This window comes from Actinomycetospora sp. 2LY8.5 (assembly GCF_057180585.1).
This window is the reverse complement of the sequence record NZ_JBXUHE010000046.1, coordinates 1-48,960: the sequence shown is the minus strand read 5'-3', so window position 1 is coordinate 48,960 and position 48,960 is coordinate 1. Positions and strand designations below refer to the sequence as shown.

Sequence of the window (48,960 nt, the reverse complement as noted above, 5' to 3'; positions counted from 1 at the left end):
GCGGTCGTTGGCGCCCTCCGACCACGGTGACAACACCCCCCAGATCATCAACGACAGGGGCACTCAGTCATGCCGTGGCCGGCGGCCTGCAAGCCCTCACCGGGCCTGATCAAGAAGGTAACGGGGTACGCCCGTCACCGGACGATCACGGGCCACGTGGGAAGGTGGCCGCCGTGCGCGCCACCCTCCTCCGACGCCGGAACAGCACCCTGGTCGCCACGGCTCTCGGAGCTGTGGCCGTCGTGCTCGGGGCGTGCGCCCAGGTCGTCCCCGGGGTCGCGGAGCCCGACCCGTCCGCGAGCGCCCCGCCCGGTCTCGAGCGGTTCTACGGCCAGCAGCTCGCGTGGGGTCCGTGCGCGCCGTTCGCGTCCACCGAGGAGGACCGCCAGATCTACGCGGACCCCGCGCTGCAGTGCGCGCGGATGGAGGTCCCGCTGGACTACGCGCAGCCCGACGGGCGCACGGGCACGATCGCCGTCCTGCGCCACGCGGCGCCGTCCTCCCCGCAGCGCATCGGGTCGCTCGTGATCAACCCGGGCGGGCCGGGGGCGTCGGGCATCCAGACCGCCGCCTACCTGGCGACGTCGCTGGCCCAGACCGAGGTCGGGCGCCGGTTCGACGTCGTCGGCTTCGACCCCCGTGGGGTCGGCGCGAGCGAGCCCGCCATCCGCTGCCTCGAGGGCCCCGAGCGCGACGCCGACCGCCGCGACGACGACACCGACCCCTCGCCGGCCGGGGTCGCGCAGACCGAGGCGGAGGAGCAGCAGACCGTCGACCGCTGCGCCCAGCGCACCGGGGTCGACGTGCTCGCGAACGTCGGCACGCGCGACGTCGCCCGTGACATGGACGTGCTCCGCGCGACGCTCGGCGATGCGCAGCTGTCCTACCTCGGCTTCTCCTACGGCACCCGGATCGGCTCGACGTACGCCGAGCAGTTCCCGGGCAACGTCCGGGCGATGGTCCTCGACGGCGCGCTGGACCCCGACCAGGACCCGACCACCGAGCTGGTCGAGCAGGGCCGCGGCTTCCAGGGGGCGTTCGACGCCTTCGCCCGCGACTGCACCACCCGCCCGAACTGCCCGCTCGGCCAGGACCCCGCGCAGACGACCGCGGCGTACCAGCACCTGACCCGCCCGCTGATCGACGCGCCGCTGCCGCTGGCGGGCGGGCGGGTGCTCTCGTACGGCGACGCCCAGCAGGGCACGATCAACGCGCTCTACGTCGAGGCGTACTGGCCGCGCCTGAACCGGGCGCTGTCCGAGCTGCGCGCCGGCCAGGGCGGCCAGCTGATGACGCTGGCCGACGAGTACTACGAGCGGAACCCGGACGGCACCTACGCCGCGTCGCAGGACGCCTTCGAGGCCATCCGCTGTGTCGACGACCCGCGGGTCACCGACCCCGCCCAGTCGCTGGCCCGGGCGCAGGCCTACACGGAGGCGGCGCCGTTCCTCGACAGCGGGCGCGGGGTGTCCTCGGCGCGCGACAGCTGCGCGTTCTGGCCGGTGCCGCCGACCAGCCAGCCCCACATCCCTCAGGTCCCGGGCCTGGCCCCGCCGCTGGTCGTGTCGACCACCGGCGACCCGGCCACGCCCTACCAGGCGGGCGTCGAGCTGGCCCGCGCGCTGAACGGCTCGCTGCTGACCAAGGTCGGCGACGAGCACACCGCGGTGTTCCAGAACTCGCCGTGCGTCGACGACATCGTGACCCGCTACCTGATCGACGGGACGCCGGCGCCGCCGGACGCCACCTGTCCGGCGACGTAGCCGGCATCGAGTGTCCGTGGTCGTGTGACAGGGCCCCGCTTTCGGCGACCAGAACGCGCACCTAGGGTCGGTCCCATGGATCGCCAGCAGGAGTTCGTCCTGCGCACGCTGGAGGAACGCGACATCCGCTTCGTGCGGCTGTGGTTCACCGACGTGCTCGGTTACCTGAAGTCGGTCGCGGTCGCCCCGGCCGAGCTCGAGGGCGCGTTCGCCGAGGGCATCGGGTTCGACGGGTCGGCGATCGAGGGGTTCGCCCGCGTCTACGAGTCGGACATGGTCGCGAAGCCCGACCCGGCGACGTTCCAGGTGCTGCCCTGGGAGACCGCGGGCGGCGGGCACTACTCGGCGCGGATGTTCTGCGACATCACGATGCCCGACGGCTCGCCGTCGTGGGCCGACCCGCGCCACGTGCTGCGCCGCGGGCTCTCCCGGGCCGCCGAGGCGGGGTTCACCTGCTACGTGCACCCGGAGATCGAGTTCTACCTGCTGCGCGACCTGCCCGGTGACGGCACGCCGCCGGTCCCCGCCGACACCGGCGGCTACTTCGACCAGGCGAGCCACGACGCCGCCCCGCACTTCCGGCGCCGCGCGATCGAGTCGCTCGAGGCGATGGGCATCTCGGTGGAGTTCAGCCACCACGAGGGCGGCCCCGGCCAGCAGGAGATCGACCTGCGCTACGCCGACGCCCTGACGATGGCGGACAACATCATGACCTTCCGCTACATCGTCAAGGAGGTCGCGATCACCCAGGGGGTGCGCGCGTCCTTCATGCCCAAGCCGTTCACCGAGCACGCGGGCTCGGCGATGCACACCCACATCAGCCTGTTCGAGGGCGACCAGAACGCCTTCCACGACGCCGCCGAGCCCTACGAGCTGTCGAAGACGGGCAAGGCGTTCGTGGCGGGCATCCTGCGCCACGCCCGCGAGATCTCCGCGGTGACGAACCAGTTCGTCAACTCCTACAAGCGCCTCATCGTCGGCGGCGAGGCCCCGACCACCGTGTGTTGGGGCCACGCCAACCGTTCGGCGCTGGTCCGCGTGCCGATGTACTCGCCGGGCAAGGCGTCGTCGCGCCGCGTCGAGGTGCGCACCATCGACACCGCGGCCAACCCGTACCTCGCGTACGCGGTGATCCTCGGCGCCGGGCTGCAGGGCGTCGCCGAGGGCTACGAACTGCCGCCGGCGGCCGAGGACAACGTCTGGATGCTCTCCGAGGGCGAGCGCCGCGCGATGGGCTACGAGACGCTGCCCCAGAACCTCGACGGCGCGCTCGCGGCGATGGAGCGCTCGGAGCTCATGGCCGAGATCCTCGGCGAGCACGTCTTCGACTTCTTCCTGCGCAACAAGCGCGCGGAGTGGGACGCGTACCGCCGCAACGTCACCCCGTACGAGCTGGCGACCTACCTGCCGACCCTGTAGATCAGACGGGGCGCTCGAACGTCACCAGGAGACCGTCCACGCCGCCCGGACCGAAGCGCCCCTTGACGTCGGCGCTCGTGATGGTCTTGAGCTGCCACCCCTGGGAGGCCTCGCCGTTGAGGATCTTCTCGAGCTTGTCGTCGGAGAGCTTGCCGCCCATGAGGCTCTCGCGGAGCTGGACGACCTTGTACTCGAAGCGCTGCATGCCCTCGATCCTGCCAGCGGACGGGCCGGTATCCCGGCGAGCTGGAATCCTCGGGGCATGACCGAGTCCGTGACGGGGAGCCCACGCCGGAACCGGACGGGCCGTGCGCCGGCGCGGCTCGGGCTGACCGATCCCGACGCCGGCCCGCGCCTCGCCGCGCTCGGTTTCTGGGACGGCGACGCACCGGTCCGGGACGCCGAGCTCACCGTCTGGGCCCTGGCCCGCAGCCCTGACCCGGACCTCGGGCTGCTGGCGCTCGAGCGGCTGCGCGAGGCGCTCGGCGAGGACGAGTGGCCGTCCCTGGTCCAGGCGCTGCAGACGGACCAGGGCCTGCGCGGGCGCCTGTTCGGCGTCCTCGGGGGCTCGACCGCGCTCGGCGACCACCTCGTCGCCCACCCCGAGCGCTGGCGCACCCTGCGCAGCCAGGGCACCCCCGGGCGCACGTACGACGCCTCGCAGCTCCCGGACCTCGAGGACCGCACGCGGACCCTGCTGGAGTCCGTGGGCGCGTCCGTCGACGAGCCGCGCGCGACGGTGCTCGAGCCCGACGGCGTCGGGGTGCTGCGCCTGGCCTACCGCGACGAGGTGCTCGCGATCGCCGCTGCCGACCTCCAGGCGGTGTGCGAGCCCGACCTGCCGGTCGTCCCGGTCGAGGTCGTCGCGGCCCAGCTCGCCGACCTCGCCGCCGCGGGACTCCGGGCGTCCCTGGCCGTCGCGGACGCGACGATCGCGGACGCGCTGGGGAGCAAGGACGGTGGGCGGGAGAAGGCGCTGCCGTGCCGTCTCGCGGTGATCGGCATGGGCAAGTGCGGCGGTCGCGAGCTCAACTACGTCAGCGACATCGACGTGATCTTCGTGGCCGAGGGCGCCACCGACGTCGCCACCCGGCTCGCCTCGACGATGATGCGCATCGCCACCGAGGCGTTCCTCGAGGTGGACGCCAACCTGCGGCCCGAGGGTCGGCAGGGCGCGCTCGTCCGCACGCTCGAAGGGCACGTGTCCTACTACGAGCGCTGGGCGAAGACCTGGGAGTTCCAGGCGCTGCTCAAGGCGCGCCCCGTCGCCGGCGACGAGGAGCTGGCGCGGCAGTACTGCGAGGCGCTCGCGCCGATGGTGTGGAGCGCCGCCGACCGCGACGACTTCGTCTCCGACGTCCGGGCCATGCGCCGCCGGGTCGTCGACCACATCCGCGCCGAGCACGCCGACCGCGAGCTCAAGCTCGGCCGTGGGGGACTGCGTGACGTCGAGTTCGCGGTGCAGCTGCTGCAGATGGTCCACGGTCGGGGCGACGAGACGATCCGCAGCCAGAACACCCTCGCCGCACTCGCCGCGCTGGCCGACGGCGGGTACGTCGGTCGCGACGACGCCGCCAACCTCGCCGCGTCGTACCGCTTCCTGCGCCTGCTCGAGCACCGCGTGCAGCTGCAGAAGATGCGCCGCACCCATCTCTTCCCGCCCGACGACGACACCGCGGGCCTGCGCCGGCTCGCCCGCGCAGCCAAGCTGCGTGCCGACGGCTCGCGCGACGCCGTGGGCGTGCTGCAGCACGAGCGCTCGCGGCACACGGTGCGCGTGCGGCGCCTGCACGAGAAGCTCTTCTACCGCCCGCTGCTCGAGTCGGTGGCGCGCGTGCCGGGCGAGGACCTCGTGCTGACCTCGGAGTCGGCGATGCGCCGCCTCAAGGCGCTGGGCTGGACCTCGCCGCAGGGCGCGCTCGGGCACCTCCAGGCGCTGACCAGCGGCGTCAGCCGCGCGAGCCGCATCCAGCGGGCGCTGCTGCCGGTGCTGCTCGACGAGCTCGGGCACACCGCCGACCCGGACCACGGGCTGCTCGGCTACCGCAAGGTGTCCGAGGCGCTCGCGGACACGCCGTGGTTCCTGGGCTACCTGCGCGACGAGGGCGTGGCCGCCGAACGGCTCATGCGGGTGCTGGGCACCTCGCGCTGGGTGGCCGAGATGATGCCGCGGACCCCCGAGGTGCTGCGGCTGCTCGCAGGGGACGGCCCGAACGCCGAGCTGGTCGCCCGCCGGCCCGAGGAAGTCGCCGCCTCCCTGCGCCGTGCCGTCGCCCGCCACACCGACCCCGAGTCGGCGGGCCAGGTCGGGCGGTCCATGCGCCGCATCGAGCTGGTGCGCGTGGCGTGCGCCGACCTGCTCGGGCTGCTCGACGTGTCCGCCGTGTGTGCGGCGCTGTCGAGCATCTGGGTGGCCGTGCTGCAGGCCGCCCTCGACGCCGCCGCGCGCGGGCAGGTCGGGGACGGCCCGGCGCCCGCGAGCCTCGCGGTGATCGGCATGGGACGGCTCGGGGGCGCGGAGCTGGGCTACTCGTCGGACGCCGACGTACTGTTCGTGTGCGAGCCCGCCGACGGTGTCGACGACGCCGAGGCCGTCCGCTACGCCAAGGCCGTCGCCGAGGCCACGACGTCCGCCCTCGGCGCGCCGAGCCCGGACCCGCCGCTGGAGGTCGACGCGAAGCTGCGGCCCGAGGGCCGGGGCGGCCCGCTCGTGCGGACCCTCGACTCCTACCGGCAGTACTACGCGAAGCTCGCCGACACGTGGGAGTACCAGGCGCTGCTGCGCGCCCGGCCGGTCGCGGGCGACGAGGCGCTCGGCGCCGCGTTCGTCGAGGTGATCGACCCGTACCGGTACCCCGCCGACGGCCTGCCCGACGAGAAGGCCCGCGAGATCCGGCGGATCAAGGCCCGCGTCGACAACGAGCGCCTGCCCCGCCGCGCCGACAAGGCCCTGCACACCAAGCTGGGCACCGGCGGGCTCTCCGACGTCGAGTGGACCGTTCAGCTGCTGCAGCTCCAGCACGCCGGTGCGGTGCCGTCCCTGCGCACGCCCTCGACGCTCGAGGCGCTCGCCGCGGCGGCCAAGGCGGGGTTGGTGGAGCCCGGCGACGCCGACGAGCTCGCGGCCGGCTGGACGATGGCCACCCACGCCCGCGCGGCGGCGACCCTCGTGCGCGGGCGCCCGACCGACGAGGTCCCACGCTCCGGCCGCGACCTCGTCGCCGTCGCCTCGGCGCTGGGCCACGACCCGGACGACGACCCGGGTGTGTTCCTCGACGAGTACCGCCGGCTCACCCGCCGCGCGCGTTCGGTCGTCGACCGGATCTTCTACCTGGTGGACTGACTGCTGATCGGGCGCGGCCACGGCTCCTCCTCCCCGGTGCCGGCCCACACGAGATCAGGAGTGCGACGAGCACCTCCAGCCCCTGGCGGGAGGTGCTCTCGCACTCCTGATCTCCGTCAGCGGACTGTGTCGGCTCGGGAGGGTGGCACCTCGGGCGGCGGGGCCGCGGGCCCGAAGGGCGAGACGACCGGCGGCTGCGGAGCCTGGGGGTAGGTGCCCTGCGGGGGCGGGCCGTAGGGCCACGTGGCCGGCGGGGTCGGGCCGGACGGCGGGCCGGTGACCGGGCCCATGGGGCCCATCGGGTACTGCGGAGCCATCGGGGGCATCGGACCCGTCGGACCCGTCGGACCCATCGGACCGGCGCCCGGGCCGCCTGCCCGGCGGCGGCGCCGGACGACGATCACCGTCACGACCGTCCCGACGACGAGGAGCAGCAGGAGCGCCCCGCCGGAGATGCCCCACACCATCGCGCGCTGCTCGCTGACGTCGCCGTCGGTGGCGTAGGCCGCCTCGGCGAGGCGCAGCTGCTCCTGGGCGCTGCCGTGGTCGGGACGCAGGCGCAGGGTCTCGCGGAAGGCGGCGACGGCGTCGGCGTTCTCGCCGGTCACACGGTGGTCGAGGCCGGCGCGGTAGGCGAGGTCCACCGGGCCGGGCTCGGTGCGCACGCCGTGGCGCTCGAGCATCGTGCGCAGTGTCGAGGTGGGCGCGACGAAGTTGAAGGAGCCGGACTCGCCCAGCCCCATGCTGTTCAGCCCGATCACGCGGCCCCGTCCGTCGACGGCGGGCCCGCCGCTCATCCCCGGCGCCATCGCGGCGCTGACCTCGACGAACGGGACCCCGCTGCGCGTCTGGACGGAGCTGACCGTGCCGTCCTTCCAGCTCGGTGCCGTGCTGGGGTCGAGCGCGCGATCGCGGTCGGCGGGGTAGCCGATGCTCGTGACCGGCGTGCCCGGCGTGAGCTCGCCGGCCGGCGCGAGCGTGGCGGCGGGCAGGTCGGTGCCGTCGACGTCGAGCAGCGCGACGTCGCCGCGGCGGTTCGGCTCGGCGTCGACGATGCGGGCGGGCATCCGGGTCTCGGTGCCCCCGCTGTCGGCGCGGACCGCGGTGACCGTGCGGTCGATCGGCGTGCCCGGGGTGCGCCCCTGGAACTCGTAGCGGATGAGGATGAAGGCGTAGAGCCGGTCGCGGGGGCCGACGCCGCGGGCCTCGAGCCGGGCGGCGAGGTCGCGGGCCATGGTGTTGCGGATGTCGTCGGGGTGCACGCAGTGGCCGGCGGTCGCGATGTGCCCGTCGTTCGACACCACCACCCCCGAGCAGCTGCCGGTGACCGACACCGAACCGATCTCGCGGCCGGTTCCACGCTCCCGCACGACGGCGTTGCTGCGGGTCTCGATGTAGGTGACAGCCGGCAGCACCTCGGCGACGACGCGTTCGCGGGGGTACGGCGGTTCCGCGGGGGTCGTGGCGAGAGCCGGGCCGGCGGTGAGGAGGAGGGCGGTGCCGGCGACGGCGCCGGCGAGCACGGAGGTCAATGGTCGAGTCATGGGAGGGGCTCGCTTCTCTCGTGTGTCGTCCGCGGGTCCGAGGGCTCTGACCTGCGGTGACACCGAAACTACGAAGCGCAGCCGCGTCCGGTATGCGTAGAGATACCTGGCCGGGGCGGGGGTTTCCCCGGGCGCGGACTCAGCGCGCGAGCGCGACGAGGTCGAGCGTCGCGGGGAACGGCTCGGCGAGCTCGACCCGCGTGCTCTCCGGGAGGGCCAGGCGCTCGACGGGCAGCCAGTGCTCGTCGCCGTCCTGCATCGGGCGCCCCGGGCTCGTCCATGCCGAACGCGAGGAGGAACCCGTCGCCCGCGTGCTGGAGCGCATGCGCCCAGGCGTTCGACCACCACGGCCACGACAGCGGTGGCGTCCCGTCGGTGGACCGCACCACGGAGCTCCCGGACGATGTCCTACTCGGTCATGGTGCCGGGAGGATGGCCTCGAGACGCCGTGAGGTGCACGGCGATCGGGACACGCACGGCCGTGTGAGTGGCGTGGCGGACGCCTATCCCCGACCATCGAACATGTGTTCGATGAGCGCGGTGCGGCGCAACGCCGTAACGACCGGTCCGGCGCGTTGCAGCGCGACGAGGTCAAGCGCGTGTGGGTCGACCTCGCGATCGCCTACCCGCGTCCGCAGGAGCGCCCGGTCCGCCCGATACCCGAGGGGGTCGATCTCCAGAGTCGCGTCCCGGGCGAGCTGCTGGCGTGGCGTCGGACGACGACGGGGGAGTGGGTGGGCTGGGTGTGCCTGCCGGTCCGGCGCGGCGAGGAGATCCGTTACGTCTACCAGTACGTCGTCGCCGCCGCCCTGTCCCCGCGCGACGACGTGCCCGACAAGAGATCACACGACGGCGGGGGGAGACGCTGAGCGAGGTCGTGCCAGCATGGCGGGCATGTTCTCGGCTCTCGGTCTCACCACGATGCGCGCCTGTGTGATCGGCTGGGTGATCAGTGCCGTGCTCCTGGTGGCCGGCCTCTTCTTCATCTTCTCCCCGAACTCGGTGCTCGGGATCATCCTGTTCACCGTCGGCGCGGTCGGGGTGGTGACCGTCGCGCTCGCGGTGCTGCGCGTGCGCAAGGACCACCAGGTCCGCTGACGCGCAGCCCGGGACGCACGACGGCCCGGTCACCCCGCGGGGTGACCGGGCCGTCGCGAGCCACTCGGTGACTCAGCAGTTGTAGTACAGCTCGAACTCGTACGGGTGCGGACGCAGCCGCAGGCCCGTGACGTCGTCGCGCTTGAGCTCGATCCACTTCTCGATGAGGTCCGAGGTGAACACGCCGCCCTCGAGCAGGTAGTCGTGGTCGGCCTCGAGGTTGTTGACCGCCGCGTCGAGGCTGGCCGGGACCTGCGCGATGTTGGCGGCCTCCTCCGGCGGCAGCTCGTAGAGGTCCTTGTCGATCGGCGTCGGGGGCTCGATCTTGTTCCGGATGCCGTCGAGGCCGGCCATCATCATGGCGGCGAAGGACAGGTACGGGTTGCCCGACGAGTCGGGGCAGCGGAACTCGAGGCGCTTGGCCTTCGGGTTGTCGCCGGTGATCGGGATGCGGACGCACGCCGAGCGGTTGCGGTTGGAGTAGACCAGGTTGATCGGGGCCTCGAAGCCGGGCACCAGGCGGTGGTAGGAGTTCGCCGTGGCGTTGGTGAACGCGACCAGGCTGGGGGCGTGGTGCAGGATGCCGCCGATGTAGTGGCGGCCCAGGTCCGACAGCCCGGCGTAGCCGTTGGCGTCGTAGAACAGCGGCTCGCCGCCCTTGAACAGCGACTGGTGGCAGTGCATGCCCGAGCCGTTGTCGCCGGCGAGCGGCTTCGGCATGAAGGTGACGGTCTTGCCGGCCTGCCACGCCGTGTTCTTGACGATGTACTTGAACAGCTGCAGGTCGTCCGCGGCGTGCAGCAGCGTGTTGAACTTGTAGTTGATCTCGGCCTGGCCGCCGGTGCCGACCTCGTGGTGCAGCTTCTCGAGCTCGAAGCCGGAGTTGATCAGGTTGGTACCGATGGCGGCGCGCAGGTCGGAGCTCTGGTCGGTCGGCTCGACGGGGAAGTAGCCGCCCTTGAAGGCGATCTTGTTGCCCTTGTTGCCGCCCGGCTCGTCGCGACCGGCGTTCCACGCGCCCTCGACCGAGTCGACCTCGTAGAAGGTGCCGTTCGACTTCGAGTCGTAGCGGATCGAGTCGAAGATGTAGAACTCGGCCTCGGGGCCGAAGAAGCACGTGTCGGCCACGTCGACGGTCGAGAGGAACGTCTCGGCCTTGCGGGCGACGTTGCGCGGGTCGCGGCTGTAGGCCTCGAGCGTGAGGGGGTCGTGCACGAAGAAGTTGACGTTCAGCGTCTTCTGCGCCCGGAACGGGTCGATGCGCGACGTGGCCACGTCGGGCAGCAGCGTCATGTCCGACTCGTTGATGCTCTGGAAACCCGTGATCGACGAGCCGTCGAAGGCCAGCCCGGCGGTGAAGACGTCCTCGCCGAACTCCGACGCCGGCACGGTGAAGTGCTGCATCTGCCCCGGCAGGTCGCAGAAGCGGACGTCGACGTACTTCACCCCCTCGTCGGAGATGTACTTGAAGACCTCGTCCTGATTGTTGAACACCCTCGGGGCTCCTTCACACGCTTGCCGGGGACGACGGGGGTCGAGTGGTCAGCGGGCCGCACAGTACCCACTGATCGGGGGCGCCGACCGTGACCGATCCTGGTGATCCCGAACGCTAGGTCGGTGCTGTTGCTCGGTCGTCACCAGCATGTTTCACAGCAGTTAACGCGCGCAGGGTGGTCGGTCGGCGACACAGCGCCCCCCGCTCCCGGCCGCCGTAGCCTGTCACGGTGGCGTGGTTTCGGGAATGGCTGGAGGGCTCGGGCGGCGAAGGGCACACGACGGCGCGGTCCACGCAGCGTGAGGCCGAGCGTGAGGCCGAGCGTGAGGCCGGGCGTGAGGTCCGGTCCGTACCCTCGCCCGAGGTCACCGACGAGGGCTACCCCGGCGAGCGCCTCGGACTGCCCGAGGTGGGGCCCGGCTCGGTGGCGACGCTGGGCCGGCGCGGCGCCCAGTTCCTGCTCGACGCGGTGCTGGCGGGCGTCCTCGCAGGGCTGTTCACCTACCCGGCGCTCCCGCAGAACTGGAGCCTGCTGACCTGGGCGATCCTCATGGTCGTGCCGGTGGCGGTGGTGGGTGCGACGCCCGCGATGGTGCTGCTGGGCATGCGCGTGGTGCGGCTCGACCGTCCCGAGCGCCCGGGCGTCGGCCTGCTGTGGACGCTGGTGCGCACCGCGTCGCTGTTCTTCGTCATCCCCGCCCTGATCGTCGACCACGACTCGCGCGGCGTCCACGACCGCGCGAGCCGCACGGTCGTGGTCCGGAGCCGGTGAGCCCGCCCCACCTACGGGGTCTCAGTGGGCTGGACGGGCCCGCGCGAGGTCACCGTCACCTACGTCGGCGGCGGGCGCGGTACCGCCGCGACCCGGACCGGTCGCCACCTGCTGAGGCGCCGTGGCGCCGGGCGGAGCCCAGCGACAGCTCAGCGACGGCGGGCGGTGCGCTGCATGCCCTTGAGCTGCTGGGCGTTGCGCGGCACCGGGCCCTTGGGCACGGCGGGGCCGCTGCGGTTGGCCAGCGCCGCCAGGCGCTTCTCGACGGTCTCCATCTGGGACTTGTCGATGTTGCGGGGCAGCTTCGTCATGTGGCGTTGGAGCTTGGAGAGGGGCACCTGGCCCTCCTCCTCGCCGACCACGACCTCGTAGATCGGCACCTGGCCGATGATGCGCGCGACCCGCTTCTTCTCCTGGGCGACCAGGCTCTTGGTGCGGTGCGGAGCACCCTCGGCGACGAGGACGACGCCCGGCCGGCCGATGACGCGGTGCACGGCGTCGAGCTGGGTGGTGCCCGCGACGGCTTGGGTGACCCGCCACCTGCCGCGCATGTTGTCGAGCGCCCACCCGGCGGCGCCGGGCTGGCCGGTGGCCTTCGAGTAGACGTTCTTCTGCACGCGGCGGCCGAAGATGATCACGGCGAGGAGGACGCCGAGCAGCACACCCGTGGGCAGCAGGAACCACTCCTGGCCGATGAGCAGGCCGACGCCGAACAGCACCAGCGCGGTGACGACGACCGCGCCGATCATGAGCGGGAGCAGCGCCTTGTCCTCGCGGCGCTGCATCTGGAACGCCTGCCAGATCTGGCGGAAACGCTCGCGGCGGGCCGCCTTCGCGGCCTGCTTCGCGGCCTTCTTCTCTTCCTTGCTCGCCGCGCCGGAGCCCTGCTTCGCCATGGGCCCCATTCTGCCCTACGGGGACCTGGCGTCAGCCGCGCGTACGCGCGAGGACCTCGCCGACCTCCTGGCGGGCGGGCCCCTCCTCGGCGAGCTCGGCCATGCCCGCGGGGAGCTCCTCGCCCCGGGCGAGCTTGGCCTGCGCGTAGAGGCGCCCCGCCCGGTAGGACGAGCGCACCAGCGGGCCGGCCATGACGCCGGGGAAGCCCATCGCGAGCGCGGCGTCGCGGTGGGTGACGAACTCCTCGGGCTTGACCCAGCGCTCCACGGGGTGGTGGCGCACGGACGGGCGCAGATACTGGGTGAGCGTGAGCAGCTCGCACCCGGCGTCGTAGAGGTCCTGCATCGCCCCGGTGACCTCCTCGGGGGTCTCGCCCATGCCGAGGATGAGGTTCGACTTCGTCACCAGACCGGCGGCCCGCGCCTGGCGGATGACGTCGAGGGAGCGCTCGTACCGGAACCCCGGCCGGATGCGGCGGAAGATGCGCGGGACGGTCTCCAGGTTGTGCGCGAGCACCTCCGGTGCGGCGTCGAAGACCGGGCCGAGCTGGTCGGCGCGCCCGTCGAAGTCCGGGATCAGCAGCTCGACGCCGGTGCCCGGGTTCAGCTCGTGCACCTGGCGGACCGTCTCGGCGTAGAGCCACGAGCCGCCGTCGTCGAGGTCGTCACGCGCGACGCCGGTGATCGTGGAGTAGCGCAGCCCCATCTGCCGGACCGACTCGGCGACCTTCCGCGGCTCCATGACGTCCAACGGTGAGGGCTTGCCGGTGTCGATCTGGCAGAAGTCGCACCGGCGCGTGCACTGCTCGCCGCCGATGAGGAAGGTGGCCTCGCGGTCCTCCCAGCACTCGAAGATGTTCGGACAGCCGGCCTCCTCACACACGGTGGCCAGACCGGAGCCCTTCACCAGGCCTTTGAGCTCGGTGAAGTTCGGTCCGGTGGCCACGCGCGTGCGGATCCACTCCGGCTTGCGCTCGATGGGCGTCTGGGAGTTGCGGACCTCGAGCCGCAACATCTTCCGTCCGCTGGACGGATCTTGGCTGGGAGCGACCGTCACGTCCCCGACCCTACGCCGCACGGGCGACACGGTCGGTCGGATGCGACCCCCGGGGGACGGTTCGGACGTGAGCGCCCGGACTACCCTGATCGTGTGGACCTCCGGATCTTCACCGAGCCGCAGCAGGGCGCCGCCTACGATGATCTGCTCCGCGTGGCACGGGCGGCCGAGGACGCCGGGTTCGACGCCTTCTTCCGGTCCGACCACTACCTCGCGATGGGCGACGCGAACGGCCTGCCCGGGCCCACCGACGCGTGGGTGACGCTCGCCGCACTCGCCCGCGAGACGCGCACGATCCGTCTCGGAACACTGATGACGGCCGCCACGTTCCGGCTGCCCGGGCCGCTCGGCGTCGCGGTCGGCCAGGTCGACCAGATGTCCGGCGGGCGCGTCGAGCTCGGCATCGGCACGGGCTGGTACGAGGCCGAGCACCGCGCGTACGGCATCCCGTTCCCGTCGGTGGGGGAGCGGTTCGCGATGCTCACCGAGCAGCTGGAGATCCTCACGGGGTCGTGGCGCACGCCGGTCGGCGTGAAGTTCACCCACCACGGCGAGCACTACACGTTCGACGACAGCCCCGGCCTGCCCAAGCCGGCACAGACCCCGCACCCGCCGATCATCATCGGCGGCAACGGCCCCCGGCGCACGCCCCGGCTCGCCGCGACGTTCGCCGACGAGTTCAACATGCCCTTCGCGGGCCTCGAGGACGTCGTGGCGGGCCAGGAGCGCGTCGACGCCGCGTGCCGCGACCTCGATCGCGACCCGGGGACCCTGACCCGCTCGACCGCCCAGGTCCTGTGCGTCGGCCGCGACGACGCCGAGGTCGCCCGGCGCGCCGCCGCCATCGGCCGCGACCCGGGGGAGCTGCGCGCCAGCGGCCTCGCGGGCACGCCGTCGGAACTGGTCGACAAGCTCGGCGCCTTCGGCGAGCGCGCGGGCCTGCACCGCGTCTACCTGCAGGTGCTCGACCTCCCCGACCTCGACCACCTCGACCTCCTCGCCTCCGAGGTGGCCCCCCAGCTGTAGCTCCGTGTCAGCGACGTGGCGTCGCAGACACTGAACGTCCGTATTCTTCCGTCGATCACCGCGAGGTGGCGGCGTCGTGGAAACGTTCGAGCTCGCGACGGGTGTCGGGCCCGCAGGGCTGGAAGACGATCTCGGTGACGCCGTTCTCGGCGAGCTGGTCGAGGCGGTCGCGGACCTCGCTGCGGGTCCCGGCGAGCGTCGCGTCGCGCAGCATCGTGTGCCCACCGGCGTCCCACGCCGCCCGGTCGGCGTCGTTGAGCTCCACGCAGTGCCCGACGTGGACGGCGAGGTGCCGCCGGCCCTCGGGCGCCTTCTCGACCGTGTCCATCCACGCGTCGCCGCCCGTCAGGTCGCGCACGGCGTCGGGCCCGCCGAACTCGTAGGCCCCGTGGTACGCGAGCGCCCAGCCCGGGCCGGCCGTGGCTTTCGCGTGGTCGGAGTCCGGCGCCTCGTCATCGTCGAGCACCGTGCCCCACGCCAGGTAGGGCACCCAGGCGTACGCCGACATGAAGTCCGGCTGCGCGAGGGTGACGTACAGCCCGTCGCCGAGCTCGCGCGCGACCGCATCGCCCTTCGGCCCGAGCGCCCCGACGAGGACCGGGACGTCGACCGGCCGCGCCGGCGCATGGCCGTCGGGGTGCAGCATCTGCATCTGCGCGCCCTCCCACTCGACGACCTCGCCGCGCAGCAGCGCGCGGTAGGTGCGGATGTAGGCGTCCATGAACGACCACGGGATCGCGCGGTAGCCCATCGCGCGGCGTCCGGTGAACCCGGTGCCGAACGCGACGGCGACGCGGCCCGGGGCGAGCGCCGCGAGAGTCGCCGTGGCGGCCGCGTTGGTCATCGGATGGCGCAGGGTCGGCACGAGCACCCCGGGACCGAGCCCGATCCGTTCCGTGCGCTCGGCCGCGAGCGCGAGGGTCATCCAGACGTCCGGGCTCTGCTGCGGCGTGTCGTAGACCCAGGCCCGTGCGTAGCCCAGCTGCTCGGCGAGCGCGATGTCGTCCGGCGAGCTCAACGCGGTCGGGAAGGCGACGGACACGTCCACGGCGATCTCCTCACGACGGTGTGATCGCGCGCACAGTCGCGTCGTCGCCGGGGCCCTGTCAAGACGGTCCGGGCTCGGCCTTTCAGCGCGCGGCGCCCACGCGCACGGTGAGACCCCCGACGGTGACGTCCTGCGCCCCGTCGGTCGCGGGCGTCGGGAGGGTGCGGTCGGTGATCTCCAGGGTGCCGTCCAGCGCCGCCAGCACCGCCTCGCGCACCTCGTCGCGGATCTCGTCGACGGTCACGTGCCGCCCGAGCTCGGCGGTGAGGCTGGTGACGCCGGCGTCGCGGATGCCGCACGGCACGATCGCCCCGAACGCGGCGAGGTCCGGGTCGGTGTTGATCGCGAATCCGTGCAGCGTCACCCCGCGGGCCACGCGGACGCCGATCGCGGCGATCTTGCGGGCGGGGCCGCGGTCGTCGGCGGGCAGCCAGACCCCGCTGCGGCCGTCGATCCGCCCGACGGTGAGGCCGTAGCGGTCGCACACGTCGATCAGCGCCTGCTCGAGACGCCGGACGTGCTCGACGACGTCGACCGGCTCGGCGAGACCGATGATCGGGTAGCCGACGAGCTGGCCCGGCCCGTGCCAGGTGATCTTCCCGCCGCGGTCGACGTCGATGACCGGGGTGCCGTCGAGCGGCTTCTCCTCGGGCAGCGTGCGGCGACCGGCCGTGTAGACCGACGGGTGCTCGAGCAGCAGCAGGACGTCCGGCCCCGTGCCCGCGACGCGGGCGTCGGCGTGCGCCCGCTGGCGCTCCCAGGCCTCGAGGTAGTCGACGGTGCCGAGCTCGTGGACCTCGACGGGCTCGCTCGCGGCGCGGCTGGATCGGCTCACGAGCCCGACGCTACCCCGGCGCCGGCGGGTCCGGCTGCGCCGCGCTACGCGCCCCGGGCGAGGTACCGGAGCGCCTCCTGTGCCGTGCGCCGCCCGCTGACCAGCGCGCCCTGGACCGATGGGGTGTCCCGGTGGTCTCCGGCGACGAAGAGGCCGTCGTCGACGTCGACGGAGCGGCGCAGCCCCGCCGGGGTCGGCGGCACCGCGGCGGGCAGGGCGTGGGGCACGCGCACCGTCGCCAGTTCGTCCCATGCCCCGACCGGTGTGCCCCAGATCCGCGTGAGCTCGGCGCGGAGCTCGGGCCCCGGCAACGGCTCGGCGCCGAGGACGGTGCTGGCGACGAGGTGGCGGTGGTCGGGGGAGTAGGACGGCGCCGCCGCAGTGAGCACGACGGTGTTGACGACCGGACCGCCCGCCCCGTCGAGGTGCAGCAACGGCCGGCGCGTGGGCGGGTCGGCGGTGACGTGGAAGTGGGTGGTCAGTGCGAACGTGCGCGGCGGCGGCACCCGCCCGGCGAGCAGCGCGGACGCCGACGTGCCCTCGGTCGCGACGATCACCGCGCCGGCCCGCACGGTGCCCCGCGCGGTCGCCACCGCCCCGGGCGCGACCCGCTCGACGGGCGTGTCGAGGAGCACGGTCCCCGCCGGCAGCCGCGCCGCGAGCTGGGCGGGCACGGCGCCGATCCCCCGCGAGGGTAGTGCCAGGTCGCCGCGGGCGAAGCCGCGCCAGAACAGGGAGAACACCCGCGACGACGTCGCCAGGTCGCGGTCGCCCAGCACGCCCGCGAGGAACGGGCGCAGGAACGTCTCGGTCGGCGCACCCCCGAGGCCCCAGCGCGCCAGCTCGTCGGCGGTCGAGCGCTCCGGGGCCCGGGCCTGGCGGGCCGGCGGGACGACCAGCGAGCGCAGGGTCAGCGCGCCGATGCGGGCCTTGTCGCCGGGCCCGAGCAGCCGGTCGAGCGCCGTGCGCGGGGCCCAGGTGGGGACGCGGCGGGGGTCGGCGAGCCGGTGCAGGCGCCCGTCGCCGTCGCGCACCGCGGCGCCGGGGGTGAAGCGGCGCAGGTCGAGGGCGTCGAGGGCGACGGCCGCGCGCAGCGCCGGGTACGACGTGTTGAGGATCTGGAACCCGCGGTCGACGAGGAAACCGTCGACGACGTCGGTGCGCACCCGGCCGCCGACGCCGTCGCCGGCCTCGCAGACGACCACCGAGCGGCCGGCCCGCGCGACCGTCTGCGCCGCGCGCAGGCCCGCGAGCCCGGCGCCGACCACGACGACGTCGACGGCCTCGGGGGTGCTCATCCGTCGAGCACCGCGACGAGCGCCTCCGAGAGCGTGCGGTGCCGGAACGCGAAGCCCTCGCGCTCCAGCACGCCGGGCATGATCCGCTGGCTGACCAGCACACCCTCGTCGGCGAACTCCCCGAGCACGGTGCGCATGGCGAATCCGGGCACGACCCACGGCGCGGGCCGGTGCAACTGCTCGGCGAGGACGCGGGTGAACTCGTCGTTGCTGACGGGGTCGGGGCCGGTGGCGTTCATCGGGCCGGCGACCGTGTCGTGCTCGAGCGCGTACACGATCGCGCCGACCTCGTCGTCGAGGGAGATCCACGGCCAGAACTGCGAGCCGGAGCCCAGGCGCCCGCCCAGCCCGAACTGGAAGAGCGGCTTGATCCGCCCCATCAGCCCGCCCGACGGCGAGAGCACGAGCCCGGTGCGCACGAGCACGACGCGCGCGCCGGCCTCGGACGCGGGCGCGGTGGCCGCCTCCCAGTCGCGACAGAGGTCGGCGAGGAAGCCCTGCCCGCGGCGGGCGGTCTCGTCGACGGCCATCGCCCCGGTGTCGCCGTACCAGCCGACCGCCGACCCGCTGACCATCGTCGGGATGCCGTGCTCGGCGACGGCGCGCGCGAGGACGTCGGTGGGGATCATGCGGCTGTCGCGGAGCTCCTGCTTGCGCGCCCCGGTCCAGCGCTTGTCGCCGATCCCCGCCCCGCACAGGTTGACCAGCGCGTCCGCACCCTCCAACGCACCCGGCGCGAGGTGGCCCGCGGCGGGGTCCCAGCCCCGCTCGTCGGGGGCCTGCGGGGTCCGCCGCACCAGGCGGACGACCTCGTGACCGGCCTCCCGCAGGCGCGGGACCAGGGCGGAGCCGATGAGCCCGGAGGACCCGGCGATGACGACGCGCATGGGGTGATCGTCGCGGAGTGTCCGCCCCCTCGCGACCCGGGGTCACCGGCTCGGTCGTGACCGAAGGGCACCTTCGTTCGCAGAGACGAGCGAAGGGAGCCCTTCGTCGGAATCCTTCCGGCGAGCCCGAACCCAGCGAAGGGCCCCTCCGCGCGACGAGATCGTGCGACGGGGCCCTTCGGTCAGGAACAGACGCGGCTAGATCCCCAGCTCGCCCTCGAAGGCGCCGCCCTCGAGACGGTCCTTGACCGTGGTGAGGAACCGCGCCGCGTCGGCGCCGTCGACGATCCGGTGGTCGTACGACAGGCACAGGTACGCCATCGAGCGCACTGCGATGACGTCGCCGCCGGAGTCGTCCTGCAGCACGACCGGCTTCTTCACGACCGCACCCGTGCCCAGGATGCCGACCTGGGGCTGGTTGATGATCGGCGTGTCGATCAGTGCGCCGCGTGAGCCGGTGTTGGTGATCGTGAAGGTGCCGCCGGCCAGCTCGTCCGGGGTGATCTTGTTCGTGCGGGTGCGGTCCGCCACGTCCGCGATCTTGCGGGCGAGCCCGGCCAGGTTGAGGTCCCCGGCGTCGTGGATCACCGGCACGATCAGCCCGGCCGGGGAGTCCACGGCGATGCCCAGGTGCTCGGCGCCGTGGTAGGTGACCTCGCTCTTCTCGGTGTCGATCGAGGCGTTCACCGCGGGGTGCGCCTTGAGCGCCTCCACCGTGGCCAGCGCCATGAACGGCAGGAACGAGAGCTTCACGCCCTCGCGCTGCTGGAAGTCGCCCTTCACGCGGTCGCGCAGGCGGGCGACCCGGGTGACGTCGGCCTCGACGACCGTCGTGAGCTGGGCGGAGACCTGCAGCGACTCCACCATGCGCTTGGCGATCGTCTGCCGGCGCCGCGACATCTTCTGCGTGGTGCCGCGCAGTCCGGAGGTGTCCGCGGCGGGCGGGCCCGACGAGCCGCGCGCGCCGGCCGCCGCCGGCTTCTGCACCTCGCCGCCGTGCACCGTGCCGGAACCGGAGCCGCCCGCCGGCGCGGCGGCCGCGGCCGGAGCCGCCTGCTGATCCTGCTCGTCGGCCGCCTTGACGACGTCCTGCTTGCGGATGCGCCCGCCGACGCCCGTACCGGTGAGCGACGAGAGGTCGACGCCTCGCTCCGCGGCGAGCTTGCGCACCAGCGGCGTGACGTACGGCGAGCCGGACTCCTGTTCGGGCGCCGACGAGCCGTTGCTGCCCACCGCGCCCTCGCGCGGCCGGAGCCCGCCGGCGTTCGCCGGCCCGCTCGCGGTGGTCGACTGCTCGGTCTCGTGGGAGACGTGGTCGTCGGCCCCGGACGCGGCGACCGGCTGGTCGGGCTGCGGCTCGGGCGCCTGCTGCGGCTCGGCCGCCTGCTGCGGCTCGGCCGCCTGCTGCGGTTCGGGCTGCGGCGCGGACTGCTGCTCCGGTGCCGCGGACGCGCCGCCGGAGCCGGCGTCGCCGATGACGGCGAGCGCGCCGCCGACCTCGACGGTGTCGTCCTCGCCTGCCTTGAGCTCGAGGACCGTGCCGGCGACCGGCGACGGGATCTCGGTGTCGACCTTGTCGGTGGACACCTCGAGCAGCGGCTCGTCGACGTCGACGGAGTCGCCGACCTGCTTGAGCCAGCGCGTCACCGTGCCCTCGGTGACCGACTCGCCGAGCGCGGGCATCTCGACGGTGGTCCCGCCGGACGACCCGCCGGACGACCCGCCGGACGACCCGCCGGACGACCCGCCGGACGACCCGCCGGACGACGCTGCCGCGGCCGGCGGCTGCTGGGGCTCGGGCTGGGATTGCTGCGCCGGCTCGGGGGCGGGCTCGGGCTCCGGCTCGGGGGCGGGCTCGGGCTGCGGCGCGGACTGGGGCTCCGGCGCGGACTGCTGCGTGGGCGCACCGCCGCCACCGCCCGCGGAGTCACCCTCGTCACCGATCACGGCGAGCTCGCCGCCGACCTCGACGGTCTCGTCCTCCTGCGCCACGATCCGCTGCACCACGCCCGCCTGCGGCGACGGGATCTCGGTGTCGACCTTGTCGGTGGACACCTCGAGCAGGGGCTCGTCGACGTCGACGTGGTCGCCCTCCTGCTTGAGCCACCGGGTGATGGTGCCCTCGGTGACGCTCTCCCCGAGGGCAGGCATCTGGACGGAGTAGGCCATCGTGCTCGAACTCCTCGCTGGGTTCTCTCGGGGGTCAGGTGTTGCCAAGATCAGGAGTGACTGTGCAGGGGCTTGCCGGCCAGCGCGAGATGCGCCTCCCCGAGAGCCTCGTTCTGCGTGGGGTGGGCGTGGATGAGGTTGGCGACGTCGTCGGGGAGCGCCTCCCAGTTGTAGATCAACTGGGCCTCGCCGACCTGCTCACCCATCCGGCTGCCGATCATGTGGACGCCCACCACCGGGGCGTCGTCGGCGGTGCCACCCTTGACGAGCTTGATCGCCCCGGCGGTCTTGAGGATCTGCGACTTGCCGTTGCCGGCGAGGTCGTAGGTCATCGTCTTCACGTCGCCGTAGAGCTCCTTGGCCTGCGCCTCGGTGAGCCCGACCGAGGCGACCTCCGGCTCGCAGTACGTGACGCGCGGGATGCCCTTCTCGTCGATCACCGGCGGGTGCAGTCCGGCGATCTCCTCGGCGACGAAGATGCCCTGCTGGAAGCCGCGGTGGGCCAGCTGCAGGCCGGGGACGATGTCGCCGACGGCGTAGATGTTGCCGACGCCGGTGTGGAGCCGGTCGTTGGTGGGGACGAAGCCGCGGTCGAGCGTGACGCCGTTCTCCTCGTAGCCGAGGTCGGCGGTGTTGGGGCCGCGGCCGACGGCGACGAGCAGGAGGTCGGCCTCGATCTGCTCGCCGGTCTCCAGCGAGATCGTCACGGAGTCGGAGGTCTGCGTGACGCCGGTGAACTTCGTGCCGGTCTTGAACGCGATCTTCCGCTTACGGAACTGGCGTTCGAGCTGCTTGGAGAGGAACTCGTCCTCGTTGGGCACGAGGTTCGGCAGCGCCTCGACGATCGTGACCTCGGCGCCGAAGCTCTTCCACACGCTCGCGAACTCGACGCCGATGACGCCGCCGCCGAGGACGACGACCCGCTCGGGCACGTAGTCGAGGTTGATGGCCTCGGTGGAGGTCAGGACGCGCCCGCCGAGCTCGAGGCCGGGCAGCGTCTTCGAGTACGAGCCGGACGCCAGGACGATGTTGCGGCCCTGGTAGCGCTGCCCGGCATCACCCTCTCCCGTCGCTCCGCTCGCCCTGACCTCGACGGTGTCCTGCCCGACGAGCTTGCCCGCGCCCTCGATCAGCGTGACCTTGTTGGCCTTCACCAGGCCCTGCAGGCCCTTGTAGAGGCGGGCGACGACGTTGTCCTTGTAGGAGTTGACGCCGCTCATGTCGATGCCCGACAGCGAGCTCTTCACCCCGAACTGTTCGCCCTCGCGCGCCGAGTCGGCCACCTCGGCGGCGTGCAGGAGGGCCTTGGTGGGGATGCAGCCGCGGTGCAGACAGGTGCCGCCGACCTTGTCCTTCTCCACCAGCGCGACCGACAGGCCGAGCTCCGCGGCCCGGAAGGCGCAGGCGTAACCGCCCGACCCGGCTCCGAGGATGATGACGTCGTACGTGTCGCTCACTGCTGCTACTCCCGCGTCGGCGTGTGGCGTGCGGTGACCCTGCGGCGGAGCGGTGACTCCGGCGGGGTGATGTCCGGGTTCATCCTTCCACCTCGCCCGAGGTGCCCGCCCGGCGATCAGCCCTGGCGGGCGATGTCGTCGAGCACGGCCGCGATCGTGCGGACGGGGACGCCGGTCCCGCCCTTGGGGGTGTACCCGTGCGGGCCGCCGGTGTTGAACGCCGGGCCCGCGATGTCGAGGTGCACCCATGGCACGCCGTCGGCCACGAACTCGCGCAGGAAGATGCCGCCGACGAGCATCCCGCCGAAGCGGTGGTTGGTGACGTTGGCGAGGTCGGCGACGCGCGAGTCGAGGTCGCTGCGCAGCTCCTCGGGCAGCGGCATCGCCCAGCCGCCGTCGCCGGCCGCCACGGCGTTCGCGGCGACGCGGTCGCGGAAGGCCTCGGTGCCCATGACGCCCGGGGTGCGCGCGCCGAGCGCGACCAGCTGGGCACCGGTGAGCGTGGACGTCTCGAGCAGGTAGTCCGGCGCGTCCTCGCAGGCACGGGCGATCGCGTCGCCGAGGATCAGCCGGCCCTCGGCATCGGTGTTGAGGACCTCGACGGTGGTGCCGCCGTACATCGTCAGCACGTCGCCGGGGCGGTACGCGGTGCCCGACGGCATGTTCTCGGCCATCGGGACGGTGGCGACGACCTCGACGTCGAGCCCGAGCTCGGCCGCCAGGCAGGTCGCGGCGACGACGCCCGCGGCCCCGGACATGTCCGAGGTCATGTGGTCCATGTTCGCCGCCGGCTTGATCGAGATACCGCCGGTGTCGAACGTGATGCCCTTCCCGACGAGCGCGACCTTCTTGACCGGGTTCGCCGGGCGGTAGGTCAGACGGACCAGCCGCGGCGGCCGTGAGGACCCGCCGCCGACGCCGAGCACGCCGCCGAACCCGGCCTCGGCCAGCTGGAACTCGTCGAGGATCTCCACCGACACGCCGGCGGTCTCGGCGAGCGTGCGGGCGCGCTCGGCGAAGGCGTCGGGGTAGAGGTCGTTGGGCGGGGTGTTGACGAGGTCGCGGGCGGCGGCGACCCAGCGGGCGACGGCACCCGCGCGCGTCAGCACGGCCTCGTCCCCGTCACCGACGAGCCCGACCCGGGCCAGCTCGGTCGGCGCGGTCTCGGGGGCCTTCTTGTAGTCGGTGAAGGTGTAGTCGCCGAGCAGCGTGCCCTCGACCGCGGCGGCGAGGTCGAGCGTCGAGAGCGTGGTCACGACGTGCGCGGCGTGCCCGTGCAGGGTGCGCGCGGCGGCGCCGGCGGCGCGGCGGACCTGCTCGGCGAGATCGGGCGCCTCGCCCGCGGCGTCGGCGTCGGGCTCCCCGCCGAGACCGACCGCGAGCACCTGGGCGGCCCCGATCGCCCCGCGCGTCGGCACCCGGGTGACCTCCCCGACCTTGCCGGTGCCGCCCAGGAGGGCGACGAGTGCGGGGAGGTCGCCCGCCAGGTCGCCGAGCACGGCCGTGTCGCCCGCCACGACGGGATCCGCACCACCCTCGCCGGGGCGGACGCCGACGACGAGGGCGTCGGTGTCGGTGAGGGCGTCGGCGCCCGGCGTGGCGCCGAGGAGCTCGAGGGCGGGGGTGCTGCTCACGTGCGGTCTCTCCCCAGATCGGCGGTGTCGATCACATGCTAGGACCGGGCGGGCTCGGTTACCGTCCCGCGGGTGTCCGACACCGTGACCGACGCGCGCCGTAGCCCGCTGCACGACCGACACGTCGCCCTCGGGGCCACGTTCGCGCCCTTCGGCGGCTGGGAGATGCCCGTCCAGTACTCGGGCACCGTGGCCGAGCACACGGCGACGCGCGAGTCCGTCGGCCTCTTCGACGTCAGCCACCTCGGCAAGGTCCGCATCAGCGGCCCGGGCGCGGCCGCGTTCGTCGACCGCTGCCTGACCAACGACCTCACCCGCATCGGGCCGGGCCGGGCGCAGTACACGCTGTGCTGCGCCGAGGACGGCGGGGTGATCGACGACCTCATCCTCTACCTGGTCGCGCCGGACGAGGTGTTCGCCGTGCCCAACGCCGCCAACTCGGCGGGTGTCGGCCGGCAGCTCGCGGAGGCCGCGCCGGAAGGGATCACGGTCGCCGACGAGCACGACGCGCACGTCGTGCTGGCGGTGCAGGGTCCGCGGTCGCCGGAGGTGCAGGCGGCGCTGGGGCTGCCCGCGGACCAGGACTACATGGCGTTCGTCGACGCGGAATGGTCCGGGCGTCCGGTGCGCGTGTGCCGCACGGGCTACACCGGCGAGCGCGGCTACGAGCTCATCGCGCCGGCCGACGGCGCCGGGGAGCTGTGGGACGCGCTGGCCGCCGCGGTCACCGAGCAGGGCGGCCTGCCCGCCGGTCTCGGCGCCCGCGACACGCTGCGCACCGAGGCCGGGCTGCCGCTGCACGGCCAGGACCTGGGGCCGGACATCACACCGCTGCAGGCCCGCTGCGGGTTCGCGGTGGGGTGGAAGAAGGACGCGTTCTGGGGCCGCGCCGCCCTGGCCGCCGAGCGCGAGGCCGGGCCGCGACGCCGGTCGTGGGGCCTGCGCGCGACCGGGCGCGGGGTGCCGCGCGGGCACATGGCCGTTCGTCGGGGCGAGGAGGTCGTCGGCGAGACCACCTCGGGCACCTTCTCCCCGACGTTGCGGACCGGCATCGCGCTCGCGCTCCTCGACACCGCCGCGGGCCTCGACGAGGGCGACGTCGTGGCGATCGACGTGCGCGGCCGGGCGCTCGAGTGCGAGATCGTCAAGCCGCCTTTCGTGCCGTCGCACGTGCGGTGAGGATGCGCGGGTGAGCTTCCCCACGGAGGACCCCGCGATCCCGGCGTCCGACCCCGGCGTCTATCGCTTCCGCTCGCAGTCCGAGCAGGCAGGCCCGGCGATCTTCCTCGCGCCCGGCGACGTCACCGGCGGCGGTTACGGGCTGTTCGAGAGCGCCGCCGAACCGGGGCGCGTGGGCGCCGTGCCGCACTATCACACGGGGTTCACCGAGGCGTTCTGGGTGATCTCGGGGCGGCTCGCGGTGATGAGCGGGCGGGAATGGCAGGTGCTCGGGAGCGGCGACTTCGCCCACGTGCCCGTCAACGGTGTGCACGCCTTCCGCGCGGTGGGCGACGAGCAGGCCCGTTTCCTCATCCTGTTCGTGCCCGGCTCGCCGGCGTCGCGCTACCCGCGCGAGCACTACTTCCGCGGACTCGCCGAGCGCTTCGCCCGTGGTGCCTCGCCGGAGGAGATCGACGAGTTCGCCCTCGAGTGCGACCAGGTCAACCTGCGCGGCTGGGAGAGCGACCCCATCCCCTCGTGAGTACTTTCCGGCCCTATAGCGCCGGAAAGCACTCACGTACGGGAGCGGCGGCCGGGCCGCTCGGCGGCGTCGTCGAGGTCGACGCCGACGTGGTCGTCGAGCCACTGACCCAGCGGCGCGAGGCGGCGCCAGGTCGTCGCGACGCGGTCGGCGAGCTCCGGGCTGTGCAGCTCGTCCGACGGCGGCCAGGCGTACCAGGCGTAGAGGCTCTTGTGTCGCAGCAGCTCGAGGCGCGGGTGCTCCGGGTCGACGCCGCGCGGCCGGGACCTGAGCTGCTCGCCGCCGATCGTGAACCCGTCGGCGCGCAGGCCGTCGACGATCTTCTCCAGCGCCGGGCCGTGGCGATCGTCGTCCACGGCCGCCCGGAAGCGCGCGAGCTGCGCCGAGGTCATCCGGTAGTAGCCGCCGGCCATCATCAGCCCGTCGGCGGAGACCTGGACGTAGTGCGGGCCTGCCGTGGCCCCGCACTGCGTCTTGTAGGGCGTCTTGTCGGCCGCGAACCGCACGTCACGGTAGGGGCGGAACACCTTGCCGGTGCCGAACTCCGCGGAGAGGTCGGCGAGCAGCGCGAGCATCGGCGCACGCACCTGCTCCTCGTAGATCGCCTTGTTGTCGGTCCAGTACGCCTTGGTGTTGTCGGCCTCGAGACCCTCGTAGAAGTCGACGACCGCGTCGCCGAAGCCGGGGAACGTCACGGAGCCATCCTGACGTGTCGACCCGCGGAGGGCGGGGTGGGTGGTGCGCGACGGACGGGTGACCGTACCGGTGACGCGGCCCGCCCTCGGCCTTCCCTCGACGTCTAGGCTGACGTCATGAGCACGACCTTCGCCCACACTCCGCACCCCGCCCCGGCGTCCGCGGAGCGTGTGGCGGAGGTACTCACCGCGCCCGGGTTCGGGAAGTTCTTCACCGACCACATGGTCACGATCTCCTGGGACGCCGCGCGCGGCTGGCACGACGCCACCGTGGGCCCGTACCAGCCGCTGTCGATGGACCCCGCCGCGGTCGTCCTGCACTACAGCCAGACGATCTTCGAGGGGCTCAAGGCCTACCGCTGGGCCGACGACTCGGTGCACGCGTTCCGCCCGGCGGCCAACGGGGCCCGGATGGCCCGGTCGGCCGAGCGGCTGGCCATGCCCCCGCTGCCCGAGGACCTGTTCCTGGACTCGCTGCGCGAACTCATCGCGGTCGACCACCGCTGGGTGCCGGCGGCGGGCGGCGAGGACTCGCTGTACCTGCGGCCGTTCATGTTCGGGTCGTCGTCGGGCCTGGGGGTGCGGCCGAGCGAGGAGTACCTCTACCTCCTCATCGCCTCCCCGGCGGGCGCGTACTTCCCGCGCGGTCTCGCCCCGGTCACCGTGTGGCTGTCCACCGACTACGTGCGTGCGGTGCCCGGCGGCACCGGCGAGGCGAAGTGCGGCGGCAACTACGCGGCGTCGCTCGCCGCGCAGGCCCAGGCGTCGGCGCAGGGCTGCGACCAGGTGGTGTGGCTCGACGGCTTCGAGCACCGGTGGATCGAGGAGATGGGGGGGATGAACCTCTTCTTCGTGTTCACCGACTCGTCCGGCGCGGTCGAGGTGGTCACCCCCGAGCTGTCCGGCTCGCTGCTGCCCGGCGTGACGCGCCGGTCGCTGCTCGAGCTCGCGCAGGAGGAGGGCGCCACGGTCACCGAACGTCGGATCTCCACCGACGAGATGGAGAAGGAGGTCGCCGCGGGCCACCTCACCGAGGTGTTCGCGTGCGGCACCGCGGCGGTGATCACGCCGGTCGGCACGGTGAAGCACGAGGGCGGCGGCTACGACATCGGCGACGGCACGCCCGGCCCGATCACCCACCGCCTGCGCGACCGCCTCACCGCCATCCAGCGCGGCGCGGCCCCGGACCCGCGCGGGTGGATGACGAAGCTGGCCTGAGTTCGCGCTCTTGGGGCAGCGAACGCGCTGTTCGCTGCTTCTAGGCGCGCGATGTCCCCGTTGATCACGACGGCGCGCTCGCGGTTCCTGCTGCGAGCGCGCCGAACGTGCGCATAGACGCAGCGAACGCCACGTTCGCTGCTCAGACGGTGGCGAGGACGAACAGGGCGGCGGTCGCGGCGAGCTCCGCGCAGGCGCCGAAGACGTCGCCGGAGACGCCGCCGAGGCGCCGGCGGGCGTGGGCGGCCACGAGCACGACGACGATCCCGGCGAGCACGGCCGCCGCCGGCGCGCGCGAGCCCAGCACCGGGAACGCGCCTGCCGCGAGCACCAGGGCCCACGCGGGCGCCACCCACGCCGGCTGGGTCCCCGCGACGAGGGCGCCGAAGCCGTCGGGTGACGCCGCCGGCACCCCGCGGCGGGCGATCCACCCGAAGGCCGCGCGCCCGAGGCCCAGGGCCAGCGCGCCGCCGACCACCGCCGTGACGAACCCCCGCTCCGCGAGCGCCCCGAACGCCGTGGCCTGCGCGCCGAGCACGACGACCAGCCAGATCACCGCGAACGCGCCGGTGCCGGGATCGCGCATCACCGCGAGCGTGCGGGCGGCGCTGCCGTGGCTGCCGTGGCTGCCGAGGCCGTCGGCGAGATCGGCGAGCCCGTCGAGGTGCAGGCCCCGGGTGGCCAGGGCACCGAGCCCGACGGCGACGAGGCCCCCGAGCAGACCGGGCGCCCCGAGGGCGACGAGACCCGTCGCGGCCGCCCCGAGGAGCGCGCCCAGCACCACGCCGACCAGCGGCACCACGGCCACCGCCACAGCCGCCGCCCGCCGGTCGATCCGCGAGGCCCGGACCGGCGCGACGGTGAACATGGCGATCGCGAGGGCGACGCCGGCGCGCAGCATCAGGGCGTGGCGGCGACGGCCGCGCGCACCAGCCCGACCGCCGTGAGCGCACCCGTGCCCTGCCCGGCGCGCATCTGCAGGTCGAGCAGCGGCTCGAGGCCGAGCACGTCGAGCGCGAGGGCCTGGGCCGGCTCGGTGCACCGCGACCCGGCGACCCACCACGCCCGCGCGCCGGGCGCCCCGGTGTCGGCGAGCAGCGCGGCCACCGCCGTCGCGGCGCCGTCGAGCAGCACGGGAGTGCGCCGGCGGGCGGCTTGGGCGAGGAAGCCCACGAGCGCGGCGAGGTCGGCCCCGCCGGCGAGGCGCAGGAGCCCCTGCGGGTCGCGCTGGACCGACCGGGCGCGCCACAGCCCGTCGCGGACCGCGGCGGCCTTCACCATCCACACGCGGTCGTCGATCCCGCTGCCGCGCCCCACCACGGCCACCGGCTCGCGCCCCGTCATCGCCGCCGCGAGCACGGCCGTCGGGGTGCTGACGCCGACCGCCAGCTCGCCCGCGACCAGCAGGTCGGCGCCCTCGTCGACCTCCTCGTCGGCCACTTCCCGGCCCGCGCGGACCGCGGCGGCGGCCTGCTCCTCGGTCAGCACGTCCTCGCGGTCGAGCCGACCGCCGCCCCGCACGACCGCACGGTCGTCGCGGGCGTCTCCGGTCGCGGGCGCGGCGAGGCCCACGTCGACGACCCGCAGCCCGGCCCCCGCCGTCTCGGCGAAGCGGCAGACCGGCGCGGAGCCGTCGCGGGCAGCCGCGACCCGCGCCGCGGTGTCGGTGGGCGCGTGGGCGGACACGCCGGCGGCGGCGATCCCGTGGTCGGCGGCGAACAGCACCGCGCGCACCCGCCGCGGCGCGCGGGCGGGCGCCCGGCCCTGACAGGCGCCGAGCCACGCGGCGAGCTCCTCGAGACGCCCGTAGCTGCCGCCGGACAGCGCCGACAGCGCCTCCCGGCGGGCGGTCTCGTCGGGGGGCGCCACGGCGTTCGACGGGGCGGTCGAGGTCGCGGGCTGCACGCCGACGACGGTATCCAGAGACCTCACCGCAGTCGCAGCGGCACCCCGGCCACCAGGAGCCACACCTCGTCACACACCGCGGCGAGCTCCTGGTTGAGGGCGCCGAGCTCGTCGCGGAAGCGGCGCCCCGCGCTCGTCGAGGGCACGACGCCGAGCCCGACCTCGGCGGACACGAGCACGAGCGTCCCGGTGAAGCCCGCGACGGCCGCGACGAGCTCCTTGCGGGCGGCCGAGACCGACGGCGCGTCGCGCGCCCAGCCGGCGTCGTCGAGCAGGCCGGTCACCCAGGTGGCGAGGTCGTCGACGAGCACCGGGTCGGTCGGCGCCGTCCCGAGGACCGCGGGGACGTCGGCGTCCTCGGCAGTGCGCCACGCGGCGGGGCGGCGGGCGCGGTGGACCGCGATGCGATCGGCCCACTCGGGGTCGGCGGCGGGGTCGACGCCGCGCGCGGTGGCCACGTAGAGGGCGGGTGCGTCGGTGTCGAGCAGGGCCTCGGCGTAGGTGGACTTGCCGGAGCGCGTGCCGCCGAGGACGAGGACGCGGGAGATCGGTCCACCCTCTAGTCGACCGGGGTGCCGCGCGCGACCCGGGGCGCCGGCATCCGCAGCTTGCGGATCTGGGTGGCGCGGGTGAAGGCGTACCAGCCGTACGACAGGCCGCCGACCTGCTCGTCCGGGAACTTCGCGCGCACCTTCGAGACGACGTGACGGCCGAGCAGCACGCCCTCGAGGGCCATCATCACGAGCATGATCAGGCAGATCAGGCTGCCCGCGGTCTGCACGGCGGGGACCGGGACGATCACGGTGACGAAGATGACCACCGCGAGGGGCATGAACAGGCCCATGAGGTTGCGCCGGGCGTCGACGAGGTCGCGCGCGTAGGCCCGGGCGGGTCCGCGGTCGCGGGGCATGAGCACCTTGTCGTCGCCGGCCATCATGCGCTTGCGGCGGTCGGCGGAGGCGGCGCGGCGTTCCTCCTTGCTGCCGCGCATGGAGCGCGCGCGCTTGATCGCCTCGCGCTGCGTCTTCGGCGCCGGCGCCACGGGACCGCGCTTCTTGCCCTCCGCGTCCCGGCGCGACGGCGTCGGGCGGCCCTTGCCCGCGGTCTGCGAGCGCACCCGCTCGCCGACCACGACGCTCTCGCGGTCCTCGGTCTCGTCCGTCGCGGGGGCGTCGGAGGACTCGGAGGAGGCGGTGCCGCGGCGCAAGAACTTCACGCCGCCCAGGATAGGACACCTCGTCGACGGTCGAGCTCCGCTGCGCTTCGTCTCCCGCGGCTACCCCCTACCGTGATCGGCATGCGCGTACTGCTCGCCCCCGACTCCTTCGGCGGCAGCCTCACCGCCGCCGAGGCCGCCACGGCGATGGCGGAGGGCTGGGCGCGCACGCACCCGGCCGACACGACCGTGCTGCTGCCCCTCGCCGACGGCGGCACCGGCTTCGTGGAGGTCCTGCACACGGCGCGCGGCGGCACCCGTCACGACGTCGAGGTGACGGGCCCACTCGGAGAACCGACGACCGCGACGTGGCTGGAGCTCGACGAGCCGGGAGACGCAGGTCAGCACGGCACACCGAGAGGGGAGCGGAGCTCGGCCATCAGAACCGCGTACGTCGAGTCGGCGTCGGCGTGCGGGCTGCACCTGGTGCCCGAACGCACCCCGGAGTCCGCGGCCTCCGCGACGAGCCGGGGCGTCGGCGAGCTGGTGGCCGCGGCGGTGGTGGGGAAGCCGACCCGCGTGGTCGTCGGTCTCGGCGGCTCGGCCAGCACCGACGGCGGTGCCGGGATGCTCTCCGCGCTCGGCGCCGACCCCCTCGACGACCACGGCGCCCCGCTGCCCGACGGCGGCGGTGCGCTGGCGGCGGTGGCCCGGCTGGTGGGGCTGCCCGGGGTCCGGGAACGCCTGGCGGGCGTCGAGCTGGTCGTCGCCGCCGACGTCGACCACGTCCTGACCGGACCCGAGGGCGCCGCGGCGGTGTTCGGGCCCCAGAAGGGCGCCGACGACGACACCGTCGCCGCGCTCGATGCAGCCCTGGCCACCTGGGGCGGCGTGCTGGGGGAGGAGTGCGGGCTCCCCGGTCTCGCGGCGCAGCCCGGGGCGGGCGCGGCGGGCGGGCTGGGCGCGGCGCTCGCTGCCCTGGGCGCGACCCGCGTGCCCGGCGGAGAGCTCGTCCGCGACGTCGCCGGGCTGGACGCGGCGATGGACCGGGCGGACCTCGTCGTCACCGGCGAGGGACGTCTCGACGGGCAGTCGCTGCACGGCAAGCTCGTCTCGGTCGTCGCCGCGCGGGCCCGCGAGCACGGCGTGCCGTGTATCGCACTGGCCGGGCAGGTCGACATGTCCACCGGCGAGGCGATCGAGGCCGGGCTGGACGGCGCCTACTCGGTGGCGGCCGACGTCGGCTCCGTCGAGGCCGCGCTCGCCGAGCCCGCCGCCCGCCTGGCGGACCTGGCCGAGGGTGTCGCCCGACGGTGGGGAAACAGGCCTCCGGGGTGAGGCGGGGTGAGGCGGGGTGAGCGCGCTCGCATGAAGCACCGCGCGTGGTGTGCGAGCATGGGGGACGGGCCGCGGGTCGGGTACACCGGTCTCGCGGGAATACACGGCACCGCGACGAGTTGTGCCGGGTGAGTGCACTGCGTCCCGGGAGCTCAAGGGAGAACCATGACCGTCGAGAACCCCGCCGCGCCGACCGAGGCCGAGACCAAGCCCCACGGTGTCGAGCTGACCGACCAGGCGGCCGGGAAGGCGAAGGCCCTGCTCGACCAGGAGGGCCGCAACGACATGTCGCTGCGCATCGCCGTGCAGCCGGGCGGCTGCGCCGGCCTGCGCTACCAGCTGTTTTTCGACGACCGCAGCCTGGACGGCGACCTCGAGCGCGACTTCAACGGCCTGACCGTCGCGGTCGACCGCATGAGCGCCCCGTACCTGCAGGGCGCGGTCATCGACTTCGTCGACACCATCGAGAAGCAGGGCTTCACGATCGACAACCCCAACGCGGGCGGATCGTGCGCCTGCGGCGACAGCTTCAACTGATCGCCCGCTGACGACACACGGCCCCGGACCTCCTGAGGTCCGGGGCCGTGGTCTGTCCGGAGTACTTACAGACCCGAGACCTCCTGCGCGACCTTCGCACGCAGGTTCTCCGGCGGCTGGGCGCCCAGCTGGGCGACGACATGGGACGCGGCGACCGCGCCGATCCGCCCGGAGGTCGCGTGGTCGAGCCCGCGGGTCCAGCCGTAGAGGAAGCCGCCGGCGTAGGCGTCGCCCGCGCCGGTGGTGTCGACGACCTCGTCGGCGTCGCGGATCCCGACCTTCTCGACGGTGCCGTTCGCGTCGTACACCGTCGAGCCCTTGGGCCCGTGGGTGACGACGACGACCTCGGCGTTGCCGCCGTGGCCGCGCAGCAGCGAGGTGACCTCCTCGGTGCCGAGCAGCGCCGCGACCTCGTCCTCGTCGGCGATGAGGATCTCGACGTTCTCGCGCAGCAGCTCGCGGAAGTACTCGCGGTGGCGCTCGACGCAGCCGGCGTCCGACAGTGTCAGGCCCACTCGGGCCTCGCTCTTCGAGGCGGCGTCGACGATCTTGCCGATCGTGGCGCGCGCCTGCTCGGTGTCGGCGAGGTAGCCCTCGATGAGGCTGACCCGGCTGCCCGCGACGTCGTCCTGCTCGATGTCGTCGGGGGCGAGCGCGGTGCAGGCACCGAGGAACGTGCTCATGGTCCGCTCGCCGTCGGGCGTGACCATGACCAGGCAGCGGGCGGTCGCCGGGCTGCCCGACAGCGCCGGCGTGGTGAAGTGCACGCCGTGCGAGCGGATGGACTCGGTGAACGAGGTGCCGAGCCGGTCGTTCGAGACCTTGCCGACGTAGCCGGCGTCGGCGCCGAGCGCCGCGGCGATGGCGATGGCGTTGGCGACGCTGCCGCCCGAGCGCTCCGTCGTGTCGCCGGCCTCGGTGTAGAGCTTCTCGGCCTGGGCCTCGTCGATGAGCGTCATGCCGCCCTTGGGCAGCTCGTGCGCACGGATGGTGTCGTCGTCCGTGCGGAACAGCACGTCGACGATGGCGTTGCCGATCCCCAGTACGTCCATGCCTACCTCTCGCATCGCTACGTCCTTCGGACCCGGGACGCGCAGCGAAGCGGAGCCGGACCCATGACCGGCGATCGACCCTAGGCGAAACTCAGCGCGACCGGGACCGCACCGTTGCGTGGCGCACGTTCACGCATACACCGGGTAGTTGGGCTCCGGGATCTCCGGGCGGATGCGCTGCTCGACGAAGATGCCGTGCCAGAGCATGAACACGAGCAGTGTCCAGATGCGGCGCGAGTGGTCGACGGGGCTGCTTCCCGCGGTCCAGCTCCCGCCCAGAGAACGATGCGGGGCTGCGTGGGCCGCCCGGTGCTCGTCGATGAGCCGCAGGACGGCCGCCTTGTCGAGGATCGCGTCGGTCTGCGAGTCGCGGACGATCTGCCGCGCCCAGTCGAGCATGTCGTGCGCGAGCCAGTAGCGGATCGGCACGGGGAACCCGAGCTTGCGGCGGTTCAGCACGTGCGGGGGCACGATGCCGTCGATCGCCCGCCGCAGCGCGTACTTCGTGGTGCCGTGCGCGAGCTTCTGCTCGGTCGGCAGGTGCGACGCGACCTCGAACACCTCGCGGTCGAGGAACGGCACGCGCAGCTCGAGCGAGTTGGCCATCGTCATCTTGTCGGCCTTGACGAGGATGTCGCCGCGCAGCCACGTGAACAGGTCGACGTGCTGCATCCGCGCCACCGGGTCCCACGTGCCCGAGTCCGCGTACAGCGGGGCGGTGACGTCCACGTGCGACAGGCCCGGGTCGTGGCCGCGCAGGACCGCCGCGAGCTGGTCGTTGCGGAAGATGCGGGCGTTGCCGTAGTACCGCTCCTCGAGGGGGAGCGCGCCGCGGCGCAGCAGGTCCTTGCCGCGCATGCCGTCGGGCAGTCGGTTCGAGAGCGCGCCGGCGAGCTTGCGCACGGCGCCGGGGAGCTTCTCGAACGGCGCGAGGGACAGTGGCTCCCTGTAGATCGTGTAGCCGCCGAAGAGCTCGTCGGCGCCCTCGCCGGAGAGGACGACCTTGACGTGCTTGCGGGCCTCGCGCGCCACGAACCACAGGGGGACGAGCGCGGGATCGGCCACCGGGTCGTCGAGATACCAGACGATGAGCGGCAGCGCGTCCATCATCTCCTGGGCTGTGACCTCGCGGACGACGTGCCGCACCCCGATCGCCTCGGCCGACTCGCGGGCGACGTCGACCTCGGAGTAGCCCTCGCGCTCGAAGCCGGTGGTGAAGGTGACGAGGTCCGGGTTGTGCTCGCGGGCGAGCGTGGCGATGGCCGTCGAGTCGACGCCGCCGGAGAGGAACGCGCCGACGGTGACGTCGGCGCGCATGTGCTTGGCGACCGAGTCGCGCAGCACCTCGGTGATCTCGGCGTGCAGGCGGACCTCGTCGTCGACCGGCTTCACGTCGAACTGCGGGACGAAGTAGCGGTCGGCGGTCATCGGCTCGCCGGGGACCACCGTGAAGCTCGTCCCGGACTCTACGCGGCGGACGGACCGGTGCAGCGTCAGCGGCTCGGGGACGTACTGCAGCTGCAGGTAGTGCTGCAGCGCGGTCGGGTCGGGCGCGGTGGTGGGTTCGCCGAACGCCGTGGCCAGCTCGAGGAGGCTCTTCTTCTCGCTCGCGAACGCCACGCCGTGGGGGCCGGCGGCGACGAAGAGGGGCTTGATGCCGAACGGGTCGCGGGCGCCGAACAGGACGCGCTCGTGGGAGTCCCAGACGAGGAACGCGAACATGCCCCGCAGCCGGCGCACGGCGTCCTGGCCCCACACGTCGTAGGCGGCGACGATGGCCTCGGTGTCGCCCTCGGTGGCGAACCGGACGCCGTGGTCGCGGGCGAGCTCCTCGCGCAGTTCGAGGTAGTTGTAGATCTCGCCGTTGAAGACGATCCGGTACCGGTCGCTCGCGTAGGTCAGGGGCTGGTGCGAGCCCTCGACGTCGATGATGGACAGCCGGTTGAAGCCGAGCACCACATCGTCGTCGTGCCACTCGCCGGACTCGTCCGGACCACGGTGGCGCATGCACGTGAGGCTCTCGCGCACCGCCTCGGCGCGGGCCGGGGCCCCGCCGTCGGACGTGATCAATCCCATCAGGCCGCACACGCGTCCGCTGACACCTCCGGTTCCGGGGTCGCCTTGATACCGACTGGCTCCCGGGCGCAGCCGGGTCGGCCCAGTATGACGACCGCACGGGATCGATCCGGGCGCGCCCTCCGCCACGGTCGTCCGCCTCCGGCGCGGCAGCCCCCGCTGCGCGGCGTGCCGTGGTGATCCGCCTCCGGCGCGGCAGCTCCGCTGCGCGGCGTGCCGTGGGAATGGGCGACCCGCCGCGCCCCTCCGACAGCGCGTAGTGGCTGGCTCGGCTAGTCTCCGCACCGACGTCGGGGCCCGGGTTCGCCGGGCCGCTCACCACGCCGGCGCCGGGCTGTATGACCAGCGCGGACGTGGGGGCACCGCCCGAGAAGGAAGGCAGCCAGCAGTGCGCCGAGATGGGACGCCGGTCCGGAGCCGCTCCGGTCGCGCGCGCCGGGCCGTGGGCCTGGCCGTCGCGGCCGTCGCCGTGGCCGTGACCACCTCCGGCTGCTCGCTCGACGAGGTGCTGCGCTTCGGCTGGCCCGTCGGAGTGACGCCCGAGGCCGCGCAGATGCGCACCCTGTGGACCTGGGCCGCGGTCGCCGCGCTCATCGTCGGCGTCCTCGTCTGGGGGGCGACGGCCTGGACCGTCGCGTTCCACCGGAAGAAGGCCGGCGAGTCGGACCTGCCCCGGCAGTTCCAGTACAACCTGCCGCTCGAGCTGGTGCTCACGGTCCTGCCGCTGATCATTGTCGCGGTGCTCTTCTACTTCACCGTCGTCGTGCAGAACGTGGTCGACCGGAACGCCTCGGGCGACGAGCTGCAGATCGACGTCGTCGGGTTCCAGTGGAACTGGGAGTTCAGCTATCCCGAGACACCAGGACCGAACGGTGAACCGATCGGTGTCGTCGGCACCACCACCCAGGTGCCGATCCTCGTGCTGCCCACCGACCGGCCGATCGCGTTCACCCAGGAGTCGCAGGACGTCATCCACTCGTTCTGGGTGCCGGAGTTCCTGTTCAAGCGCGACGTCATCCCGAACCCGGCGGAGAACGACCAGAAGAACACCTGGGTCATCGAGATGATCGAACGCCCCGGAGCCTTCGTCGGCCGGTGCGCGGAGTTCTGCGGCGCGTACCACTCGATGATGAACTTCGAGGTCCGTGCCCTGCCGCCGGCACAGTTCGACCAGTTCCTGCGCCTGCGCGGGCAGGTCAACCCGCAGACGGGGCAGGGATACACCACCCCGGACGCCCTGGCTGCCCTCAACTGCGGCGAGCTGTGCAACCCGCAGGCGATCACGACGCAGCCGTTCGACCAGAGCCCGACCTCGCAGATCGCCGTCAAGTGAGGACCCGATGAGAGTCGAATCCCGCATCTTCGAGATCCTCACCGTCTTCTGCTTCGTCTGCGCGATCGTCTACGGGGTCCTCTCGGGGGAAGAGGTGGGGATCGTCGCCCTGACGCTGACCGGCGGCCTCACCCTGATCATCGGGACGTACTTCCGCTTCGTGGCGCGCCGCCTCGAGGAACGCCCCGAGGACAACCCGGAGGCCGAGGTCTCCGACGGCGCCGGCGACCTGGGCTTCTTCAGCCCGGGCAGCTACTGGCCGATCGCCGTCGCCGGCGGCACCGCCATGACCGGCCTCGGGATCGCCCTGTGGCAGTGGTGGCTGATCGTCCTCGCCGGCATCGGCCTGATCATCGCCATCTGCGGCCTCGTCTTCGAGTACCACGCGGGCCCCGAGGCGCACTGACGCCTCGCCGCTGAGCCACCCGCGGCCCCGGGCGCCGGGCCCCGGCTCCGCGCGTCGGAGCGGCGCCGGGCGTCGGAGCGGCGCCGGGCGCAGCCGTCGGTCGGAGCGAAGGCGCCGTTCGCTCGCCTAGAAGCAGCGAACGGCGCGTTCGTGTCATCGCCGGGGGTGAAGGGCGGGCGCGGTCCTGCGCGAGTGGCACTCTGCGCGTGATCGAGGAGTTCGCCGAACGTGCCTCTCGTGCACGAGGCGTGGGCGCGGTCGTGATCAGCAGGCGGAAGGACCCCGCGGCGACCGTCTCCGAGGTGACCCTCGACCTCCTGGTCGCCGGCACCCCTCGACGGGCAGGAGACCGAGGGTGACGCCATGCACCTCGAAGGTCGCCGACGGGTACAGACGCGCTCCTGATCATGCGCGAGCGGCGGCCTGGCGTCACCGCCGGCACCGGGCCACGCTCTGACGATCTCCAGCGCCCCGAGGTTCGCTCAGGCGCCCGTCGCACTCCGGGGCCCCGGCGAAGCTGGGCGAGACCCGGCGCCGCGAGCCACCGTTCCGAGCCCGGCGGAGTCCCTGACGTTCAGGCCGGCGTGGCCGCCACGCTGGCATCACCCCGGGCGTCAGCCGGCGCCTCCGGCGGCGTGTCGCGCGAGCGAGGGTGTGGCGATCCTGGCGTCACATGCCAGCGATGCCGCATCGCTCGCACTTCGGGGGCAGCAGGGGCCAGCAGGGGCAGCGGGGTAGCGGGGGCGGGGAGGACCCGGGAAACGACGACGGGCCGGGAGCGTCGCGGTGACGCTCCCGGCCCGCCGTGGGTCGTGCCGAGCGCCTACTCCTGGATGTCGCGCGGGCGCCCGGCGTCCGGACGGCCCGCGAGCTCGCGGCTCTCGCTCGGCTCCACCTGGAGCGGGTCCGAGCCGCCGTGGCCGAGAGCGTCCTGCTCCTCGGGCGGGTCGGGACGGAACCAGCCGCCCTTGAGGGGCCGGCCGGCCGAACCGAGGTCGTTCATCCGCTTGGGCACCTTGGCGCCCTGGTACTCGAGCGGGATGGCGTGGCCGTGCTCGTCGACGCCGCCGAGGGGCTGGTGCACCTCGATGAACTCGCCGTGCGGCAGGCGCTTGATGTGCCCGGTCTCGATGCCGTGCTCGAGCACCTCGCGGTCGCTGCGCTGGAGGCCCAGGCAGATCCGGTAGGTCGCGAAGTACACGATCGGCGGCAGGACGAGCAGGCCGATGCGCCCGATCCAGGTCATCACGTTCAGGGAGATGTCGAACGTGTACGCGAAGATGTCGTTGCCGCAGGCCAGGAGCAGCCAGAAGTAGAACGTCATGGCCATCATGCCGGTGGCCGTGCGGACGGGCACGTCGCGCGGACGCTGCAGCAGGTTGTGGTGGGCGTCGTCGCCGGTCAGCTTGCGCTCGATCAGCGGGTAGAGCGCCAGCAGGGTGGTGAGGATGCCCATCCCGATCACGGCCGGGAAGAAGATCGCCGGGATCGTGTACCGACCGAACAGGTACATCTCCCACGACGGCCACAACCGGACCGCGCCGTCGAACACCGCCATGTACCAGTCGGGCTGGGACCCGGCGGAGACCTGCGTCGGGTCGTACGGGCCGAGCTTCCAGATCGGGTTGATCTGGAACATGCCCGACATCATCGCCATCGCGCCGACCGAGACGACCATGAAGCCGCCCGCCTTCGTGGCGAACGTCGGGAGGATGCGGACGCCGACCACGTTGCGCTCGGTGCGGCCGGGCCCGGGGAACTGCGTGTGCTTCTGGAACCACACGAGCGCGACGTGGACCGCGATGACCGCCGTGATGATCCCGGGCAGCAGGAACACGTGGACGATGTAGAGGCGCGGGATGATGATGTGCCCCGGGAACTCGCCGCCGAGGATCGCCCAGTGCAGCCAGGTACCGATCACCGGGATCGACATGACGATCGCCGAGAGGCCGGTGCGCAGGCCCGTGCCGGAGAGCAGGTCGTCGGGCAGCGAGTAGCCGAGGAAGCCCTCGATCATGCCGGTGAGCAGCAGGACGACGCCCAGCACCCAGTTGGTCTCGCGCGGGCGGCGGAACGCTCCGGTGAAGAACGTCCGCATCATGTGCGCGATCATCGCGGCGACGAACAGCAGCGCCGCCCAGTGGTGGACCTGGCGGATGAACAGGCCACCGCGCACGTCCATCGAGATGTTGACGGTGGACTCGTAGGCCATCGACACCGTGACGCCGCGGAGGCCGGGGTAGACACCCTCGTAGGTGGTCTCGGCCATGGACGGGTCGTAGAAGATGGCCAGCCAGGTGCCCGAGATCAGCAGCACGATGAAGCTGTACATCGCGACTTCGCCGAGCATGAAAGACCAGTGCGTCGGGAAGACCTTGTTGATCTGCCGACGGATCCCGCCGGCGGGGTGGACGCGGCTGTCGACCTCGTCGGCGACGGTGCCGGCGAGCTTCATCGCCAGGCCGCCACCCTTGCGCGTGGGCGTGGTGATCGAGCTCATGAGTTGCGCTCCCAGAACGCCGGACCCACCGGTTCGATGAAGTCGCTGCGTGCGTACAGGTACCCCTGATCGTCCACCGCGATGGGCAGTTGCGCCAGTGGACGGGTCGCCGGACCGAACACGGGCTTGGCGTACTCGTTGGCCTGGAACTGCGACTGGTGGCAGGGGCACAGGATGCGGTTCGTCTGGTCCTCGTACAGCGACGTGGGGCACCCCATGTGGCTGCAGATCTTCGAGTAGGCGAACAGCGTGCCGTAGTTGAAGTCCTCCTGGCCTGCGCGCTTGATCACCGCGACGTTGGGCCGGAGGCGGATGAGCATGACCGGAGAGTCGGCGGAGCGGACGGCCTCGGCGACGTGCTCGGGGTCGACGAGCTCCTCCTCGCGCAGGACGACCTCGTTGCCGGTCGTACCCGCCCGCAGGAACTCCTCCAGGACGGCCGGGTCGCGGACCTCGTCGGCATGGAACGGGAAGACCGTCTCCATCGCGCCGGGCTCGAGGTCTCCTGCGCGCACCAGCACGACGTCCCGCGCGTTGCCGTTGAACTTGCGGACGTAGACGCGCTCGCCGTTCTTCGACTTCCAGTCCGTGACGAGGAGCGGCGAGTTCGGCCCCTCCTTCCACGGGTTCTTGACCAGACCGCCGAACGCGGCGACGAGGACGCCGAGGCCCAGCACGCCGCCGGCCGCACCCATCGAGCGGTAGATGAGCTTGCGGCGCGAGAGCCCGCTCTGCTGCCCGGTCTGGACGAAGCGCGCCGCGGCGGTGCGGCGGTCGATCTCCGGCGAACGCCCGTCGTGGCGCTGCTGGATCGTCAGGTCCTCGGGCAGCAGCTTCTTCGAGTAGGCGATGACGCCCATGCCCACGGCGAACACGGACAGGCCGAACGTGATGCCGATGATCGGTGTGTAGAGCGCGTAGACCCAGGCGCCCTCCTCGGTGGGAGAGCGGTACTCCCACGGCCACGCGATGAACGCGACGAGGAACGCGATCCCGGAGATCAGCGCGAGGATGAACCATCCGGCGACCTGGCGCTCGGCGCGCTTCTCGGCGCGCGTGCCGGGGACCGGGAAGCGCTCGCGGGACGAGACGACCTCGATGTCGTCGATCTGGTTGCCCAGACGGACGAGGTCGTCGGTGCTCATCTGCGCGAGCTCGTCGTCCGACGGGATGCGCGGCGAGGCGTCCGAGTGCTGGGACGCCGACTGGGAGTCGGCGGGGCGCGTGCTCACTGGCGGCTTCCGATCCAGAGGGAGATACCGACGAGGGCGGCGAGGCCGACGAAGAACGCCACGATGCCCTCGGGCACCGGGCCGAATCCGCCGAGACCGTTGCCGCCCGGGTTCGCGCCGGTGTTGTTGCTCGACACCGACTTGATGTAGCCGATGATGTCGCGCTTCTCCTCGGGGGAGAGCTGCGAGTCGGCGAACGTGGGCATGTTCGCCGGCCCCGACAGCATCGCCGCGTAGATCTGCTCCTCGTTCGCCGGGTCGAGGTTCGGCGCGAACTTGCCCTGCGACAGGGCGCCGCCGCGGCCGGTGAAGTTGTGGCAGGAGGCGCAGTTGAGACGGAACAGCTCGCCGCCGCGGCCGAGCTCCTCGCCGCGCAGGGCCTCGCCGCGCTCCTCGGGCAGCACCGGGCCGCCGCCGTTGGCCTGGATGAACGCGCCGAGCGCGTCGGTCTGGGCCTCGTCGTACCGCGGGGGCTTGCGCTCCGCGGCCGCGCCCTGGGCGGCGAGCGGCATCCGGCCGGTGGAGACCTGGTAGAAGACCGAGGCCTCGCCGACGCCGACGAGGCTGGGGCCGCGGCCCTGGACGCCCTGCAGGTTGCTGCCGTGGCAGGTGATGCAGGAGTTGTCGTAGATCTGCTGGCCCTCGCGCACGATGGCCGGGTCCGCCGCGAGCGCCTGGTCGGGCTCCGGGGTGAACACCGTGTAGAGGCCGCCGACGGCGACCAGGGCCACGCCCAGGGCGAGCAGCCCGGACAGGCGCCGGCGCATCCTCGACCCGCGCCGGGAGACAGAGCGTTCAGGGGAGCGCGCCGCGAGGGGAGCTCGACCCGTCTCCTCCGCCCGCGTGCGGGCGGGGCGCGGCTTCTCGTCACTCATCGGGTGCCCAACCTCGAGCTCTCCTCGCCGTGGGTGGTGGTCCTGGCGGTCGCGTGGTGGTTCGTGCGGGGGCGCGGCCATCGATCAGCGGATGAAGTAGATGACGGCGAACAGGCCGATCCAGACGACGTCCACGAAGTGCCAGTAGTACGAGACGACGATCGCGGCGGTGGCCTGCGCCGGCGTGAACCGACTGAGGAAGGTCCGGGCTATGAGCAGGACGAACGCGATCAGGCCGCCCGTGACGTGCAGGGCGTGGAACCCGGTCGTGATGTAGAAGACCGAGCCGTACGAGCTGCTGGAGATCGTCGTCTCGTGCGCGGTGACCAGCGTGTAGTACTCGAACACCTGGCCCAGCACGAAGATCGTGCCCATCGCGAACGTGATGGCGTACCAGCGCCGCAGTCCGAACACGTCGCCGCGCTCGGCCGCGAACACGCCGTACTGACAGGTGAACGACGAGGCCACCAGGATGATCGTGTTGACGAGCGCGTACGGCACGTCGAGCTCGGTCGGGTGTGGAGGCCAGCCCTCGGTCGCGTTCGCCCGCGCGACGAAGTACATGGCGAACAGCCCGGCGAAGAACATCAGCTCGCTGGAGAGCCAGATGATGGTCCCCACGCTCACGACGTTGGGCCGGTTGAGGGAGTGAATCCTCGCGCTGAAGGAAGGCGCGGGCGCACCCTGGGCGGTCGTCACGGGCGACATGATGACACCTCGGGCCGACACCAGCCCGTCGGGGCGAGGCCCGGACGTGTCGCCCCGCGGCCGGTCCCGTGACGGGCCCGGGACCCGCGCCGACCTGCACCGCCTCTCACCTGCGGGTTCTCCTACCCGTCGTCGTACGTCGGACCGTCGTACGGTCTTCGCGCTCGTCGCCAGGTGGTCGTGACGGTGCGTGCCGCCCGCTAGCATCCGGCGCATGCAGGACACGGAGCGCAGCGCGCGATGACGGCACCGGGGTCGACGCTCACGGTCGTCGTGATGAGCCACCGACCGGAGATCCGCGAGGCGATCGCGGGGGCCGTCGGGCGCCGTCCGGCGCCCGATCTCCCGCGTCTGCGCTTCGTCGAGGCCGCCCACGTCGCCGACGTGCTGGGCGCCGCCGACGCGGGCGAGATCGACCTCGCCGTGCTGGACGGCGAGGCGCAGCCGACCGGCGGGATGGGCGTCTGCCGCCAGCTCAAGAACGAGAGCGACGACCCGCCGCCGGTGATCGTCGTCGTGCGCCGCCGCGACGACCACTGGCTCGCGACGTGGTCACAGGCCGACGCCGTCCTGGTGCAGCCGCTCGACCCGGTGACGGCGGCGGAGACCGTCGCCACCGTCCTGCGCGAGCGCACGAGCCCGGCCGTCCGCGGGTGACCGGCCCGGCCGGGGCTCCGAGCTGGCCCGGACTCATCGGCCGGCTGCTCGCGGGCCAGGATCTCGCCGCGGACGACACCGAGTGGGCGATGGACCAGGTGATGTCCGGGGAGGCGTCGCCCGCGCAGGTGGCCGGGTTCGTCGTGGCGCTGCGCGCGAAGGGGGAGACGGCCCCCGAGGTCGCCGGGCTCGCGACGGCGATGCTCGCCCACGCGCGCCGGGTCGACGTGCCGGGGCCCGTCGTGGACATCGTCGGCACCGGCGGCGACGGCGCGCACACGGTCAACATCTCGACGATGTCCGCCGTGGTGATGGCCGCGGCGGGCGCGCGGGTGGTCAAGCACGGCGGGCGGGCGGCGTCGTCCCAGAGCGGGTCGGTGGACGTCCTCGAGGCGCTCGGCGTGCCGGTCGACCTCGGTCCCGACGCCGTCGCGCGCTGCGTGGACGAGGTCGGCATCGGGTTCTGCTTCGCCCAGGTGTTCCACCCGGCGATGCGCCACGCGGGCCCCGTGCGCGGGCAGCTCGGCGTGCCCACCGCGTTCAACCTGCTCGGGCCGCTGACCAACCCGGCGCGCCCGGGCGCGGCGCTCATCGGGTGCGCCGACGTGCGGTTCGCGCCGATCCTCGCCGAGGTCCTCGCCGCGCGGGGGGACCGTGCGGTGGTGGTGCGCGGCGACGACGGGCTCGACGAGGTCACCACCGCCACGACCACCACCGTCTGGCACGCGGGCCCGGGCGGGGTGCGCGTCGAGACCCTCGATCCCGCGGCGCTGGGTGTCCCCGTGTCCGGGCCGGGCGACCTGCGCGGCGGCGACGCCGCGCACAACGCGGCCGTGGCCCGGGCGGTGTTCGCGGGCGAGCGCGGGCCCGTCCGCGACGCGGTGCTGCTCAACGCCGGCGCGGCGCTCGCGGCCTACGAGGAGGCCGTCACCGGGGCGGCGACGACCGACCTCCACGCGGGCGTGGCGGCCGGGCGGCGCCGGGCGGCCGAGGCCGTCGACTCGGGCGCGGCGACCGCGCTGCTGGAGCGCTGGTCGGCGGTGGCCCGCTCCGTGCAGGGCTGAGAGTCGCGCCGTCGTCCGGCCCGTCGTCGGGCTCGCGGTCGCCGTTCCTCGTCCAGGTTCTCGTCCAGGTTCTCGTCCACTTTCTAGTCCAGGCCGACCGAGAACGCCGAGGCGTCGTCCCGCGAGGAGTACGAGCGGAAGGCGATGTGGGTGGTCGTGCTCCTGACGCCGGCCACCTTCGAGAGACCGCCGGCGATGGCGTCGGCGAGCTGCTCGTGCTCGCGGACGCGGACCACCGCGACGAGGTCGACGTCGCCCGCGCAGGAGTAGACCTCGGCGACGCCGTCCAGGTCGGCGATGGCCTGGGCGGTCTCGGGGATGCGGTCGGCGTCGGCGTGGACCAGCACGAAGGCCGTGATCACGGGCGCTCCTCGTTGCTCGGGGGTGCGGGGCAGTCTAGGGCGGTTCGCCGGGCGCCCCCACGGGATCACGGCGCGCCTCGCGGGCGCGTGCCACCCACCCGGCCCACGCCCCGGCGCCGGCGGCGGGCATGGCCCACGGCGTGGTGGTGCGCACCATGCGCGTTCCCGCGCGCTCGAGCCAGCGCGTGACCACGGCGACCTCCTCGGGCGGCGCGCCCCGCAGCGGCCCGTCGCCGGGGATCACCGTCTCGGCCGACGCGACGAGGGCCTCGACGACCGGCATCGGCGGCACCCCGCGCCTGGCGCGCCCGGCCGCGGCGAGGCGCCCGTGGCGCACGACGGCGAGATCCCACCCGCGGGCGCCGTCGGGGCGTGCGGCGATCATCTCGGGCGCCCCCGCCACCGACGACAGCCGCTGCACCCGCCCGAGCGCGGCGGCGAGGTCGGCGAGACGGTCGCGATGGGCGGCGGCGTCCTCGAACCGCTCGGCCTCCGCGAGCGCACCGACCGCCGCCGAGAGCTTCCGCAGACCGGCGTCGTCGGCGCCCCGGACGAGCGCGCGGGCGTCGGCGACCACGGGCCGGTAGGCCTCGACGTCCACGTGCCCGGCGCACGGTGCGCCGCAGCGGCCCATCTCGTGCAGGGCGCACGGCGTGCCGGAGGCGCCGCGGGTCGGGATGCGCTGGGTGCACGGGCGCAGCGGCAGCGCGTCCTGGAGCGCCTCGACGGCGCGCACCGCGTCCGGGCGCCGCCCGAACGGCCCGACCGCGTCGGTGCGCGGCGTGCGGACCACCGACAGGCGCGGGAACGGCTCGTCGGTGAGCGCGACCCACCAGCCGCGGTGGGGGAAGCGGGAGCGCCGGTTGTAGCGGGGTGCGTGCCCCGAGAGCAGACGCAGCTCGCGGACCTCGGCCTCGAGGGCGTTCGAGCAGACCACCCAGTCGACCCGTTCGACCAGGCCGATCATCTCCTTCGTGCGCGCCCGCTTATCGCCGCCGGTGAAGTAGGAGCGCACGCGTCGGCGCAGGTCGCGACTGGTGCCGACGTAGAGCACCTCGTCGCCGGGTCCGCGGAAGAGGTACACCCCGGGCTCCTCGGGGACCGCGTCGGCGAGATGCCGCTTGGCGCGTTGGGCGGGGCTGACCTCGACCTGCAGCGCGAGGAGATCCTCGAGCGTGGAGACCCCGTGCCCGCCGACGCGCTCGAGCAGGCCGTGCAGGACGTCGACGGTGGCCTTCGCGTCGTCGAGGGCGCGGTGGATCGGGCGGGTCCGCGCGTGGACGAGGGTCGCCAGCGCCGAGAGCCGGCACGACGGCGCCTCCTCGCGGGTGAGCACGCGCCGGCCCAGTCGCGCGGTGCACACGACCGCGGGGCGCGCCCACGGCGGCCCGTGGCGCCGGCAGGCCGCGCGGAGGTGGCCGACGTCGAACGGGGCGTTGTGGGCGACGAGCACCGCGCCCGCGCAGAACTCCAGGAACGCGCCGAGCACCTCGGGCAGGCGCGGGGCGTCGCGCACCATCGCCGTGGTGATCCCGGTGAGCGACACGATCTGCGGCGGCACCGCGACCCCCGGGTCGACGAGCGTGGCGAACTCGCCGACGACCTCCCCGCCACGGACCTTGACCGCGCCGATCTCGGTGATGGCGTCCGAGTCGGGCGGGCCGCCCGTCGTCTCCAGGTCGAGCACGACGAACGTGACCGCCGACAGCGGCGTGCCGAGCTCACCGAACGAGAGCTGAGGGTCCGGACCGGTCACCGGACGGGCTGAACGGGCTGTGGCGTCCATCGCCGGCGGAGGCTACGAGCGCCCCCTGACAGTCGTCCCCGTGTCAGCGGCGTGGCGTCGCAGACACTCAACGTCCGTAACGCCACGCGCTCGCCGTGCGCGGGGGCCGGGGGCACGGGCCGGGGCGGGGGCGGTGACGGTCCGCCCGGGGCCCGACGTCGGGTCTAGCCTGACCGGTCATGGAGGACGGCGGCGTCGAGCCGGAGGAGTCGGGGGAGGACGACGACGTCGCCGCCCGGTCCGCGGTCCGCGTCCGGCTGCTCGAGGCCGCCCCGGAGACGGTGCGCGCGAAGGTCGCCGAGCTGGTCGCCGTCGCCGTCGGGAACCTGCCCGTCTCCGAGCTCCCGCCGCCGGTCCGTCCGGTCGCCCGGTTCGCGCCGGCCAAGCGCGCCCGGGCCGGCGCGGGGCCGCTGCTCGGCGCGCTGAGCAGCACGACGGGGTTCGCCAGGCTCGTCGTCGACTGGTGGACCGAGGAGCGCCCGACGGACTGGCGGCCACCGGCGCCCGACCCGGTGCACGCCGCGGCCGTCGCCGTGCTCGAGGGCCGCGAGGAGGGGTCGGAGCTGGTCCGCGACGCCGGGGAGCGTGCGGACGCCGGGCGGGCGCGCGCCGAGCGGGACGCCGCGCTCGCTCGCGCCGACCGCCTCGAGGCCGACGTCCGCCGCCTGACCTCCGAGCGTGACCAGGCCCGCGCCGCCGTCGACGCGGCGGCCGAGGAGAACCGCGACGAGATCGCCAAGCTCCGCGCCCGGCTGCGCGAGCAGGGCACGCGCGTCCGCCGTGCCGAGGACGAGGCGGCCGAGCTGCGCGCCGCCCGCGAGGCCGGTGACGGCGGGCTGCGCGTCGAGCTCGAGGAGCTGCGCCGCGACCGCGACCGTCAGCGCGAGCTCGCCGCGGCCGCCGAGGACCGCGCCCGGCGCACCGCGGACGACCTGGCGAACGCCCGGCGTGCCTCGGTCGAGGCGCGACGTGCGGACGACGCCCGGCTCGCACTGCTCGTCGACACCGTCGCGGGCGCTGCCGAGGGCCTGCGCCAGGAGCTCGGCCTGCGGGGCGGGGACACGGGAGCCCGACCGGCCGAGCTGGTCGGTGCCGGGTCCGAGAGGACGCCGAAGGCGCGCGTCACCGACCCCGCCGCGCTGGACCGACTGCTCGCCCTCCCCGAGGTGCACCTCGTCGTCGACGGCTACAACGTCACCAAGACGGGCTGGCCGGAGCTGTCCCTCGCCGCGCAGCGCGAACGGCTCGTGGCCGCCCTCGCCCCGCTCACGGCGCGGACGGGCGCGGAGACGACGCTCGTGTTCGACGGGGCGGGAATCACGGGGGTGCCGACGCACTCGGTGCGCGGGGTGCGGGTGCTGTTCAGCGAGCCCGGGGTGCTCGCCGACGACCTCATCCGCCACCTGGTCGGCGCCGAACCGGAGGGCCGCCCGCTGGTCGTGGTCACCTCGGATCGCGCCGTCGTCGACTCGGTGCGCCGCCAGGGCGCCCACCCGGTGCCGTCGAGCGTGCTGCTGTCGCGGCTGTCCCGCATCTGACCTGGGCTTTCCGTCGCGATCGGCGGCGTTGAGTTCCTAACGGAGGTCAAGCCGCTCGGCGGGGCTTAGTGTGGCGCTGGGACGGGCTGGTCGATGGAGCGCTATGCGACTCCTTGCTTCGCCGGCCCGTCCCTTGAGGGTGTTCTTGCGTGTTGCCCGCGCCTCATTGTTGATCTTGGTGCATCGTTCGCGGCCTTGTGCGTCGGTGATCTTGGTGCCGTCGAGGTCGCGCAGGGTGTCGTGCTCACCGCTGGATGTCGGGGGTGGCTCCTAGCGTGCGGGCCAGGACCCCGGACCGGCCGGGGAGCGAGTCGGAGGAGACTCTCGTGCTGATCGACTGCGACACCTGCACCGTCCGCGACGTGGCGTGCCACGACTGCGTGGTCGGCGTGCTCCTCGGTACGCCGTCGGTCCCGGTGGCGGGCGGCGACGGGGTGCGCCCGTCCGACGCCGCGCCCGGCGGCCCGCTGCCCCTCGAGTTCGGGCCCGTCGAGCAGCGGGCGCTCGAGGTCCTGGCCGACCACGGGCTGATCCCGCGGCTGCGGCTCGTGCCGCCCACACCCGAGGCCCCGACGCGGGAGCGCCCGGCCGCGCGGCGTGCCCGGGATGTCGGGTGAGCGCCCGCCGCCGGCAGCGTGCCGAGCCGGCGGCCGCCCGGGCGCCCGCCGTTCGGTGGTGGTCGGTGTGGGTGCTGACTTACGCGTCGGTAGGGTTCGCTCACTCGCGGGGCGCCGGGCGCGCCGCGAGCTCCGGATCGTGGCCGTCGGGGGCCGACGCGTCCGGCGCGGGGGCGGTGCGTGAGGCCCGCCCCTCGGGTCGGGGGTTCGGTCGTGCCGGGCAGCGCAGAGAGGACCCGACGAGACCGTGGCCGCGGTGGATGATTCCCGACGTCGCGTCACCCGCGCGCTGGGCGCGAGCGTCGTCACGGTGCTGGTGGGCACACTCCTCGCCACCGGGCCGGCGGTGGCGGATCCGATCGTGCCGCCCGGGGTGTCCGAGGCGGTCGCCGCGCTCGCGGCGGCCAACGCCCGCGCGGCCGAGGCCACCGAGGCGTCGCTGGAGGCGGCCGAGCAGCTGCG

The 48,960-nt window shown here is 73.7% G+C and carries 44 protein-coding genes; 19 read left to right on the top strand and 25 right to left on the bottom strand.

Going from position 1 to position 48,960, the window contains the following annotated elements; all coding sequences use genetic code 11:
* Positions 1 to 173: 173 nt before the first annotated feature.
* Together AC2A1K_RS30820 and glnA (AC2A1K_RS30815) are read left to right on the top strand one after the other, a co-directional pair.
* On the top strand, positions 174 to 1,763 hold the full coding sequence (locus AC2A1K_RS30820; RefSeq protein WP_483900168.1) for an alpha/beta hydrolase: 1,590 nt from the start codon (positions 174 to 176) through the stop codon (positions 1,761 to 1,763).
* A 75-nt stretch (positions 1,764 to 1,838) separates the two neighbouring features.
* On the top strand, positions 1,839 to 3,182 hold the full coding sequence (glnA, locus tag AC2A1K_RS30815; protein ID WP_337703100.1) for a type I glutamate--ammonia ligase: 1,344 nt from the start codon (positions 1,839 to 1,841) through the stop codon (positions 3,180 to 3,182).
* Between the two features lies 1 nt (position 3,183).
* On the opposite strand, the gene AC2A1K_RS30810 is transcribed toward glnA (AC2A1K_RS30815), so the two are convergent.
* Positions 3,184 to 3,387 (bottom strand): DUF4177 domain-containing protein, encoded by a 204-nt coding sequence (locus AC2A1K_RS30810; protein WP_483900167.1) that lies wholly within the window; start codon positions 3,385 to 3,387, stop codon positions 3,184 to 3,186.
* Between the two features lie 57 nt (positions 3,388 to 3,444).
* On the opposite strand from AC2A1K_RS30810, the gene AC2A1K_RS30805 reads away from it, so the two are divergent.
* Positions 3,445 to 6,525 (top strand): bifunctional [glutamine synthetase] adenylyltransferase/[glutamine synthetase]-adenylyl-L-tyrosine phosphorylase, encoded by a 3,081-nt coding sequence (locus AC2A1K_RS30805; protein ID WP_483900166.1) that lies wholly within the window; start codon positions 3,445 to 3,447, stop codon positions 6,523 to 6,525.
* 116 nt (positions 6,526 to 6,641) lie between these two features.
* Here the strand turns inward: AC2A1K_RS30805 and AC2A1K_RS30800 are convergent, their stop codons facing one another.
* Positions 6,642 to 8,069 (bottom strand): trypsin-like peptidase domain-containing protein, encoded by a 1,428-nt coding sequence (locus AC2A1K_RS30800; protein ID WP_483900165.1) that lies wholly within the window; start codon positions 8,067 to 8,069, stop codon positions 6,642 to 6,644.
* Between the two features lie 524 nt (positions 8,070 to 8,593).
* Here AC2A1K_RS30800 and AC2A1K_RS30795 point away from each other — a divergent pair.
* Both AC2A1K_RS30795 and AC2A1K_RS30790 read left to right on the top strand, forming a co-directional pair.
* Positions 8,594 to 8,938 carry a hypothetical protein gene (locus tag AC2A1K_RS30795; RefSeq protein WP_483900164.1) on the top strand — a complete coding sequence of 115 codons (345 nt, stop codon included), beginning with the start codon at positions 8,594 to 8,596 and terminating at the stop codon, positions 8,936 to 8,938.
* 25 nt (positions 8,939 to 8,963) lie between these two features.
* Positions 8,964 to 9,167, top strand: coding sequence for a hypothetical protein (locus AC2A1K_RS30790; RefSeq protein WP_483900163.1), 204 nt, complete (start codon positions 8,964 to 8,966; stop codon positions 9,165 to 9,167).
* Between the two features lie 72 nt (positions 9,168 to 9,239).
* Here AC2A1K_RS30790 and glnA (AC2A1K_RS30785) read toward each other — a convergent pair whose 3' ends face one another.
* A complete protein-coding gene (gene glnA / locus AC2A1K_RS30785; protein WP_483900162.1) occupies positions 9,240 to 10,661 on the bottom strand; it encodes a type I glutamate--ammonia ligase in 1,422 nt (473 codons plus the stop codon).
* 230 nt (positions 10,662 to 10,891) lie between these two features.
* On the opposite strand from glnA (AC2A1K_RS30785), the gene AC2A1K_RS30780 reads away from it, so the two are divergent.
* Positions 10,892 to 11,434: an RDD family protein gene (locus AC2A1K_RS30780; RefSeq protein ID WP_483900161.1), complete on the top strand. Its 543-nt coding sequence runs from the start codon at positions 10,892 to 10,894 to the stop codon at positions 11,432 to 11,434.
* Between the two features lie 149 nt (positions 11,435 to 11,583).
* Here AC2A1K_RS30780 and AC2A1K_RS30775 read toward each other — a convergent pair whose 3' ends face one another.
* Entirely contained in the window at positions 11,584 to 12,330 is a 747-nt protein-coding gene (locus tag AC2A1K_RS30775; RefSeq protein ID WP_483900160.1) for a DUF4191 domain-containing protein, read from the bottom strand.
* Positions 12,331 to 12,361: 31 nt separating this feature from the next.
* Positions 12,362 to 13,345, bottom strand: coding sequence for a lipoyl synthase (lipA, locus tag AC2A1K_RS30770; protein WP_483900171.1), 984 nt, complete (start codon positions 13,343 to 13,345; stop codon positions 12,362 to 12,364).
* Positions 13,346 to 13,480: 135 nt separating this feature from the next.
* On the opposite strand from lipA, the gene AC2A1K_RS30765 reads away from it, so the two are divergent.
* Positions 13,481 to 14,413, top strand: a complete 933-nt coding sequence (locus AC2A1K_RS30765; protein WP_483900159.1) for an LLM class F420-dependent oxidoreductase — start codon at positions 13,481 to 13,483, stop codon at positions 14,411 to 14,413.
* Between the two features lie 55 nt (positions 14,414 to 14,468).
* On the opposite strand, the gene AC2A1K_RS30760 is transcribed toward AC2A1K_RS30765, so the two are convergent.
* The 7 genes from AC2A1K_RS30760 to AC2A1K_RS30730 form a co-directional block, all read right to left on the bottom strand.
* On the bottom strand, positions 14,469 to 15,461 hold the full coding sequence (locus AC2A1K_RS30760) for an LLM class flavin-dependent oxidoreductase (RefSeq protein WP_483900158.1): 993 nt from the start codon (positions 15,459 to 15,461) through the stop codon (positions 14,469 to 14,471).
* Between the two features lie 82 nt (positions 15,462 to 15,543).
* Positions 15,544 to 16,296: a lipoyl(octanoyl) transferase LipB gene (gene lipB / locus AC2A1K_RS30755; RefSeq protein ID WP_483900157.1), complete on the bottom strand. Its 753-nt coding sequence runs from the start codon at positions 16,294 to 16,296 to the stop codon at positions 15,544 to 15,546.
* Between the two features lie 44 nt (positions 16,297 to 16,340).
* On the bottom strand, positions 16,341 to 17,594 hold the full coding sequence (locus tag AC2A1K_RS30750; protein ID WP_483900156.1) for an NAD(P)/FAD-dependent oxidoreductase: 1,254 nt from the start codon (positions 17,592 to 17,594) through the stop codon (positions 16,341 to 16,343).
* Positions 17,591 to 18,481: a TIGR01777 family oxidoreductase gene (locus AC2A1K_RS30745; protein WP_483900155.1), complete on the bottom strand. Its 891-nt coding sequence runs from the start codon at positions 18,479 to 18,481 to the stop codon at positions 17,591 to 17,593. The genes AC2A1K_RS30750 and AC2A1K_RS30745 overlap by 4 nt, the downstream gene beginning before the upstream one ends.
* Positions 18,482 to 18,679: 198 nt before the next feature.
* Positions 18,680 to 20,650, bottom strand: a complete 1,971-nt coding sequence (sucB, locus tag AC2A1K_RS30740) for a 2-oxoglutarate dehydrogenase, E2 component, dihydrolipoamide succinyltransferase (protein WP_483900154.1) — start codon at positions 20,648 to 20,650, stop codon at positions 18,680 to 18,682.
* Between the two features lie 50 nt (positions 20,651 to 20,700).
* Entirely contained in the window at positions 20,701 to 22,107 is a 1,407-nt protein-coding gene (gene lpdA / locus AC2A1K_RS30735) for a dihydrolipoyl dehydrogenase (RefSeq protein WP_483900153.1), read from the bottom strand.
* A 116-nt stretch (positions 22,108 to 22,223) separates the two neighbouring features.
* Positions 22,224 to 23,741: a leucyl aminopeptidase gene (locus tag AC2A1K_RS30730; RefSeq protein ID WP_483900152.1), complete on the bottom strand. Its 1,518-nt coding sequence runs from the start codon at positions 23,739 to 23,741 to the stop codon at positions 22,224 to 22,226.
* A 72-nt stretch (positions 23,742 to 23,813) separates the two neighbouring features.
* Between AC2A1K_RS30730 and gcvT the strand changes: the two genes are divergently transcribed.
* Entirely contained in the window at positions 23,814 to 24,920 is a 1,107-nt protein-coding gene (gene gcvT, locus AC2A1K_RS30725; protein WP_483900151.1) for a glycine cleavage system aminomethyltransferase GcvT, read from the top strand.
* A gap of 10 nt (positions 24,921 to 24,930) precedes the next feature.
* Entirely contained in the window at positions 24,931 to 25,443 is a 513-nt protein-coding gene (locus AC2A1K_RS30720; RefSeq protein WP_483900150.1) for a cupin domain-containing protein, read from the top strand.
* 32 nt (positions 25,444 to 25,475) lie between these two features.
* On the opposite strand, the gene AC2A1K_RS30715 is transcribed toward AC2A1K_RS30720, so the two are convergent.
* Complete coding sequence (locus tag AC2A1K_RS30715) at positions 25,476 to 26,138, bottom strand: DUF2461 domain-containing protein (protein WP_483900149.1); 663 nt, start codon at positions 26,136 to 26,138, stop codon at positions 25,476 to 25,478.
* A gap of 117 nt (positions 26,139 to 26,255) precedes the next feature.
* Here AC2A1K_RS30715 and AC2A1K_RS30710 point away from each other — a divergent pair, with 117 nt between their 5' ends.
* Complete coding sequence (locus AC2A1K_RS30710; protein ID WP_483900148.1) at positions 26,256 to 27,356, top strand: branched-chain amino acid aminotransferase; 1,101 nt, start codon at positions 26,256 to 26,258, stop codon at positions 27,354 to 27,356.
* 142 nt (positions 27,357 to 27,498) lie between these two features.
* Here AC2A1K_RS30710 and AC2A1K_RS30705 read toward each other — a convergent pair whose 3' ends face one another.
* The 4 genes from AC2A1K_RS30705 to AC2A1K_RS30690 are packed head-to-tail and all read right to left on the bottom strand — an operon-like array spanning position 27,499 to position 30,477.
* On the bottom strand, positions 27,499 to 28,257 hold the full coding sequence (locus AC2A1K_RS30705) for an adenosylcobinamide-GDP ribazoletransferase (RefSeq protein ID WP_483900147.1): 759 nt from the start codon (positions 28,255 to 28,257) through the stop codon (positions 27,499 to 27,501).
* Positions 28,257 to 29,261 carry a nicotinate-nucleotide--dimethylbenzimidazole phosphoribosyltransferase gene (locus AC2A1K_RS30700; protein ID WP_483900146.1) on the bottom strand — a complete coding sequence of 335 codons (1,005 nt, stop codon included), beginning with the start codon at positions 29,259 to 29,261 and terminating at the stop codon, positions 28,257 to 28,259. Before AC2A1K_RS30700 ends, AC2A1K_RS30705 begins: the two co-directional genes overlap by 1 nt.
* A 23-nt stretch (positions 29,262 to 29,284) precedes the next feature.
* Positions 29,285 to 29,809 (bottom strand): bifunctional adenosylcobinamide kinase/adenosylcobinamide-phosphate guanylyltransferase, encoded by a 525-nt coding sequence (gene cobU / locus AC2A1K_RS30695; RefSeq protein WP_483900170.1) that lies wholly within the window; start codon positions 29,807 to 29,809, stop codon positions 29,285 to 29,287.
* Between the two features lie 11 nt (positions 29,810 to 29,820).
* Entirely contained in the window at positions 29,821 to 30,477 is a 657-nt protein-coding gene (locus AC2A1K_RS30690) for a DUF3043 domain-containing protein (RefSeq protein ID WP_483900145.1), read from the bottom strand.
* An 81-nt stretch (positions 30,478 to 30,558) separates the two neighbouring features.
* Here AC2A1K_RS30690 and AC2A1K_RS30685 point away from each other — a divergent pair, with 81 nt between their 5' ends.
* The gene (locus tag AC2A1K_RS30685) at positions 30,559 to 31,755 is read left to right on the top strand and encodes a glycerate kinase family protein (RefSeq protein WP_483900144.1); all 1,197 of its coding nucleotides are present in this window, start codon (positions 30,559 to 30,561) and stop codon (positions 31,753 to 31,755) included.
* A gap of 165 nt (positions 31,756 to 31,920) precedes the next feature.
* Positions 31,921 to 32,292: a HesB/IscA family protein gene (locus AC2A1K_RS30680; protein ID WP_483900143.1), complete on the top strand. Its 372-nt coding sequence runs from the start codon at positions 31,921 to 31,923 to the stop codon at positions 32,290 to 32,292.
* Between the two features lie 65 nt (positions 32,293 to 32,357).
* On the opposite strand, the gene AC2A1K_RS30675 is transcribed toward AC2A1K_RS30680, so the two are convergent.
* Complete coding sequence (locus tag AC2A1K_RS30675) at positions 32,358 to 33,344, bottom strand: adenosine kinase (protein ID WP_483900142.1); 987 nt, start codon at positions 33,342 to 33,344, stop codon at positions 32,358 to 32,360.
* 129 nt (positions 33,345 to 33,473) lie between these two features.
* Entirely contained in the window at positions 33,474 to 35,432 is a 1,959-nt protein-coding gene (gene asnB / locus AC2A1K_RS30670; RefSeq protein WP_483900141.1) for an asparagine synthase (glutamine-hydrolyzing), read from the bottom strand.
* A 376-nt stretch (positions 35,433 to 35,808) separates the two neighbouring features.
* Here asnB and ctaC point away from each other — a divergent pair, with 376 nt between their 5' ends.
* Together ctaC and AC2A1K_RS30660 are read left to right on the top strand one after the other, a co-directional pair.
* Positions 35,809 to 36,753, top strand: a complete 945-nt coding sequence (ctaC, locus tag AC2A1K_RS30665) for an aa3-type cytochrome oxidase subunit II (RefSeq protein ID WP_483900140.1) — start codon at positions 35,809 to 35,811, stop codon at positions 36,751 to 36,753.
* Positions 36,754 to 36,760: 7 nt separating this feature from the next.
* Positions 36,761 to 37,159: a cytochrome c oxidase subunit 4 gene (locus tag AC2A1K_RS30660; RefSeq protein ID WP_483900139.1), complete on the top strand. Its 399-nt coding sequence runs from the start codon at positions 36,761 to 36,763 to the stop codon at positions 37,157 to 37,159.
* Between the two features lie 823 nt (positions 37,160 to 37,982).
* On the opposite strand, the gene qcrB is transcribed toward AC2A1K_RS30660, so the two are convergent.
* The 4 genes from qcrB to ctaE form a co-directional block, all read right to left on the bottom strand.
* Entirely contained in the window at positions 37,983 to 39,659 is a 1,677-nt protein-coding gene (gene qcrB, locus AC2A1K_RS30655; RefSeq protein ID WP_483900138.1) for a cytochrome bc1 complex cytochrome b subunit, read from the bottom strand.
* On the bottom strand, positions 39,656 to 40,891 hold the full coding sequence (gene qcrA / locus AC2A1K_RS30650; RefSeq protein ID WP_483900137.1) for a cytochrome bc1 complex Rieske iron-sulfur subunit: 1,236 nt from the start codon (positions 40,889 to 40,891) through the stop codon (positions 39,656 to 39,658). The genes qcrB and qcrA overlap by 4 nt, the downstream gene beginning before the upstream one ends.
* Entirely contained in the window at positions 40,888 to 41,658 is a 771-nt protein-coding gene (gene qcrC / locus AC2A1K_RS30645; protein ID WP_483900169.1) for a cytochrome bc1 complex diheme cytochrome c subunit, read from the bottom strand. Before qcrC ends, qcrA begins: the two co-directional genes overlap by 4 nt.
* A gap of 192 nt (positions 41,659 to 41,850) precedes the next feature.
* Positions 41,851 to 42,474 carry an aa3-type cytochrome oxidase subunit III gene (gene ctaE, locus AC2A1K_RS30640; RefSeq protein ID WP_483900136.1) on the bottom strand — a complete coding sequence of 208 codons (624 nt, stop codon included), beginning with the start codon at positions 42,472 to 42,474 and terminating at the stop codon, positions 41,851 to 41,853.
* Positions 42,475 to 42,714: 240 nt separating this feature from the next.
* Here ctaE and AC2A1K_RS30635 point away from each other — a divergent pair, with 240 nt between their 5' ends.
* A complete protein-coding gene (locus tag AC2A1K_RS30635; protein ID WP_483900135.1) occupies positions 42,715 to 43,131 on the top strand; it encodes a response regulator in 417 nt (138 codons plus the stop codon).
* Positions 43,128 to 44,195, top strand: coding sequence for an anthranilate phosphoribosyltransferase (trpD, locus tag AC2A1K_RS30630; RefSeq protein WP_483900134.1), 1,068 nt, complete (start codon positions 43,128 to 43,130; stop codon positions 44,193 to 44,195). The genes AC2A1K_RS30635 and trpD overlap by 4 nt, the downstream gene beginning before the upstream one ends.
* Positions 44,196 to 44,278: 83 nt before the next feature.
* Here the strand turns inward: trpD and AC2A1K_RS30625 are convergent, their stop codons facing one another.
* Together AC2A1K_RS30625 and AC2A1K_RS30620 are read right to left on the bottom strand one after the other, a co-directional pair.
* Entirely contained in the window at positions 44,279 to 44,557 is a 279-nt protein-coding gene (locus tag AC2A1K_RS30625) for an Lrp/AsnC family transcriptional regulator (protein ID WP_483900133.1), read from the bottom strand.
* A gap of 34 nt (positions 44,558 to 44,591) precedes the next feature.
* Positions 44,592 to 46,343: a DEDD exonuclease domain-containing protein gene (locus AC2A1K_RS30620; RefSeq protein ID WP_483900132.1), complete on the bottom strand. Its 1,752-nt coding sequence runs from the start codon at positions 46,341 to 46,343 to the stop codon at positions 44,592 to 44,594.
* A 179-nt stretch (positions 46,344 to 46,522) separates the two neighbouring features.
* Here AC2A1K_RS30620 and AC2A1K_RS30615 point away from each other — a divergent pair, with 179 nt between their 5' ends.
* The 3 genes from AC2A1K_RS30615 to AC2A1K_RS30605 all read left to right on the top strand — a co-directional run.
* Positions 46,523 to 47,881 (top strand): NYN domain-containing protein, encoded by a 1,359-nt coding sequence (locus AC2A1K_RS30615; RefSeq protein WP_483900131.1) that lies wholly within the window; start codon positions 46,523 to 46,525, stop codon positions 47,879 to 47,881.
* A 326-nt stretch (positions 47,882 to 48,207) separates the two neighbouring features.
* Positions 48,208 to 48,498, top strand: a complete 291-nt coding sequence (locus AC2A1K_RS30610; RefSeq protein WP_483900130.1) for a hypothetical protein — start codon at positions 48,208 to 48,210, stop codon at positions 48,496 to 48,498.
* Between the two features lie 256 nt (positions 48,499 to 48,754).
* Positions 48,755 to 48,960, top strand: a 206-nt coding sequence (locus AC2A1K_RS30605) for a hypothetical protein (protein WP_483900129.1), incomplete at its 3' end; no start/stop codon positions are given.

Excerpts from the sequence above, each read along its gene's own strand:
- qcrC (WP_483900169.1), bottom strand. The coding sequence starts at position 41,658 with ATGCGCCGGCGCCTGTCCGGGCTGCTCGCCCTGGGCGTGGCCCTGGTC.
- AC2A1K_RS30620 (WP_483900132.1), bottom strand. The coding sequence starts at position 46,343 with ATGGACGCCACAGCCCGTTCAGCCCGTCCGGTGACCGGTCCGGACCCT.
- glnA (WP_337703100.1), top strand. The coding sequence starts at position 1,839 with ATGGATCGCCAGCAGGAGTTCGTCCTGCGCACGCTGGAGGAACGCGAC.
- AC2A1K_RS30685 (WP_483900144.1), top strand. The coding sequence starts at position 30,559 with ATGCGCGTACTGCTCGCCCCCGACTCCTTCGGCGGCAGCCTCACCGCC.
- sucB (WP_483900154.1), bottom strand. The coding sequence starts at position 20,650 with ATGGCCTACTCCGTCCAGATGCCTGCCCTCGGGGAGAGCGTCACCGAG.
- qcrB (WP_483900138.1), bottom strand. The coding sequence starts at position 39,659 with ATGAGCTCGATCACCACGCCCACGCGCAAGGGTGGCGGCCTGGCGATG.
- AC2A1K_RS30635 (WP_483900135.1), top strand. The coding sequence starts at position 42,715 with ATGACGGCACCGGGGTCGACGCTCACGGTCGTCGTGATGAGCCACCGA.
- AC2A1K_RS30810 (WP_483900167.1), bottom strand. The coding sequence starts at position 3,387 with ATGCAGCGCTTCGAGTACAAGGTCGTCCAGCTCCGCGAGAGCCTCATG.
- AC2A1K_RS30705 (WP_483900147.1), bottom strand. The coding sequence starts at position 28,257 with ATGCTGCGCGCCGGCGTCGCCCTCGCGATCGCCATGTTCACCGTCGCG.
- AC2A1K_RS30800 (WP_483900165.1), bottom strand. The coding sequence starts at position 8,069 with ATGACTCGACCATTGACCTCCGTGCTCGCCGGCGCCGTCGCCGGCACC.
- AC2A1K_RS30745 (WP_483900155.1), bottom strand. The coding sequence starts at position 18,481 with ATGCGCGTCGTCATCGCCGGGTCCTCCGGGCTCATCGGCTCCGCCCTG.
- AC2A1K_RS30805 (WP_483900166.1), top strand. The coding sequence starts at position 3,445 with ATGACCGAGTCCGTGACGGGGAGCCCACGCCGGAACCGGACGGGCCGT.
- AC2A1K_RS30615 (WP_483900131.1), top strand. The coding sequence starts at position 46,523 with ATGGAGGACGGCGGCGTCGAGCCGGAGGAGTCGGGGGAGGACGACGAC.
- ctaE (WP_483900136.1), bottom strand. The coding sequence starts at position 42,474 with ATGTCGCCCGTGACGACCGCCCAGGGTGCGCCCGCGCCTTCCTTCAGC.
- AC2A1K_RS30750 (WP_483900156.1), bottom strand. The coding sequence starts at position 17,594 with ATGAGCACCCCCGAGGCCGTCGACGTCGTCGTGGTCGGCGCCGGGCTC.
- AC2A1K_RS30775 (WP_483900160.1), bottom strand. The coding sequence starts at position 12,330 with ATGGCGAAGCAGGGCTCCGGCGCGGCGAGCAAGGAAGAGAAGAAGGCC.
- AC2A1K_RS30675 (WP_483900142.1), bottom strand. The coding sequence starts at position 33,344 with ATGGACGTACTGGGGATCGGCAACGCCATCGTCGACGTGCTGTTCCGC.
- AC2A1K_RS30710 (WP_483900148.1), top strand. The coding sequence starts at position 26,256 with ATGAGCACGACCTTCGCCCACACTCCGCACCCCGCCCCGGCGTCCGCG.
- AC2A1K_RS30680 (WP_483900143.1), top strand. The coding sequence starts at position 31,921 with ATGACCGTCGAGAACCCCGCCGCGCCGACCGAGGCCGAGACCAAGCCC.
- AC2A1K_RS30660 (WP_483900139.1), top strand. The coding sequence starts at position 36,761 with ATGAGAGTCGAATCCCGCATCTTCGAGATCCTCACCGTCTTCTGCTTC.
- lipA (WP_483900171.1), bottom strand. The coding sequence starts at position 13,345 with ATGTTGCGGCTCGAGGTCCGCAACTCCCAGACGCCCATCGAGCGCAAG.
- AC2A1K_RS30790 (WP_483900163.1), top strand. The coding sequence starts at position 8,964 with ATGTTCTCGGCTCTCGGTCTCACCACGATGCGCGCCTGTGTGATCGGC.